The sequence below is a fragment of the Rhodopila sp. genome (assembly GCF_965277825.1).
Taxonomy (GTDB): Bacteria; Pseudomonadota; Alphaproteobacteria; order Acetobacterales; family Acetobacteraceae; genus Rhodopila.
On the sequence record NZ_OZ255846.1, the window covers coordinates 4,626,706 to 4,681,982 of the forward strand.

At 65.6% G+C, this 55,277-nt stretch carries 54 protein-coding genes (2 of these 54 only partly in view); 30 read left to right on the plus strand and 24 right to left on the minus strand.

Going from position 1 to position 55,277, the window contains the following annotated elements; translation table 11 throughout:
* The 3 genes in view from ACQY4T_RS22310 to ACQY4T_RS22320 are tightly spaced (at most 30 nt apart) and all read left to right on the plus strand, a layout consistent with a single transcriptional unit that may run on beyond the window.
* Positions 1-6, plus strand: partial view of a hypothetical protein gene (locus tag ACQY4T_RS22310; RefSeq protein WP_428535159.1) — the 3' end only. Its footprint begins 249 nt before the window's first position; the window shows 6 of its 255 coding nt (coding positions 250-255); the start codon falls outside the window, past its left edge; the stop codon is at positions 4-6.
* A 30-nt stretch (positions 7-36) separates the two neighbouring features.
* Entirely contained in the window at positions 37-966 is a 930-nt protein-coding gene (locus ACQY4T_RS22315; RefSeq protein ID WP_428535161.1) for a DMT family transporter, read from the plus strand.
* Complete coding sequence (locus ACQY4T_RS22320) at positions 963-1,742, plus strand: alpha/beta fold hydrolase (protein WP_428535163.1); 780 nt, start codon at positions 963-965, stop codon at positions 1,740-1,742. The genes ACQY4T_RS22315 and ACQY4T_RS22320 overlap by 4 nt, the downstream gene beginning before the upstream one ends.
* Positions 1,743-1,818: 76 nt before the next feature.
* Here the strand turns inward: ACQY4T_RS22320 and ACQY4T_RS22325 are convergent, their stop codons facing one another.
* The 3 genes from ACQY4T_RS22325 to ACQY4T_RS22335 form a co-directional block, all read right to left on the minus strand.
* Entirely contained in the window at positions 1,819-3,060 is a 1,242-nt protein-coding gene (locus ACQY4T_RS22325) for a UbiH/UbiF/VisC/COQ6 family ubiquinone biosynthesis hydroxylase (protein ID WP_428535165.1), read from the minus strand.
* 57 nt (positions 3,061-3,117) lie between these two features.
* Entirely contained in the window at positions 3,118-4,707 is a 1,590-nt protein-coding gene (locus ACQY4T_RS22330; protein ID WP_428535167.1) for an ABC transporter substrate-binding protein, read from the minus strand.
* Positions 4,708-4,824: 117 nt separating this feature from the next.
* Positions 4,825-5,403 (minus strand): TetR/AcrR family transcriptional regulator, encoded by a 579-nt coding sequence (locus ACQY4T_RS22335; protein WP_428535169.1) that lies wholly within the window; start codon positions 5,401-5,403, stop codon positions 4,825-4,827.
* Positions 5,404-5,547: 144 nt separating this feature from the next.
* On the opposite strand from ACQY4T_RS22335, the gene ACQY4T_RS22340 reads away from it, so the two are divergent.
* Positions 5,548-6,513, plus strand: coding sequence for an NADP-dependent oxidoreductase (locus tag ACQY4T_RS22340; protein WP_428535171.1), 966 nt, complete (start codon positions 5,548-5,550; stop codon positions 6,511-6,513).
* 105 nt (positions 6,514-6,618) lie between these two features.
* On the opposite strand, the gene ACQY4T_RS22345 is transcribed toward ACQY4T_RS22340, so the two are convergent.
* The 4 genes from ACQY4T_RS22345 to ACQY4T_RS22360 form a co-directional block, all read right to left on the minus strand.
* Positions 6,619-8,277, minus strand: a complete 1,659-nt coding sequence (locus ACQY4T_RS22345) for an NTP transferase domain-containing protein (protein ID WP_428535173.1) — start codon at positions 8,275-8,277, stop codon at positions 6,619-6,621.
* On the minus strand, positions 8,274-8,972 hold the full coding sequence (locus tag ACQY4T_RS22350) for an XdhC family protein (protein ID WP_428535175.1): 699 nt from the start codon (positions 8,970-8,972) through the stop codon (positions 8,274-8,276). The genes ACQY4T_RS22345 and ACQY4T_RS22350 overlap by 4 nt, the downstream gene beginning before the upstream one ends.
* 268 nt (positions 8,973-9,240) lie before the next feature.
* The gene (locus ACQY4T_RS22355; protein WP_428535177.1) at positions 9,241-9,567 is read right to left on the minus strand and encodes an XdhC family protein; all 327 of its coding nucleotides are present in this window, start codon (positions 9,565-9,567) and stop codon (positions 9,241-9,243) included.
* A complete protein-coding gene (locus ACQY4T_RS22360; protein WP_428535179.1) occupies positions 9,564-10,784 on the minus strand; it encodes a vWA domain-containing protein in 1,221 nt (406 codons plus the stop codon). Before ACQY4T_RS22360 ends, ACQY4T_RS22355 begins: the two co-directional genes overlap by 4 nt.
* 173 nt (positions 10,785-10,957) lie before the next feature.
* Between ACQY4T_RS22360 and ACQY4T_RS22365 the strand changes: the two genes are divergently transcribed.
* On the plus strand, positions 10,958-12,517 hold the full coding sequence (locus ACQY4T_RS22365) for a vanadium-dependent haloperoxidase (RefSeq protein WP_428535181.1): 1,560 nt from the start codon (positions 10,958-10,960) through the stop codon (positions 12,515-12,517).
* Between the two features lie 144 nt (positions 12,518-12,661).
* Here ACQY4T_RS22365 and ACQY4T_RS22370 read toward each other — a convergent pair whose 3' ends face one another.
* Both ACQY4T_RS22370 and ACQY4T_RS22375 read right to left on the minus strand, forming a co-directional pair.
* Positions 12,662-12,811, minus strand: coding sequence for a hypothetical protein (locus ACQY4T_RS22370; RefSeq protein WP_428535183.1), 150 nt, complete (start codon positions 12,809-12,811; stop codon positions 12,662-12,664).
* Complete coding sequence (locus ACQY4T_RS22375; protein ID WP_428535185.1) at positions 12,808-13,260, minus strand: MaoC family dehydratase; 453 nt, start codon at positions 13,258-13,260, stop codon at positions 12,808-12,810. Before ACQY4T_RS22375 ends, ACQY4T_RS22370 begins: the two co-directional genes overlap by 4 nt.
* A 196-nt stretch (positions 13,261-13,456) precedes the next feature.
* On the opposite strand from ACQY4T_RS22375, the gene ACQY4T_RS22380 reads away from it, so the two are divergent.
* The 3 genes from ACQY4T_RS22380 to ACQY4T_RS22390 are packed head-to-tail and all read left to right on the plus strand — an operon-like array spanning position 13,457 to position 14,000.
* Positions 13,457-13,618: an entericidin A/B family lipoprotein gene (locus ACQY4T_RS22380; RefSeq protein ID WP_428535187.1), complete on the plus strand. Its 162-nt coding sequence runs from the start codon at positions 13,457-13,459 to the stop codon at positions 13,616-13,618.
* Between the two features lie 31 nt (positions 13,619-13,649).
* Positions 13,650-13,832 (plus strand): CsbD family protein, encoded by a 183-nt coding sequence (locus ACQY4T_RS22385; RefSeq protein ID WP_428535189.1) that lies wholly within the window; start codon positions 13,650-13,652, stop codon positions 13,830-13,832.
* Between the two features lie 15 nt (positions 13,833-13,847).
* A complete protein-coding gene (locus tag ACQY4T_RS22390; protein ID WP_428535191.1) occupies positions 13,848-14,000 on the plus strand; it encodes a DUF3309 family protein in 153 nt (50 codons plus the stop codon).
* Between the two features lie 113 nt (positions 14,001-14,113).
* On the opposite strand, the gene ACQY4T_RS22395 is transcribed toward ACQY4T_RS22390, so the two are convergent.
* Both ACQY4T_RS22395 and ACQY4T_RS22400 read right to left on the minus strand, forming a co-directional pair.
* Positions 14,114-14,887 carry an acyl-CoA thioester hydrolase/BAAT C-terminal domain-containing protein gene (locus ACQY4T_RS22395; protein WP_428535193.1) on the minus strand — a complete coding sequence of 258 codons (774 nt, stop codon included), beginning with the start codon at positions 14,885-14,887 and terminating at the stop codon, positions 14,114-14,116.
* Positions 14,888-15,038: 151 nt separating this feature from the next.
* Positions 15,039-16,613: a peptide chain release factor 3 gene (locus ACQY4T_RS22400; RefSeq protein ID WP_428535195.1), complete on the minus strand. Its 1,575-nt coding sequence runs from the start codon at positions 16,611-16,613 to the stop codon at positions 15,039-15,041.
* Positions 16,614-16,951: 338 nt separating this feature from the next.
* Between ACQY4T_RS22400 and ACQY4T_RS22405 the strand changes: the two genes are divergently transcribed.
* The 9 genes from ACQY4T_RS22405 (at position 16,952) to ACQY4T_RS22445 (ending at position 26,056) form a co-directional block, all read left to right on the plus strand.
* Positions 16,952-17,638 carry a hypothetical protein gene (locus tag ACQY4T_RS22405; protein ID WP_428535197.1) on the plus strand — a complete coding sequence of 229 codons (687 nt, stop codon included), beginning with the start codon at positions 16,952-16,954 and terminating at the stop codon, positions 17,636-17,638.
* Positions 17,635-17,775: a hypothetical protein gene (locus ACQY4T_RS22410; RefSeq protein ID WP_428535199.1), complete on the plus strand. Its 141-nt coding sequence runs from the start codon at positions 17,635-17,637 to the stop codon at positions 17,773-17,775. Before ACQY4T_RS22405 ends, ACQY4T_RS22410 begins: the two co-directional genes overlap by 4 nt.
* A 246-nt stretch (positions 17,776-18,021) precedes the next feature.
* Positions 18,022-18,978, plus strand: coding sequence for a branched-chain amino acid ABC transporter permease (locus tag ACQY4T_RS22415; protein WP_428535201.1), 957 nt, complete (start codon positions 18,022-18,024; stop codon positions 18,976-18,978).
* Positions 18,979-18,997: 19 nt separating this feature from the next.
* Positions 18,998-20,788: an ABC transporter permease subunit gene (locus ACQY4T_RS22420; protein ID WP_428535203.1), complete on the plus strand. Its 1,791-nt coding sequence runs from the start codon at positions 18,998-19,000 to the stop codon at positions 20,786-20,788.
* Entirely contained in the window at positions 20,781-21,491 is a 711-nt protein-coding gene (locus ACQY4T_RS22425) for an ABC transporter ATP-binding protein (RefSeq protein WP_428535205.1), read from the plus strand. The genes ACQY4T_RS22420 and ACQY4T_RS22425 overlap by 8 nt, the downstream gene beginning before the upstream one ends.
* Positions 21,492-21,968: 477 nt before the next feature.
* A complete protein-coding gene (locus ACQY4T_RS22430; protein ID WP_428535207.1) occupies positions 21,969-23,207 on the plus strand; it encodes an ABC transporter substrate-binding protein in 1,239 nt (412 codons plus the stop codon).
* A gap of 217 nt (positions 23,208-23,424) precedes the next feature.
* Positions 23,425-24,423 carry an HAD family hydrolase gene (locus ACQY4T_RS22435; protein WP_428543037.1) on the plus strand — a complete coding sequence of 333 codons (999 nt, stop codon included), beginning with the start codon at positions 23,425-23,427 and terminating at the stop codon, positions 24,421-24,423.
* Entirely contained in the window at positions 24,420-24,872 is a 453-nt protein-coding gene (hemJ, locus tag ACQY4T_RS22440; protein WP_428535209.1) for a protoporphyrinogen oxidase HemJ, read from the plus strand. Before ACQY4T_RS22435 ends, hemJ begins: the two co-directional genes overlap by 4 nt.
* A 14-nt stretch (positions 24,873-24,886) precedes the next feature.
* Positions 24,887-26,056, plus strand: a complete 1,170-nt coding sequence (locus tag ACQY4T_RS22445) for a mandelate racemase/muconate lactonizing enzyme family protein (RefSeq protein ID WP_428535211.1) — start codon at positions 24,887-24,889, stop codon at positions 26,054-26,056.
* Positions 26,057-26,107: 51 nt separating this feature from the next.
* On the opposite strand, the gene ACQY4T_RS22450 is transcribed toward ACQY4T_RS22445, so the two are convergent.
* The 7 genes from ACQY4T_RS22450 to ACQY4T_RS22480 form a co-directional block, all read right to left on the minus strand.
* Positions 26,108-27,793 carry a methyl-accepting chemotaxis protein gene (locus tag ACQY4T_RS22450; RefSeq protein ID WP_428535213.1) on the minus strand — a complete coding sequence of 562 codons (1,686 nt, stop codon included), beginning with the start codon at positions 27,791-27,793 and terminating at the stop codon, positions 26,108-26,110.
* A gap of 128 nt (positions 27,794-27,921) precedes the next feature.
* Positions 27,922-29,208 carry a PQQ-dependent sugar dehydrogenase gene (locus ACQY4T_RS22455; RefSeq protein WP_428535215.1) on the minus strand — a complete coding sequence of 429 codons (1,287 nt, stop codon included), beginning with the start codon at positions 29,206-29,208 and terminating at the stop codon, positions 27,922-27,924.
* Between the two features lie 106 nt (positions 29,209-29,314).
* Positions 29,315-29,749, minus strand: a complete 435-nt coding sequence (locus tag ACQY4T_RS22460) for a CBS domain-containing protein (protein ID WP_428535217.1) — start codon at positions 29,747-29,749, stop codon at positions 29,315-29,317.
* 110 nt (positions 29,750-29,859) lie between these two features.
* Positions 29,860-30,576, minus strand: a complete 717-nt coding sequence (locus ACQY4T_RS22465; protein WP_428535219.1) for an alanyl-tRNA editing protein — start codon at positions 30,574-30,576, stop codon at positions 29,860-29,862.
* Positions 30,573-31,220, minus strand: a complete 648-nt coding sequence (locus ACQY4T_RS22470; protein WP_428535221.1) for an NUDIX domain-containing protein — start codon at positions 31,218-31,220, stop codon at positions 30,573-30,575. The genes ACQY4T_RS22465 and ACQY4T_RS22470 overlap by 4 nt, the downstream gene beginning before the upstream one ends.
* Positions 31,221-31,287: 67 nt before the next feature.
* Complete coding sequence (locus ACQY4T_RS22475) at positions 31,288-32,628, minus strand: metallophosphoesterase family protein (RefSeq protein WP_428535223.1); 1,341 nt, start codon at positions 32,626-32,628, stop codon at positions 31,288-31,290.
* 136 nt (positions 32,629-32,764) lie between these two features.
* Positions 32,765-34,099: a class I SAM-dependent RNA methyltransferase gene (locus ACQY4T_RS22480; protein ID WP_428535225.1), complete on the minus strand. Its 1,335-nt coding sequence runs from the start codon at positions 34,097-34,099 to the stop codon at positions 32,765-32,767.
* Between the two features lie 93 nt (positions 34,100-34,192).
* Here ACQY4T_RS22480 and ACQY4T_RS22485 point away from each other — a divergent pair, with 93 nt between their 5' ends.
* The 5 genes from ACQY4T_RS22485 (at position 34,193) to ACQY4T_RS22505 (ending at position 40,244) form a co-directional block, all read left to right on the plus strand.
* Complete coding sequence (locus ACQY4T_RS22485) at positions 34,193-35,584, plus strand: MFS transporter (protein ID WP_428535227.1); 1,392 nt, start codon at positions 34,193-34,195, stop codon at positions 35,582-35,584.
* 117 nt (positions 35,585-35,701) lie between these two features.
* Positions 35,702-37,114 carry a class II 3-deoxy-7-phosphoheptulonate synthase gene (locus tag ACQY4T_RS22490; protein WP_428535229.1) on the plus strand — a complete coding sequence of 471 codons (1,413 nt, stop codon included), beginning with the start codon at positions 35,702-35,704 and terminating at the stop codon, positions 37,112-37,114.
* A 10-nt stretch (positions 37,115-37,124) separates the two neighbouring features.
* Positions 37,125-38,306 (plus strand): nicotinate phosphoribosyltransferase, encoded by a 1,182-nt coding sequence (locus tag ACQY4T_RS22495; RefSeq protein WP_428535231.1) that lies wholly within the window; start codon positions 37,125-37,127, stop codon positions 38,304-38,306.
* A 70-nt stretch (positions 38,307-38,376) separates the two neighbouring features.
* Positions 38,377-39,405, plus strand: coding sequence for a dipeptidase (locus ACQY4T_RS22500; RefSeq protein WP_428535233.1), 1,029 nt, complete (start codon positions 38,377-38,379; stop codon positions 39,403-39,405).
* Positions 39,405-40,244 carry an aldo/keto reductase gene (locus ACQY4T_RS22505; RefSeq protein ID WP_428535235.1) on the plus strand — a complete coding sequence of 280 codons (840 nt, stop codon included), beginning with the start codon at positions 39,405-39,407 and terminating at the stop codon, positions 40,242-40,244. The genes ACQY4T_RS22500 and ACQY4T_RS22505 overlap by 1 nt, the downstream gene beginning before the upstream one ends.
* 4 nt (positions 40,245-40,248) lie before the next feature.
* Here the strand turns inward: ACQY4T_RS22505 and ACQY4T_RS22510 are convergent, their stop codons facing one another.
* Entirely contained in the window at positions 40,249-41,211 is a 963-nt protein-coding gene (locus tag ACQY4T_RS22510) for an alpha/beta hydrolase (protein ID WP_428535237.1), read from the minus strand.
* Between the two features lie 181 nt (positions 41,212-41,392).
* Here ACQY4T_RS22510 and ACQY4T_RS22515 point away from each other — a divergent pair, with 181 nt between their 5' ends.
* From ACQY4T_RS22515 to ACQY4T_RS22540, 6 genes are all read left to right on the plus strand, one after another.
* Positions 41,393-42,502 carry a TAXI family TRAP transporter solute-binding subunit gene (locus tag ACQY4T_RS22515; RefSeq protein ID WP_428535239.1) on the plus strand — a complete coding sequence of 370 codons (1,110 nt, stop codon included), beginning with the start codon at positions 41,393-41,395 and terminating at the stop codon, positions 42,500-42,502.
* Positions 42,503-42,578: 76 nt separating this feature from the next.
* Entirely contained in the window at positions 42,579-43,790 is a 1,212-nt protein-coding gene (locus tag ACQY4T_RS22520; RefSeq protein ID WP_428535241.1) for an LLM class flavin-dependent oxidoreductase, read from the plus strand.
* 142 nt (positions 43,791-43,932) lie between these two features.
* The gene (locus ACQY4T_RS22525) at positions 43,933-44,721 is read left to right on the plus strand and encodes a COG4705 family protein (RefSeq protein WP_428535243.1); all 789 of its coding nucleotides are present in this window, start codon (positions 43,933-43,935) and stop codon (positions 44,719-44,721) included.
* 211 nt (positions 44,722-44,932) lie between these two features.
* Positions 44,933-46,240 (plus strand): MFS transporter, encoded by a 1,308-nt coding sequence (locus ACQY4T_RS22530; protein ID WP_428535245.1) that lies wholly within the window; start codon positions 44,933-44,935, stop codon positions 46,238-46,240.
* Between the two features lie 122 nt (positions 46,241-46,362).
* Positions 46,363-47,799, plus strand: coding sequence for an MmgE/PrpD family protein (locus ACQY4T_RS22535; RefSeq protein WP_428535247.1), 1,437 nt, complete (start codon positions 46,363-46,365; stop codon positions 47,797-47,799).
* 141 nt (positions 47,800-47,940) lie between these two features.
* Positions 47,941-48,612 carry a class I SAM-dependent methyltransferase gene (locus ACQY4T_RS22540; RefSeq protein ID WP_428535249.1) on the plus strand — a complete coding sequence of 224 codons (672 nt, stop codon included), beginning with the start codon at positions 47,941-47,943 and terminating at the stop codon, positions 48,610-48,612.
* A gap of 48 nt (positions 48,613-48,660) precedes the next feature.
* On the opposite strand, the gene ACQY4T_RS22545 is transcribed toward ACQY4T_RS22540, so the two are convergent.
* From ACQY4T_RS22545 to ACQY4T_RS22560, 4 genes are all read right to left on the minus strand, one after another.
* Positions 48,661-49,056 (minus strand): hypothetical protein, encoded by a 396-nt coding sequence (locus tag ACQY4T_RS22545; RefSeq protein ID WP_428535251.1) that lies wholly within the window; start codon positions 49,054-49,056, stop codon positions 48,661-48,663.
* Entirely contained in the window at positions 49,053-50,234 is a 1,182-nt protein-coding gene (locus ACQY4T_RS22550) for a cytochrome P450 (protein WP_428535253.1), read from the minus strand. Before ACQY4T_RS22550 ends, ACQY4T_RS22545 begins: the two co-directional genes overlap by 4 nt.
* A 717-nt stretch (positions 50,235-50,951) precedes the next feature.
* Entirely contained in the window at positions 50,952-51,821 is an 870-nt protein-coding gene (locus ACQY4T_RS22555; RefSeq protein ID WP_428535255.1) for a DUF697 domain-containing protein, read from the minus strand.
* On the minus strand, positions 51,821-53,146 hold the full coding sequence (locus ACQY4T_RS22560) for a YcjX family protein (RefSeq protein WP_428535257.1): 1,326 nt from the start codon (positions 53,144-53,146) through the stop codon (positions 51,821-51,823). The genes ACQY4T_RS22555 and ACQY4T_RS22560 overlap by 1 nt, the downstream gene beginning before the upstream one ends.
* 238 nt (positions 53,147-53,384) lie before the next feature.
* On the opposite strand from ACQY4T_RS22560, the gene ACQY4T_RS22565 reads away from it, so the two are divergent.
* A complete protein-coding gene (locus ACQY4T_RS22565) occupies positions 53,385-53,759 on the plus strand; it encodes a PaaI family thioesterase (protein ID WP_428535259.1) in 375 nt (124 codons plus the stop codon).
* A gap of 100 nt (positions 53,760-53,859) precedes the next feature.
* Complete coding sequence (locus ACQY4T_RS22570; protein ID WP_428535261.1) at positions 53,860-55,182, plus strand: MFS transporter; 1,323 nt, start codon at positions 53,860-53,862, stop codon at positions 55,180-55,182.
* A gap of 1 nt (position 55,183) precedes the next feature.
* Here ACQY4T_RS22570 and nusB read toward each other — a convergent pair whose 3' ends face one another.
* Positions 55,184-55,277, minus strand: partial view of a transcription antitermination factor NusB gene (gene nusB, locus ACQY4T_RS22575; RefSeq protein WP_428535263.1) — the 3' portion only. The gene runs 383 nt beyond the window's last position; 94 of the gene's 477 nt are visible here — the last part of the coding sequence; the start codon falls outside the window, past its right edge — the gene reads right to left on this strand; its stop codon occupies positions 55,184-55,186.

A 55,277-nucleotide genomic window follows, 5' to 3' on the forward strand; every position in this document is an offset into this window, starting at 1 on the left:
GGCTGATGTAGCCGATCGTGTCGTGACCGCGCTTTGGTGCCCGTTACCCGCCCGTCCACCGCGGACCCGACCGGCAGCACGATTCCGGTCGGCGGACTGATTCAACTGCTGGCCTCGGTGGTGCTGTTGTCCAGCGCGTGGCCGCTGGCCAAGATTGCCATCGCCGCTGGAACCACGCCGCTCTGGTTTGCCGAAGGCAGAGCGGTGCTGTCCACTCTGGTGGCTTACCTGGTGCTGGCGGTCACCGGGCGGCTGCGGGTTCCCACCCGTGCGGACATGCCGGCCCTGCTCGCGGTCGGCGGCCTGCAACTGGGCAGCTACTTCGCCCTGGCCTACGAAGCCGTTGCCTGGGTCCCGGCTGGCCGCACCGCGATCCTGGCGAACACCACGACCATCTGGGTGGTGCCGCTGTCGCTGATCTTCCTGCACGAGCAGATCCCCGCCCGCCGCTGGGTCGCCGCGGGCCTTGGACTGCTCGGCGTGGCGGTGCTGATCAATCCGCTGGCAATCGACTGGTCTTCCGGCGACGTGTTGATCGGCCACGTCTTCCTGCTGGGCGCCAGCCTGTCGTGGTCGATCGCGATCATCGTCACCCGCGCCGCGCGGCCCAAGCAGTCGATGTTCGCGCTGCTGCCCTGGTGTTTCATGATCGGGTCGGTGGTGCTGGCGCCGCTGGTGTGGTGGCATGCCCCACATGGAAGCCTGGGGCACGATCCCGCCGCGTGGTGGGCACTGGGCTATGTCGGCCTGATCGCCGGGCCGGCGGGAACCTGGTGCGTGATGGAGGCAACCGCGAAACTGCCGACACTGGTGTCCTCGGTCGGGTTCCTGACCACCCCGGCGGTCAGCCTGATCATGGCGAACCTGTTTCTGGGCGAGCCGTTCACCCCGGATCTGCTGGCCGGTTCCGCGTTGATCATGGTCGGGGTTGGCGCTGCCGCCTGGCCGCGGCGGAGGCCGGCTTGATCCTGCACGCCGTGCAGGCGGGCGACGGCCCACCCGTCGTGCTGCTGCACGGACTGTTCGGCGCCGCGCGCAATTGGGGCGCGATCCAGCGGGCGATCGCGCCGCAGTTCCGGGTCGTCGCGCTGGACATGCGCAACCATGGCGACAGCCCGCACGCGTCCGACATGCGCTACACGACCCAGGCCGAGGACGTGCGCGAGACGCTGCGATCGCTGGGCATCGAGACGGCGGCGGTGGTCGGCCATTCGATGGGCGGCAAGGCGGCGATGGCGATGGCGCTGCGCTGGCCTGATCAGGTCGGACGCCTGCTAGTCGCCGACATCGCGCCGGTCGACTACCAGCATGGCAACGACGCGATCGCGCGGGCCATGGCGGCGATCCCGCTAACTGCGTCGCTTACCCGCCAGCAGGCCGACGCGATGCTGGCATCGGTGGTGCCGAGGGCCGATATCCGCGCCTTCCTGTTGCAGAACCTGCGGTTCGGCGCGCAGCCGCATTGGCGCATCGGCCTGGACGAGATCACTGCCGCGATCCCGGATCTGGAGGGTTGGACGGAGCTGCCCGGCAGCTATTCGGGACCGGCGCTGTTCGTGACCGGTGGCGAGTCCGACTATGTCCGCGCCGAGCATCGCCCGATGATCCGCGACCAGTTCGTCGCTGCCCGCTTCGTTGCGGTCAAGCGGGCCGGCCACTGGGTGCATGCCGACAATCCGGCCGGGTTCCTGTCGGTGCTGCAGGGGTTTCTGCACGATTGGAGTTTTCCGCGTGGGAGTTGACCGATCGCGACCGCCCCGGCATGGCCGGCGATATCCAGGATGTGGCCGGTCCCGTAACGATTTTTTGGTTCCGGTATCAATCGCCGGTCGGGGGCAATCCCATCGCTTGTCGCATGAACAGGCGTTTCGTTGCGGTCGTGCGATTGACCGCGCCGATGCCCAGGTCGCGGGTTGCCCGCAGCAGCCTGCGTTCGGTGCCGAACAGCCGGCCGAGACCATCGGTTGCGGAGAACATCAGCAGATTATCCGGCTGCCGAGCGCGCTGATAACGGGTCAGCAGTGTCGCGTCGCCGACGTCCTGCCGGGCTTGGGCGGCGGCGATGATCAGGTCGGCCAGCGCGATACCGTCACGCAGACCCAAATTCAGCCCCTGGCCGGCAATCGGGTGGATGCCGTGCGCCGCGTCCCCAGCCAATGCCAGCCGGCGATCAACGTAGCGCTGCACGATCATCGCCGACAACGGGTAGCTCCATCGGCGACCGATCGGGCGGATCGCGCCGAGGTGAGAACCCAGGCGGCGGCTGACCTCGCGGCCAAACCGGTTGTCGTCCAAGGCCAGCAAGGTGGTCGCGGCGTCGCGCCGTTCTGTCCATACTATTGCCGATACATGGGGCGCGCCGCCGGCGATCGCATCGGAGCTCGGGGCCATCGGCAGGACGGCAAACGGTCCGCCGGGCAGGAAATGCTCGATGGCCAGATCGTGGTGCGGCCGCTGATGCGAGATGGCGCAAACGATCGCGGTCTGGCCATAGGGGATGCGGGTCACCGGGATGCCGGCCTGCTCTCGCAGCGGCGATTCGCGGCCCTCGGCGGCGATCACCAACTGGCACTCGATCGCTGATCCGCCGTGCAGGGAGACGACGCAGCGATCATCGTGGCGTTCGACGGTGGCGGTGGCGGGTGCGAACAAATGCAGGTTCGGCTGCGTTGGAAACCGCGCGTTCAGTGCCTTGCGCAGCGCGCGCGCCTCTACCATCCAGCCGAATGGTCCAGGGTCCTGGGCGGCGTCGCGATGGTCGAAGTGCAGGTGCAGCCGCGACGGCGGCCGGCCGATGCGCCCGTCGCTGACACGAATGTCGCGGATCGGGTTCGGCACGACGTCCAGCGCCCGCCACAGGCCGGCATCTTCCAGCAGGCCACGCGAGCCGGCGGCGATCGCGTAGGCGCGGCCGTCGAATGCCGGGTTCTCCATGGGCGGCAACGCGGCGCGGTCGATCAACGCAACGCTGACGCCGGCGTCGGCCAGCCGGCAGGCGATGGTGCCGCCGACCGGGCCGGCGCCCATGATGCTTACCTGAACGGAAACCGTCTGCGTCATGTCGTCCCCTGGCCCAATGCGCCGGCTGGTTCAAGCTCGTTCCAGCGGTATCCGAAGCTACGCCTTTCGCGCGCCCCAGAACACCGGGGCCGAGCCCTTCACCAAGCCGGTAACGTTCGACCGCCATGCCGCGTGCGGCAGATATTGCCCCAGCGGAATGCTTGGCACGGAGGTGAACGCCGCGGCCTGGAAGGCGATTTCCTGCCGCCGCCGTTCAGCCTGGTTGGGGGCGTCGATCCAGCCCTCGTAGGCTGCCTCTAGCGCCGGATCGTCGGGCCAGCCGAACCACGCCTTCGAACCGTTGCTGCGCAGCGTGTTGGCCAGCAGCGGATCGACATACTCGGGTCCCGGCGCGCCGGCCGGGAACATCGACCAGCCGCCCTTGTCGAGCGGCGCCTTGGACGGGCGCCGCTGCACCACGGTGCCCCAATCGGTCATCTGCTCATCGACCGCCAGCCCGACCTTGTGGAACGCATCCACCACCACGGTGCTGAAGGCGTTGTAGGCGAGCTGGTCGGTCGGGTGCAGGAACACGATCTTTTCGCCGCCGTAGTTCGCCTGGTCGAGCATGCGCTTGACCTGATCGATGCTGTGCCGCTTGCGCACGAAGTCCATGCCGGCATCGTTGGCGCTTCCGGAGGACGGCAGGAAATACCCCATCGGCGCGCGCCACGTGTTCGGGTCGTCGCCCATCGTCGCCACCATCACCTCGTGCTGGTCGATTGCGGCGAACATCGCGCGCCGCACGCCGACATTGCTGGTCGGCGGGTTGAGATGGTTGGGCCGCAGGATGGCGACCGTGCCGTAGAGGTCGAGCAATCCGGTGTCGATGCCGGCGCGTTGCCGCAGCATCGGGATCAGATCCGGCTGCGGCAGTTCCAGCCAGTCCACCTCGCCGGCGATCAGCGCGCTGGCGGCCGTGGCGCTGTCGGGGATCACGTGCCATTCGACGCGGTCGAGCAGCACCTGATGACCGCCGGCGGTGTAGGACGCCGGCTCGTTGCGTGGCTTGTATCGGTCGAACCTTTCGAATGCAACGAAACTGCCGGAGACATATTCTTTGGGGCGGAACCGGAACGGGCCGCTGCCGACGATCTCGGTCACCTGCTTGAACGGATCGACGGAGGCGGCAATCCGTTCCGGCATCATCACCGGCTGCGGCTGCACCTTGGACAGGAAATGCGCCAGCAGCGCTAACGGCTTGCGCAGGCGCCAGACCAGGGTGCGGTCGTCCGGCGCCTCGATCGCATCGACCCGCTGGTTGATGGTGGTGGCCGCGGAGTCCCGCTGCAGCCAGCGCCGCAGGCTGGCGACGCAGTCACGAGCCAGGACCGGGGTGCCGTCGTGCCAGATGAGGCCGTCGCGCAGCTTCATCGTCCAGCGCCTGGCGTCGTCGTCGATGACATGGCCTTCGACCATCTGCGGGCACGGCACGAACGCCTGATCGCGGCCGTAGAGCATGTCGTACACCATGAGCGCGAAATTGCGCGTCACCGTGGCGGTGGTCCAAACCGGATCGAGACTGGTCAGATTGGCCTGCGGCACGAAAATCAGCGGCTTGGGCGCCAAGGCCAGCGCCGGCCTCGCCAGCATGGGCCTCGTCAGCACCGCCGCACCGGCGGCAGCCATGAGTGCGCGTCGTTGCATCGTTTCCTCCGGTCCGGTCTGGGCCGGACTGCGATTAGTCGGACGCCATGTGTAGCCGGTAAGACCGATAGTCGTGAAGCATGACCGCTGGTATCACTTCCCGGGGACTGCCAGCGTTCAGCGGACCCGATTTGGGCTGGATGAGGACAGCGCGCGCACATCGTGGAAGGCCTGGACGAGATGGTCGTCCAGATTACTCGGACCGTCGTCGAGCCACGAGGTCACGGCATGGCTGAGTGTGGCGATCCCTGTTTGGGCCGCCAAGGTTGCCAAACGATCGGCAACGCCGCGTTGGCGCAGGGCCGATGCGAGCGTGGCAGTCAGTGACCCGATCTTGGCCAGTTCGCGTTCCTGAAGCGCGGGGCTGCTGGCGATGACCCGGGCTCGGGGTTCGGAGAAAGGGCGATTCTCGACAAACAGTTGTTCCACTGAGCGGAACGCGAAGAACAAGGTGTCCCAGGGACCAAGCTTATGCGGCGCGCTGGCTACTGCGCTGATCAGAGCCGCGCTCAGCGCAGCCTCGCCGTCGAACAGCACCTCTCGTTTGTCCGGGAAGTGACGGAAGAAGGTGCGTTCGGTGACCCCCGCCTTGGCAGCGATGGCGGCGGTCGTGGTCTGATCGTAGCCACGCTCGCGGTATAGCTCCAACGCCGCTTGCTGCAGGCGACGACGCACTTCCTCCCGGCTTCGCGGCATCGAATGAGCACCCTATTGTCAGTCACTGACACCATCCTATATCGTCAGTGACTGACGAAACAGTCCCGCGTTGTCAACGTCGCGCTGTCGCAAGCGGCACGGCGCTTCGCGACCAGCATCTGACCAGGCAAGCGGAGGCCTAGCATGACCGAACCTGAACGTGCCACCATGAGGACCATTCGGTTTCACAGCCATGGTGAACCGGCCGACGTGCTGAGGCTGGATGACGCGACGATTCCGAGCCCAGGTCCCGGCCGCATCCGGGTCCTGGTGCACGCATGTGGGCTCAATCCTGCCGACTGGGCGCTATGCCGGGGCTTGTTCGCCGGCGCTCTGCCTCGGGGGATCGGGCTGGAGATTTCAGGTTCTGTCGAAGCGGTGGGTGCGGGCGTGACCGATGTCGGCGTCGGCGATCATGTCCTGGGAACGGCCGACTATGCAGGCTACGGCAGCGCTGGCGCATCGGATTACGCCATCATGAATCACTGGACGCCGGTTCCGGCGGGGCTCGACCTGGTTGCGGCCGCCGCGCTGCCGATGGCGGTTGAGACGGCGGTTCGCAGCCTCGGAAATCTCGGTGTGGCAGCGGGGCATACAGTATTGATCCATGGCGCAGGAACGACGGTGGGGTTTGCCGCTGTCCAGATCGCGTTACTGCGCGGCGCCGGCGTGATCGCCACCGCCGGTGAGACGTTCGCCGAGCGACTGCGCGGTTTCGGGGCGAAGGTGACGGGGTATGGCGAGGGGATGGTCGATCGGGTTATCGACATCGCGGGAGGGGCACCGGATCTGGTTCTGGACACCGCTCCCGCTAGCGGGGTGTTGCCCGATCTCATCAGGATCGCCGGCGGTGATGCTCGCCGTGTGCTGACTATTTCCGACTTTGAGGCGGCCTTGCAGCTTGGCGCCCGAAGCAGCTTTGGGGAAGACGCCACCTTGCGCCATGAAGTGCTCGGCGAGTTCGCCCAGCTTGCCGCGGCCGGCCGGTTTACGGTGCCGGTGGCTCGCACTTTCGGTCTGGAGGATTGGCGGGAGGCGCTCGACGTCAGCCAGAGCCGGCAGGTTCGCGGCAAGCTTGTTGTCCTGCCCGGCGGCGTTGCTTTGGGGTGATGCAGACGGCGATGTGAGGCGAAATCCGATACCGGCGGATCGAAGGATAGTGCGCCACACTCTGGCGCGGAGATCGCGCCTGCTGACGGCGGCCGGCTGGGGGTTTCAGCCCACCCCGGCGGGTCGCATCCCCCGGGGCAGCGTGGTCAGCGATTCGGTGGTGTCGAAGTCGCGCAGCACGGCGTCGTCCGCCATTTCGACCTCGCACAGTGATTCGGTGTGCTTGCCGACCAGGAAGCGTGCGCCCGAATCGCCGGAGATCTGTTGAATCTCGGCAAAGAATCGGCGGTCCCACAGCATCGGGTTGCCCTGCTTGCCGCGGAAGGTCGGCAGCACGATCAGGCGGCCTTCCTCGGGATCGTACATCGACAGCAGCCGGTCGATCATCCGACCGGTCACCAGCGGCATGTCGCCGAGGCAAACGATCGCGGCGGCACATTCGGGGGGCACCGCGGCAATCCCGGCTTTCAGGCTGGCCGACAGGCCTTCGGCGTAATCATCGGCATGGACATAGCGCACCGGCCTTCCGCCCAGCGCGTGGCCGACGTTTTCGGCCTGGTGTCCGGTCACCACCAGGATCGGCCGGGCGTTGGACGACAGGATATTGTCGACCACCCTGGCGATCATCGGCTTGCCGGATTTATCGGCGACCAGCAGCTTGTTGTGCGGCGCCATCCGCCGCGACCGTCCGGCGCCGAGGATCACCGCCGCGATCAACGGCGCGCTGCGCGGCGCGGCACCGGAACGAGGGGTTGCCGGTGCCTTCTCCCTGGGCATCGGGCGGGTTTCCATCTCCTTCAGCAGGCCGCCGACGCCCATGCGCATCAGGTCGCGCGGGGTGACCGCGAGGCCGGCGAACAGGCGGGTCAGCACGAAGTCGATGCCGTTCAGGCTTGGGCTGCGGGCGCATCCCGGCAGCACCAGGGCGGGGCGTTCGCCGATGCGGCCGAGGCAGATCAGGTTGCCGGGGTCCACCGGCATGCCGAAATGCAGGATCTCGCCGCCGGCGCGGACGATGCCGGCCGGCCCGACATCGCGACGGTCGACCACGGCGGACGCGCCGATCACCAGCAGCAGGTCGGCGCCCGCAGCGACTAGGCTGTCGAGCGCGCGGCCGATCGCGTCCTGCTGATGCGGGCAGCGGACCGGGGGCAGCAGGCTGCCGGTCAGCGCGGTGATGCGTGCCTCGGTGATGGCGATCGTCTTGTCGGTGACGCTGTCCTTCAGACCCGGCAGTTCGGTGACCACCAGGCCGACCTTGAGCGGGCGGAACGGATGCAAGGTCAATGGACTGGGGCCTTGGCGGGCCAGCGCCTCGGCGACGCTGAGCACGTTGCCGGGCACCGAGAACGGGATGATCTTGATGGTGGCGACCAGGTCCTTGGGCGCCACCACGGCATAGTCGGGCAGGGTTCCGATGGTCAGCGCTTCATCGATGGTGTTCAGCCGGTCGATCCGGGCTGCGTCGATGCGCAGCAATCCGGGCGCCTCGGCCAGCAGGTTGACCCGTCCGGTGGCGGCACGCGACCGAGCCAGCAGGGGCGAGACGAGGGGGGTCGCCAAGCGATCGGCGGCGATGTCCTCGGGCACGTCGCCGGGTTCCAGCCTGGCGCAGATCACTTCGGACCGGCCGGCGCCGCGCAGCGCCTCGATCGCTGCATCGTCCAGCAACGCGCCTTTGCGGATCATCCGCTCTCCGACCCGCTGGCTGTGCGCCATGATCGCACCCTTGGCCTGATCCAGCGGCGCCGCGCCGAACTTCATGCAGCCGGCTTCGGCGCCAGCGGTGCGTTGCGGCGCACGGCGACGATCTCGGCGATGATCGACAGCGCGATCTCGGGTGCGGTGACCGCCGCGATGTTCAGCCCGACCGGGCCGCGGATGCGTGACAGGGCGTTGTCCTGGTGGCCGAGGTCGCGCAAGCGCTGCAGCCGGGCGGCGTGGGTGCGCCGCGATCCCAGCGCGCCGATGTAGAACGCCTGCGACTTCAGTGCGCGGTCCAGGGCGGGATCGTCCAGCTTCGGATCATGCGTGAGGGTGACCACCGCGGTGCGGCTGTCGGGGACGAATTCGTCCAGCGCCTCATCCGGCCAGGCGTTGGAAATCTCGACGTCGGGGAAGCGTTCGTCGGAGGCGAACGAGCGGCGCGGATCGACCACGGTAACCGAGAACCCGCAAGGGGCGGCGAACGGCACCAGCGCCTGCGCGATGTGCACCGCGCCGACCACGATCAGGCGCAGTGGCGGGTTGTAGGCGTGCAGGAAGAAATCGGTGCCGCCCAGCTTGACGGTGCCGCTCTCGTCGCGCTGCAGCGCGCGGTCGGCGGCCTGGTTCAGGTCGGCCGGCGCTTCCGGGTCGGGCAGCAGGCGCTGCTCGCCGGATGGCAACTGGGTCGCCAGGACGACCGGGCGTTTGTCTTGCTTCGCCCGGTCGAGGGCGGCGAGGATTTCTGGGGTCATGGTGGTTCATCCGCGACAGGAGCGGCGATGATAACGCCCCCAGCCAAAAAGGGGAGGGCTTGGGCGCAACCCTGTGCACACTCTGTTGGCGACGGTTGTCCCGACGGACCGTCGTTCACGCCGCCGTCGCAGCGAATTGTTTTTCCGCCGCCGTTCCGGCGAATTGTTTCCGCCGCGGTCCCGGCGAATTGTTTCCGCCGCCGTCCCGGCGAATTGTTTCCGCCGCCGTCCCGGCGAATTGTTTCCGCCGCCGTCCCGGCGGGGGGGCTTAGTTCAACCGCTCGACGAACACCTTGACCTTGCCGCCGCAGGCCAGCCCGACCTCCCAGGCGCGTTCGTGGGTGACGCCAAAATCCAGCAGTTGCGGGCTGCCGGTGTCGATCGTCTTCATCGCCGCGTCGGCGACGGCGCCTTCGATGCAGCCGCCGGACACCGATCCGGCCATGCGGCCGGACTTGGTGACCGCCATCTGGCTGCCGGCCGGGCGTGGCGAACTGCCCCAGGTTTCGGTGACCGTGGCGACCGCCACCTGTTCGCCGGCGGCGCGCCATGCGGCGGCGGTGGACAACACGTCCTCGACTTGCGAAATGCTCATGGATTGGCTCCCTTCATCACGAAGGCCCGCGGGGCGGGCCGCGACAACAGATCGATCAAACCGCGCAAGCTGGCCAGGTTGTGCACCGGGCGGAATTCATCGACGTGCGGCAGCATGGCGCGGATACCCTGTGACTTTGGTTCGAACCCGTCCCATCGCAACAGTGGATTGAGCCATACCAGCCGTGTGCAGGAGCGGTGCAGGCGGTCCATGTTCTCGGCCAGGCCTTGCGCGCCGTCGCGGTCCAGGCCGTCGGTGATCAGCAGCACCACCGCGCCCTGTCCCAGCACCCGCTTGGCCCAGAGCTGGTTGAAGCTGGCAACCGCCTCGCCGATGCGGGTGCCGCCGGACCAGTCGGGCACCGCGTGGGCGACCATCTGGAACGCCACCTCGGGGTCGCGGGCGCGCAACTGGCGGGTGACATTGGACAGCCTGGTGCCGAACAGGAACACCTGGACGCGGTCGCGGTCGTTGCTGACGGCGTGCAGGAAGTGCAGCAGGATCTGGGCGTAGCGGGCCATCGAGCCGGAGATATCGCACAGCACCACCAGCGGCGGCGGCCGGGTCACCCGGCGGCTGCGGGCGATGCCGAGGATCTCACCGCCCTGGCGCAGGCTGGTGCGGATGGTGCGGCGCAGATCGGTGATCGGGCCGGTCTGGTCGGGACGCTTGCGGCGGGTCCGGCGCAGGTCCAGGGGCAGCACCAGGCGACGGATCGCGCGTTTGGCCTCGGCGATCTCGGCCGCGCCCATCGCCTCGAAGTCCATCCGCTGCAGCTTTTCTTGCTTGGAAACCGTCATCGTCATGTCGGTGACCGGCGAGTCTTCCTTGGGGCGCGGCGGTTGGTCGCTCTTGCGGGCGAAGGCCTCGGCGACGCGGCGCGAGGCGGGCGGCGGGCGTTCCGGCTTGGGCTGCTTGCCGGCGTCGAGCAACGCCATGGCGGCGGCCTGTTCGGCGGCCGAGGGATCGCGCCAGAACAGCGCGAACGCCTGGTCGAACACCTCCTGATGGTCGTGGCGGTGGATCATCGCGGCGCGCAGAGCGGTGCGCGCCTGGGTTTTCGAGCCGAGGTCGATACCGGTCAGTGCGTGCTGCGCGGTGATGATCTCGGCCGGGCCGACCGGCAGACCGGCGCGGCGCAGCAATCTGGCGAAGTGCATCACGTTGGCGGCGACGCGCGATTGCGGCTGGGTCGGTGGGTCGTGGGCCAGGGTCATTGGCGGGTAATGGAGGGCAGCGCACGCGGCGGTGCAAGGGGCCGACGCGTGTGATCTGGCTCACAGCTCAACCGACAGGACATCTGCTAACCCTGATTGCCGAATGCAGCCAAACCGCCAGTCAATCGCATATTACGATACAGAAACAACAGTGATAGCGCAGAGGAAATTCCATGTCAACGTTGAACCCACATGCCCGTGCCAATGAGGCCGAGACAATCCGCATTGCAGCGGCGAAGGCCGAAAAGCACATTGCCCATCAGCACAACAATGGCGATGAGACACGTTACCGGGGCGAATATTGGGGCAATTATTCGAAAGGCCTGAAGCATGACTTCAGGGGAGACGTCGATCCGACATCCTACGAAACCATGCTGCATGCGCTCAGTACAGGCGTGCCCGCCGATTTCGAGGCGATCACCCTGGGCGGAGACGTACCGCTGGTCGATCCGCAGGCCGGCCTGGCTTACGAGTTGGAAGGCCGCGATCCGCAGTCGTTTGTGCTGGCGCCGGCGCCGGAACTGGCCAGCGCCTGGCGCGCCGGCGAGGCGGTTGAGGATTACTGGATGGCGTTGCTGCGCGACGTGCCGTTCAGCCAGTACGGCAGCGATCCGCTGACACTCGCGGCGATCGCCGAGCTCAATGCGCTGTCCGATTTTCGTGGGCCGAGGCAGGGTGGACAGGTTACCGGGAAGACCCTGTTCCGGGGCTTTACCGCGGGGGATCTCGCCGGGCCATATATATCTCAATTCCTGCTGCTGCCGTTCGATTTCGGCGCGGTCCACATCGATCAGCGATTTCAGACCTTTCTGCCGATCGGCGGTGGCGGCGCAGATTACTTGACCGACTTTGCCTCGTGGCTGGCAGTGCAAAACGGCCAGGCAACCGACCCGACGGCACTGCGCTCGCTGCCGTTCGGCGGCAATTCGTTCGATCCGCAGCGGCGCTACCTACGCGACGGCAGAGGTCTGGCTGCCTATGTGCACGTCGACGTACTGTTCGAGGCTTACTTCAACGGCTGCCTTGTGGCGATTGACCTCAAGGCCCCGTTCAATCCCGGCAATCCCTACAATAGCACCGTGAAGCAGCAGGGCTTTGGCACTTTCGGGACCCCCTATGCCAAGACCCAGGTTGCAGCGATCGCGGCCCCGGCGCTGAAGGCGATCTGGTTCCAAAAATGGTTCGTGCATCGCGTGCTGCGGCCGGAGGCGTATGGCGCCCTGGTGCATAAGGCGCTGCTGGCAGCCGGCGACCCGCTGCGGTTCGACTATCCGCTGCACGGCGATGTGCTGAACTCCGACGCGGTGGGGCGGGTGCAGGCCAATAACGGCAGCTGGCTGCTGCCGCAGGCATTCCCCGAGGGCAGTCCGTGGCATCCATCGTACGGCCAGGGGCACGGGACCGTCGCCGGCGCGTGCGCGACGATGCTCAAGGCGATTTTCGACGAGGACTACGTGTTCTCCCAGCCGATGATGCCGAGTGATGATGGGCTGTCGTTGCAGCCTTATACCGGGCCGGACAGGTTGACGCTCGGCGGGGAGGCGAACAAGCTGGCTGCCAATATCGCGCTGGGGCGCAATCACGCGGGTGTACACTGGCGGTCGGATTATGAGCGATCGGTGATTCTGGGCGAGGAAATTGCCATTCGCGTGCTACGCGACCAGAAGGCAACATATAACGAGAACGCGAGCTGGTCATTTACCCGGTTCGACGGGACGAAGATCACGATCTGAGGATGGATCGTTTGCTGCGCGGCCGGCGGCGGTTCACCGGACGCCGGTCGCCTACAGGTTTACGTCGAAATTCTCCAGTTCGTGTCGACCAGCCGTTGCTGGTGCCGAATCGGCGGTTTACCAGATATCGTGCATGGCGCGGGCTCAGCGATCCGGCGTTGGCTTCGCCTGCTCGCGTTGCCGGGCCTGGTCCTTCCGCTTCAGCAGGTTGGCGCGTAGCGCCGCGGCCTCACGCTGCGCGCGGTCCGGTCTGGCTGCGGCTTTGGCCGGTTTTTCGGCCGACGGGCGGGTCATGCCGGGTGCTTGCGCATCATCGCCTGGCGGCGGCAGATCGCCACCATTTCGTCGCGCTGGTTCCAGCAGGTGTGCTCGAACTCGACGATGCCGACAGTGGGGCGGGATCGGCTTTCGCGCATGGTCAGGACCTTGGTGCGGGCGCGCAGGGTGTCGCCGTGGAACACCGGCTTGGGGAACCTGGTATCGCCAAACCCCAGGTTGCCGACGGTGGTTCCCAGCGTGGTGTCGTTGACGCTCATGCCGACCATCAGGCCAAGGGTGAAGATCGAATTCACCAAGCGTTGCCCGAATTCAGTTTCGGCGGCGAAATGGGCATCGAGATGCAGCGGTTGGACGTTCATCGTCATCGCGCTGAACAGGGTGTTGTCCAGCTCGGTGACCGTCCGAGTCCAGGGATGGTTGAATTCCTGACCGGGGGAAAACTGTTCGTAATAAAGTCCTGCCATGCGGGGTCGTCCTGCTGGGTTGGCCGAGTCAACCGCATTCGCGGCTGACTGCCAAGCCAGGCCGCGGCGTTAGCAGCACGGATTCTCAAGGTCATGTGAAAACAAACTGGTATGGTGCGATCTCCGTACGACTTGTAACCGATCCGCCTCAGGGCAAGGTGATGCGGCGTCTGGAGCTGATCGAAAGGACTGTGCCGTGCGCGAAAAAGCCAGGTTGCTACTCGCCCTTGCCTCTCTTGCCGCGGTCGCCCCGATGCTGGCCGCCTGCTACACCACGAAGGGCGCGGGTGAGGATCTCAGCGCGGCCGGCAAGGGACTGACCAACTCGGCAGACAAGAACACAGGCTACAAGCCATAACCGACTTTCACTGACCAGGGAGGATTTTGCAATGGATGAAGATCGTGCCAAGGGCGTAGCGCATCAGGCGAAGGGCGCCATCAAGCAGGGCGTGGGCAAGATGACCGGCGACAAGAAGACCGAGGCCGAGGGTGCGGCGGAAAAAGCCGGCGGCAAGGTACAGAATGCTGTTGGCGGAGTGAAGGATTCCGCTCGTGACGCGCTGAAGAAGTAAAGTCGAGGCCGGCCGATGTCCACCATTCTCATTATCATCCTGATTGTGTTGCTGCTGGGTGCGCTGCCCAGTTGGCCCTATAGCGGCGGTTGGGGTTACTACCCGAGCGGCGGTCTGGGACTGGTGTTGTTGATTGTCGTCGTGCTGCTGGTAATGGGACGAATATAGGCTGGAATGGCGGACGCAGGCGGTCATTGCGGCCGTCGGTGGCGGTTGCCGCGGATTGATGTTGCAAGCGCTGCTTTGGTCTGGTTTCGCCGGGCCGGAGCAGCGTTTCTGCTTTATAGCGGCAAGTCCAGGTGCCCCGTCATGACCTTCCAGGCGGCGTCCCCCAGCGCGGCATCGGCTTGATCGTTTCCGCCGTGGGCGTGCAGGGCGGAGCGAGGGGTGGTTTCGCCGGGTAGCAGCACGCGATGTCCGGCCGCCTGATCGAACACCAGGCGTGCCTGCTTCGCGCTGGCGGCGAGGCGGGCAGCGATGGACTTCGCGAACGTTTCGGATGGCCACAGAGCATCGTCGCCGCCTGCGACCAGGATGATAGCAGCCTTGGCGCGCTCGACCGGAATGGTGGCGGCGGATAGCTCGGAGGCGAAGCGGAGCAGGCTTTGTTCATGCAGGCTTCGGTAGGAGATCAAGCCATCGCGGTAGTCCCGCTTCCAGTATGGATCGCTGGCGATGAACGGCAGCGCGACGCCGGCATGGGTCCAGGATGAGCGTTGCGGCCAGGCTTCGCCATCTTGCCCCGGGCCGCTGTTGCCCCAGACCACCGATGTCGGGCTGATCGCGACCACGGTATCCAGGCGCGGGTCACGGATCGCGGTCAGCAAAGCCGCTTCCGCGCCTTTCGAGGTGCCGACAAAGGCAATCCGCTTGCAGCCGTGTTGCTCCAGCGTATCGAGCGCCCGGGTGAAGGTTTCCAGCGGCACTTCGCAGATGCCGGGAGGCTGGCCCTCGCCGCCGAACCAGCGTAGGGCGAGCGCGACAGCGCCGCGCGATGCGAACAGCCTCGCGCGCGCCACATCGACTCGACCGCTTGAACCGGCTGCGATGATCACGCCGAGGTCGGCTGGATGTCGCGGCGTCAGCAGGGTTCCCTAACATCTCCGCTGAGGATGGTTTCGCGCGTCGCCGTCATGGGTTTCCGTGTCAGGTGTTTTTTCGGCCGGGGCTGGCCGGCGGTGGGCCGGTTACCCTGGGGAGCCGGGATCAGGCCGCCAGCTTATCGGCCCGGATATCCTTGATGTCACGAAACGTCAGCGCCGGCGCCAGTTCCTCGGCGCGGCGCATCATGAACGCCGAACTGGCTAGGAACACCGGGTCGCCGTCGACGTCGTCGGCCATCGCGCTACGGTTGTCGGCGATGAACTTGGCGAGCGCCGCCTTGTCCGGTGCGGATACCCAGCGTGCCAAGGCGAAGGAGGGCGACTCGAAGCCGATTTTTACTCCGTATTCGGCGCCGAGCCTTGCCTGTAGGACGTCTAGCTGGAGGGTTCCGACGACGCCGACCAGGGGGGCAGCTCCGTCTTGCGGGCGGAACAGTTGCACGACGCCTTCCTCGGCCAGTTCCACCAGGGCCTGGCGCAGTTTTTTCGCCTTCATCGCGTCGTCCAGCCGGACCCGGCGGAGGATTTCGGGGGCGAAATAGGGCACCCCGGTGAACTGCACGTCCTCGCCCTCGGTGAGGGTGTCGCCGATGCGCAGGGTGCCGTGGTTGGGGATGCCGACGACGTCGCCGGCGAAGGCCTCGTCGGCGATCTCGCGATCGCGGGCGAAGAAGAACTGCGGTGCGTGCAGCGGGATCGACTTGCCGGTGCGCACCTGTTTCAAGCGCATGCCGCGGACCATGCGACCGGAGCAGACGCGGGCGAAGGCGATGCGGTCGCGATGGTTGGGGTCCATGTTGGCCTGGATCTTGAAGACCAGGGCGGTCAGGCCGGGTTCGGTGGCCTCGACGGTGCGGGTGTCGGCGGGTTGCGCGCGCGGGCGGGGGCCGTATTCGGCCAGGCCGTCGAGCAGGTCGCGGACGCCGATGTCCTTGATCGCGCTGCCGAAATAGACTGGCGTCAGGTGGCCGGCGTTGAAGCTTGCGAGGTCGAATTCGGGCAGTGCGGAGCGCACCAGGTCGACCTCATCGGCGAACGACTGCATGCGTGGATCGGACTGCGGCAGGTCGTTGACCAGGTGCATCTTTCTCGCCCGTAGGTCGTAGGTGCCGGCGAATTCGGCGGCTCGGCCGATCGGCCAGGTGACCGGGCAGGTGTCGAGCGCCAGGGTGGAGGCGACCTCGTCGAGCAGTTCGATCGGGTCGCGGGCTTCGCGGTCCATCTTGTTGATGAAGGTGATGATCGGGATGTCGCGCAGGCGGCAGATCTCGAACAGTTTGCGGGTGCGCGCCTCGATGCCCTTGGCGGCGTCGATCACCATGACGGCGGAATCGACCGCGGTGAGGGTGCGGTAGGTGTCTTCGGAGAAATCCTCGTGCCCTGGGGTGTCCAGCAGGTTGAACACGCAGCCGGCGTATTCGAAGGTCATCACCGAGGTGACGACCGAGATGCCGCGCTCGCGCTCGATGCCCATCCAGTCGGAGCGGGTGCGGCGACGTTCGCCCTTGGCGCGGACGTTGCCAGCGAGTTGGATGGCGCCGCCGGCGCGCAGCAGGTGTTCGGTGAGCGTGGTCTTGCCGGCGTCGGGGTGGGAGATGATGGCGAAGGTGCGGCGGCGGGCGATTTCGTTACGTGAGCCGGGGATGGGGCTGGCGGGGTCGGCTGTGGAGTCGGTCATTCGATGCTTTCGCCTGGGCAGCCGAGGGTTCGGCGGTTGGTGAGGGTATATAATACGTGCCGGGGCCTGAAGGAACGCCGATGCTCCGGCCTTGGGTTTGCTTCCGAGCGTGCACCAGGACCGACCGATGAAGACAAGCGACCTGCGAGACTTCCAAGCCAGAGCCGGTGTCCGATCGAGACATGCCGGCCGACCCCGGCTTGGCCGCCGAACGCAGTGCGCGAACGATGTCGTCCCGACAGATGACGCGGCCGCTCGGTGTCGTCTGTCACATGACCGAACGCTGCTTGTCGGTCCAACCTTCCCGAAGGTCATTTCACGAAGAAGGAACTGGTCGAGTGTCTGACCCATTGCCCGAGGCCACACCCAAAGGCGAGGCAGAGCAACTGCCGCTTGGCGAAAGAACGACGGATGCAATCTTTTTCCTGCTGATCGACATCTATCGGCAAGAGCTGGGCGCGGAGGAAGATGTTCACCGCACATTGCCGTTCTTTGCCACGGCCCTGGGGCTGATCGTGGCGTCGCTCAACTACTCCGCAACCCAACTGCCGTCTTGGGGCACGATCATGAAATCTTGCAGCCGACCCGGATCGCCGCCAACTTTGCAATGGCATATCGTTCCGTGCGCGTGGTCCGTGGCACTCGCAGGGCTATTTTTGCTTTTCGTTGTGGGTTTGAGCGGGGCGGTATTATGGTATCTCGCGTTAGCAACGCGGAAGCGCGATTATAAGCGGATTGGGCCTGAACGGCTGATTCTCGGGCGAGCACGTGAACTGCACAACTATCATGCCAGCGCAGGCCTCAGAGGCGGCGGACTCGACACCGCGGTGATGATCGACATCCAAGCGCAGTTGCTCGACACGTTTTCCGAGGTCGTCCCGATCAACCGCGAAGTGACCTTGCAACGATACCACTACCGGGCTCGAGCCGTGTTGTGTTTGCTGTGGAGCTTGCTGTTCGCCTTACTCGCCACCATACTAATCATAGCGACTGCGAAATTTGGCATCATCGAGGCTTCGCCATGACAACCACCACCCCGCCGGCCCAGACCGCACCTCGGCCGGCACCGCAGAAGCCATCCGCGCAGGCGGCGAAGCCCACGGGAAACATGACGTTCACGATCCAGAAGGGCGCTGATGCGCTGCCGTATCTAAAGCGGTAGCGTTGGCATTGTGCGACCCCGCCCGCCCCGTAAGCGAGGCGGGTTTTTTCATGCCCGGATTTTGCCACTGAATTTGAGCCGCCAAACGAGTGTCCGGGGTTGCCGCGGTGGCGCCGGTCGCCACCGGTGCTGCATGGCGTGCGGCCATCAGGGGGCCAAGCTTGAGCAGGCGGCACAGACCGGTTAAGACACCGCTCGCACAAAGAAGCCGCCCCAACTGGGCAGCCATGGGGGAGGCAGCGGACGGTGGACCTCGAGGTTCTCATTGAGAACGTGTTGAACGCGGTCGCCGCCGGCATCACCATCGGCTGCATCTACGGACTGATGTGCATCGGCCTGGGGCTGATCTTCGGCATCATGCGGATCGTCAATTTCGCCCAGGGCGAGTTGCTGATGCTGGGCATGTTCGCCAGCTTCTATCTGGTCACCGGCGGCGGCGTGCTGGCATTCCTGGGTCCGACCATCGGGCCGTTCGTCGGGGCGCTGCTGGCCGGTCCGATCGTGTTCGCCGGCGGGGCGCTGCTGCACAAGCTGCTGATTTCACGGGTGTCCGGGCTGCGCACTAGCGGCTCGCTCGACGAGGGGCATTTCGGCCAGTTGATCGTCACCCTGGGCATCTCGCTGATCCTGCAGAACGGCGGCTTGATCGTGTTCGGGTCCACCCCGGTGACGGTGCGCACGCCGCTGGCATCGAGTGCGATCATGATTGGGCCGATCTATGGCGACGCCACGGTGTTCCTGAACAAGGCCCGGCTGATCGCCTGCGCGGTCTCCATCATCACCGCCATCAGCCTCTATCTGGTGCTGGAATACAGCCGCCTGGGCAGGGCGCTGCGGGCCGCCGCCGATAACCCGATTGCTGCGACTTACATGGGTATCGATACCGACAAGGCCTATCGCATCGCCTTCGGCCTGGGTAGTGGCATCACCGCGATCGCCGGCGGGTTGATGGCGACCTATCTGTCGTTCGGCCCGTTCGTCGGGCTGGACTACGTCATCATCATGTATTCGGGGGTGGTGCTGGGCGGCATGGGCAGCATCCTGGGCGCCTTCTGGGGCGGCCTCACGGTCGGCTTCGTGCAGCAATGCTCGGCCCTGGTGCTGCCGCCGCAATTGCAGAACGCGGCGATCTTCGTCGTCTTCCTGATGATCGTGCTGCTGCGCCCGCAGGGCCTGTTCGGCCGTTCGGCGGAGCGCGCCTGATGCCGATTCGGTGCGCCGCATGAGGTACAAGTCCGCCCCTCGGCTGCGGCGCGATGCGGTCGCGCTGGCGGTGCTGTCGGCCGCCTATCTCGGGGCGTCGATGCTGGTGACCAACAGCTACTACCAGTTGATCATGACCCTGGTGCCGATCTGGGCGGCGTTCGGCGTTTCATGGAACATCCTGTCCGGCTATGGCGGCCAGTTGTCGTTCGGCCACGCCTCGTTCTTCGGCATCGGCGCCTATGTCGTTACCCTTGCGCTGGTTTACTGGAACCTGACCCCCTGGCTGGGCATCCCGCTTGGCATGATCGTCGCCGCCGGGGCGGCGGTGCTGATCGGGCTGCCGACGTTCCGCCTGCGGGGTCATTACTTCGCCTTGTCGATGCTGGCTTACCCGCTGGCGATTCTTTACTTCCTGCAATACCTCGGTTTCCAGGAAATGTCGCTGCCGATGCACCGCGAGCATCCGGCGTTCTTCCTGGAGTTCACCGACCCGCGCCATTACACCATGGTCGCCGTCGGTCTGCTGGTCGGCGCCGTCGTGGTCTGCATGCTGGTGGAGAATTCGCGCTTCGGCCTGGCTTTGCTGGCGATCCGGCAGAACGAGCTTGCGGCCGAGGCGGCGGGCATCAACGCCCGGCTGTGGAAGATTCGCGCGCTGGTGGTCTCCGGCATGATCGCCGCCGCGGCCGGCGGCGTTTATGCCTGCGTGCTGCTGGTGGTGACGCCAGATTCGGTGTTCGGTTTGCTGGTCTCGGCGCAGGCCGTTGTGGTCACCCTGTTCGGCGGGGTGGCGTCGATCTGGGGACCGGTGGTCGGGGCCGCGATCCTGGTGCCGCTGGCGGAATCGCTGAATGCCGAACTGGGCAACATCCTGCCCGGTATCCAGGGCGTGGTGTATGGCGTGGCGATCATCGGCATCACGCTGGCCTCGCCCGACGGCCTGTTCTGGACCGTCCGCGACAGGTTTTTCAAACGCCAGGCGGAGTCCCCTGCCCTGGCTGCCGGCAACCTGGCCGCACCGGCGTCCGATCCGGCCCGGCCCGGTCCGATGGCGACCCCGACGACATCGGGCGCGGTGTTGCTGAAGGTGGAGGGGCTGTCCCGGTCATTTGGCGGCCTGCGCGCGGTCAGCTTGGTTGGTTTCGAGGTCGACGCCGGGGAGATCCTCGGCATCATCGGCCCCAACGGCGCCGGCAAGACGACGCTGTTCAACGTGCTGAACGGCGTGCTGGCCGCGGACGAGGGCAGCGCCACCCTGGCCGGCCAATCGATGCTGGGGCGCAAGGTGCATGCGGTCTGCCGCATGGGGGTGGGCCGCACGTTCCAGGTGGTGCGCAGTTTCCCCCGCCTGCCACTGCTGGACAACGTGATCGTCGGTGCCTATGGCGCCGGTCTGGGCGATGCCGAAGCGATCGACTCGGCCATCGCCGCGCTGCACCGGGTCGGGCTGGCCGACCGTGCCGGCATCGCCGCCGGGCAACTGACCAACAAGCAGCTTCGGCTGATGGAACTGGCGCGCGCGCTGGCGGGCCGGCCGCGGCTGCTGCTGTTGGATGAGACGCTGGCCGGGCTTGGGCGCGACGAGTGCGATGACGTGCTGGCGGTTCTGGTGCGGCTGCGCACCGAGGGCATGACCGTGGTCATCATCGAGCACACCATGCACGCGATGATGCGCATCGCCGACCGGTTCGTGGTGCTGGATCACGGCCGCGTGCTGGCCAGCGGGCAGCCGCGCGAGGTGGTCGAGAACCGCTCGGTCATCGAGGCCTATCTCGGCAAGAAATGGGCGGCGAGGCAGGATGCTTGAGATCAGCAACCTGTCGGTCAGCTACGGCGGGCTGCGCGCGCTGAGCGACGTGTCGCTGTCGGTGCCGGAGGGCAAATTCGTCACCGTCGTCGGGCCGAACGGGGCGGGAAAATCCACCCTGTTCAAGACCATCTCCGGCATCGTTCCGGCCATGGGCGGCCAGATCAGCTTCATGGGTGAGAACCTGTTGCGGCTCGCGCCGGCGCGGCGCGCGCATCTTGGCATCGCCCACATCCCCGAGGGGAGGCAGGTGTTCAAGACCCTGACGGTGCTGGAAAATCTGCAGATGGGCGCTTATCCGAAGGCGGGACGAGAGGCCTGGCGTCACACCCTGGACCGCATCCACACGCTGTTCCCGATCCTGTCGGAGCGCGCCGGCCAGCTCGCCGGCACGCTGTCGGGCGGTGAGCAGCAGATGGTCGCCATCGGCCGCGGCCTGGCCTGCGCGCCGCGGCTGCTGATGCTGGACGAGCCGTCGATGGGCCTGGCGCCGGCGGTGGCCGACACCATTTTCGAGCGGGTGTCGCAGATCCACCGCGAGGACGGCGTCACCATCCTGCTGGTCGAGCAGCGGGTGGCCGAGGCGCTGGAACTGTCGGATCATGGCTACGTGCTGGAATCCGGGCGCATGGTGCTGGACGGTCCGTATGCGACGCTGCTAAGCGACGATCGGGTGCGCAAATCCTACCTGGGTCTGAGCTGACGATGCGCGGCAGCGATCATCAGCGCGGGGCCTTTCGGCGGATTGCGGTGTGGAGCGATCGAGCGGGTGGTGGGGTCGTCGGGGGAGGGGCTTGCGGCGAAGCCGTTTCGCCGTTGGGCTTTAACACAAAGACACTAAGCCACGAAGATTTCGCAGTCGCTGCATCGACTTGCTTCACGTGGTCAGAATCAGGGTTGATTTTTCGAGATGATGCAACGGATAGGCCGGCATCAGAAGAGAGGCTGGACGCGGCGGCAGGCCAGCGTGAGCCGACCGGGGAAGGTTGCAGCTTGTGACTGGTAAAGAAACAATCCACAAATCCTTTGTGACTCTGTGTCTTTGTGTTGAACAAGAGCAGCGACCGCACCGCCCGCGACCAATGCGCACGCACCTGAGACCAGTGCATCGCAGCGACCCAAACAATACCTGTCCCGTCACGCCTGCCGCCGCGGTGAGCATAAAAACTGGAGCAACGCCATGACCGATTTCACTCGCCGCGCCAGCGTGGGCCTCGGCCTTGCCGCCGGCGTCGCCACCCTCACCCCCCGCCGGCTGCGCGCTCAGACCCCGGCCGAGGTGAAGATCGCCATGCTGATGCCGCTGTCCGGCCCGTGGGCGCGGCAGGGTATCCTGGAACGGATGGGGGCCCGGCTCGCGGTCGACGATGTCAACAACGCCGGCGGCATCAAGTCGATGGGCGGCGCCAAGCTGAAGCTGGTCGAATACGACACCCAGGACAGCGCCGAGAAAGCCAAGGACGCCGCCCAACGCATGGTCGCGCAGGAGCCCGACCTGGTCGGCGGGTTTGGCTGCTGGCTGTCCACCTTCACCCTGGCGGCGACCGAGGTCACCGAACGCGCCGCGCTGCCCTGGCTGACCCTGTCCTATTCCGACCTGATCACCGGGCGCGGCTTCAAGCATGTGTTCCAGTCCTCGCCCACCGCCGACCGCCAGGCCGAGGAGGAACTGCCGATGATCATGGAAATTGCCCAGAAGGCGTCCGGCAAGAAGCCGACCAAGGTGGCCTTCCTGGGCGACAACACCGCGTCGTCGGTCAGCTTCATGAAGCCGATGCGTGACCATGAGGCGAAGGACCAGGGCCTGAAGATCGTCGCCGATGAGGTCTATACGCCGCCCCTGACCGATGCCACCACGCTGGTCCAGCACATCCGCTCGGTTCGGCCGGACTTCGTGGTATTGCAGTCCACCAACGTGCCCGACGACAAGTTGCTGGTGGACAAGTTCGCCGAGTTCAACTTGAAGAGCGACCGATTGCCGAAGATCGGCAGCGGCGGTCACTGGGCGGTGCCGGAACTGCTGAAGAACGCCGGGCCTGAGAACCTGGAAGGCATCATGGTGGGGCTCGCCAACTGGCCTGGCAAGAACCAGGCGGATCTGGAGAAACGCTTCATCGCCCGCACCGGCGAACCCTGGTTCGGTCACGACTCGATTTTCGGCTATGTCCACGTCTTGATCCTGAAGGAGGCGCTGGAGCGCACCGGGGTTGCCGACCGGCACAAGGTGAATGAGGCGATCCATGCGCTGGATATGACCACCGGGCCGGCGCTGTTTTTCCCCGACGGGCACCTGAAATACGATGCGGCGGGCCGCCGGGTCGGCGCTAAGCTCTGCGTGGTGCAGTGGCGTGACGCCAAGCCGGTGCCGGTGTATCCGGCCTCGATCGCTACCCGCGAGGTGCTGTGGCCGAAAGTCTGAATTGCCGGCATGACTGCGTTTGCCGCCCTGCGCGACATCCTGCGGCTACCGGAGGACCTTGATGTGCTGTCGCGCCACAGCCATGCGTCATCACCACCAGCGCCGGGCACAGGGGCGGTTCGATGACCGAGGTCGTTCCGGTTGAAACTTTGGTTGGGTCGATCGGCTGCATTCTGGGGGGCGCGGCGGGATTGGGTGGCGAGAGGTTGAACAGTTGGTGTTCGTTTTGGTGTCCACGGATTGGGCGCACACGCGGTGTCTGGCAAAGATTTCAGCACGGAGAAAGAATGAGTTTCGCGAAGGAGCACGGAGAGGGTATTGGGTCTGGCAAGCTACCGGTTTCCTGGTTTCACCGGGACGAGGTGCTTGGTCGGTTTTTGCGTTCCTGCATCCAAGTGCCGTTTGCGGGATGGATCGGTCCGCCGTGGCGCTGCCGTGGCCCTGGCGTTTGCTTCGTGATATTGGCCATGGCCGGGCCTTGATGGTTGCCGTGGCCGCGCCCATTGACTTCCTCCTGCATGGATCACCCGCGATGCCGATCGATCTTTGTCTCGTCATCTTCGATTGCGATGGGGTGCTGATCGACAGTGAAGCGCTTTGCGACCGGGTGGTTTCGGCCGAGCTGCATCGGGTCGGGTGGGAGCTGTCGGCCGCCGAGTGCCACCGGCGCTTCCTTGGACTAACCTTTACCGACATTCAGCTCGCGGCCGAGGCGCAACTGCATCGTTCGCTTGGGGCTGGCTGGATCGACCATCTGGTTCGTCACGTCACCGAGGTGATGGCGGCCGAGGCCACCGCCATTCCGGGTGCTCATGAGGCGTTGCTGGCCACCACCGCGATGGGCCTGCCGTTCCGCGTCGCGTCAAACTCCTCGCATGCCGAGATGGCGGCCAAGTTCGCCCGCGTTGGTCTGTCCGAGCTGGTGCGGGGCCGCATCCACAGCGCTTATGACATGATCGCCGAGGGCAAGCGCGGCAAACCCGCCCCCGATCTGTTCCTTGCAGCGGCCGCCGCCGAACGTGTTCCGGCCGCCAACTGCGTGGTCATAGAAGATTCCCTTGCCGGCGTGCAGGCGGCGGTCGCGGCCGGGATGACCTGCCTCGGGCTCGGCCCTGAAGCCGAGACCGAAAGCCTGCGCCGGGCCGGCGCGGTGCCGTTCACCTCGATGCTGGCGCTGCCTGGGATGCTGCGCGATCTGCGGTCGGAGGCGGGATGACCGTCGCGGCGTTCAGCTATCTTTATCCGTGGACCAAGGCATTCCACGTTATCGCCTTGATCGCCTGGATGGCGGCGATCTTCTACCTGCCGCGGCTGTTCGTCTATCATTGCGACGTACGGCCTGGCAGCGTGGAGAGTGAGCGCTTCAAGGTGATGGAATACCGGCTGTTCAAGCAGATCATGAACCCGGCGATGATCGCCACCTGGGTGTTCGGCATCATCCTGGTGCTGACGCCCGGCGTCATCGACTGGTCGGCAGGATGGTGGCACGTGAAACTGCTCTGCGTCATCCTGATGTCGGGCTTCCACGGGGCGATGTCGCGATGGCGCAAGGACTTTCTGGCTGACGCCAATCGGCGCAGCCAGAAGTTCTACCGGATCGCCAATGAAATTCCGACGATCTTGATGGTGATCGTCGTCGTCATGGTGATCGTCCGTCCTTTTTGACCAGGGTCCCGCTCATGCCGCTGCGAATTCTTGATGTCCGCGAGATCACCAAGCCGATCAGCTCACCGATCCGCAATGCCTACATCGATTTCAGCAAGATGACGTCGAGCCTCGTTGCCGTCGTCACCAACCTGGAACGCAACGGCAAGCCGGTGATCGGCTATGGCTTCAACTCCAATGGACGCTATGGCCAGGGCGGCCTGATCCGAGAGCGGTTCGCGCCGCGCATCCTGGAAGCCGATGCCGGGTCATTGCTGGATCGGACCGGCGACAACCTGGACCCCGACAAGGTGTGGGGCGCGATGATGCGCAACGAGAAACCCGGCGGCCACGGCGACCGATCGGTCGCGGTCGGCACCATCGACATGGCGGTCTGGGACGCGGTTGCCAAGATTGCCGGCAAGCCGCTGTTCCGCCTGCTGGCCGAGCGTCATGGCGTCCAGGCGGACCCCGATATCTTTGTCTATGCCGCCGGCGGATATTATTATCCCGGAAAAGATGATTCGGCGTTATGCGCCGAAATGCGCAGTTACCTGGAGCGCGGCTATACAGTCGTCAAGATGAAGATCGGCGGCGAATCGATCGAGCAGGACCGCCACCGTATCGAGGCGGTGCTGGCCGAGATCAGCCCGCACGCTCGGCTGGCGGTGGACGCCAACGGCCGGTTCGATCTGGATACCGCGATCGCGTACGCCAAGATGCTGCGCGACTATGACCTGTTCTGGTATGAGGAAGCCGGCGATCCGCTGGATTACCAGCTTCAGGCGGCGCTGGGCGAGTTCTATCCGGGACCGATGGCAACGGGGGAAAACCTGTTCAGTCATCAGGACGCGCGCAATCTGATCCGTCATGGCGGCATGCGCCCGGACCGTGACTGGCTGCAGTTCGACTGCGCCTTGTCATACGGCCTATGTGAGTATCAGCGCACGCTGGCGATGCTGAAACGGCACGGCTGGTCCTGGAAGCGCTGCATCCCGCATGGCGGCCACCAGATGTCGCTCAACATCGCCGCCGGCCTGGGGTTGGGCGGCAACGAGTCGTATCCCGATGTGTTCCAGCCCTATGGCGGGTTCCCCGATGGAACGCAGGTGCGCAACGGCATCGTAACGCTGCCGGAGCTGCCGGGCATCGGGTTCGAAGCAAAGTCGGACCTGTACTCGATCATGCGCGAACTGGCGGTTTAGCGAGGCTTGGGGGCGCCCGCATTGCCGGCGCCCGCCCGTTCTGTTGTGCGATCAAGCGGCCCGGACGGTGCCCAGGAAGCCGTCAACCTCCACCCGCAGTACCCCCGCCTGGTGTCCCAGCAGATCGGCGGCCGACAGCACCTCGGCGGCCGCTGAGGCATTTTCGCCGAGACCATCCGACACCCGCTTCAGGTTATGGGCAACCTGCTGGGTACGGCTGGCGGCTTGCTGGATATTCTCGGACACCTCGAGGATCGCCGAACTTTGCTGCTCGACGGTGGAGGAGATCGCGGCGGCGATTTCCTCGACCCCGTGCACGGTGTGCGAAATGCCCTGGATGGCGGCGAGCGCAGCGGTGGATTCGGCCTGAATCGAGGCGATTTGGGCGCGGATTTCCTCGGTCGCCTTGGCGGTCTGATTGGCCAGGCTTTTCACCTCGCCGGCGACCACGGCGAACCCCTTGCCGGCCTCTCCGGCGCGCGCCGCCTCGATCGTCGCGTTCAACGCCAGCAGATTGGTCTGCGCGGCGATATTCTGGATCAGGTTCACCACGTCACCCACCTTCTGCGCCGCCATCGCGAGGCCGGCGACCTTGTCGTTGGTGCGCCGGCCTTCTTCGGCCGCGTCGCGCGAGATGGTGGCGGCGCGGGCAACCTGGCGACTGATCTCCGATCCGGTCGCGGCCATTTCCTCGATCGCCGCGGCAACCCCTTGTACGTTCGCGGTGGCCTGCTCGGCTTCCTGCAGTGCGGACCCGGACTGTTCCGTCGCGGCGCTTGCGGTGCCGCCGACCTTGCGAGCCGCCGCCCCCATTTCACCGCCCGCGGTGGCTACTGCCTCCACGACGCTGCGCACTTCCTTGTCGAAACGGTCGGCTAGACCGACAAGCGTCCGCCGCCGCTCCTCATTGACGCGTTGACGTTCGGCCTGCTGCTCTTGCTGCAGCGCCGCGAGGCGGGCTGCGTGGTCCTTGAACACATCGACCGCGCGCGCCATCCCGCCCATTTCGTCCTTTCGATCGAGGCCAGGGACAACAACGGCGAGATTACCATCGGCCAAACGCGCCATGGTATCGCGTAGCTCGCCGAGCATCTTGCTGATATCGCGGTTGACCAGCCAGCCGATCGTCAGTGTCAGGGCCAGGATCAAGCCGCCGACGACACTCAGCCAGGTCACCGTGCTGGTGAATTCGCTGTTCAGGTCGTCGACGTAGGCGCCCGCCAGGAAGACCAAATCCCACGGTGCGAAGCGGGCGACGTAGGCGATCTTTGGCGTTGGCTGGGTCTGCCCGGGGCGGGGAAACGAATAGGCCACCACGCCATCGGTGCTGTTGCGCATGGCCTCGATCTCGAGCGAGGTGATCGATCGCCCCTGACTATCGGCGGCGTTTGATAGCTTGCCCTCGAGCGACGGGTTGGCGCCATGGATGACGACCATTCCGTCAGGGCGGGAGATCGCCAGGTAGCCGGTTCCGCCATCGAAGCGCATCGCGTGGACGATGGCGCGCAGTTGCCCGATTGCCTGGTCTTGCGTCAGCGTCTTGGCAGTCACCTCGGCGTCCAGACCCTTGGCGATCGTCATCGTCGATTGGACGACGGCGCGCAGTTTGTCGATACGGTCCTGGGTCATCTTGCTGTGCAGCGACTCGGCGCCAAAGCCGATGGACACGAGCACGGCAAGAACCGAGAGGCTGAGCAGCAGCCCCAATTTGGTGCGAAGCTTCAGGCGGCTGAACATGGTCCTGGGCATCCTGGCGCGGGATTGGCGGATGCCCGGTGGTAATCGATCTCGATTAAGATTTGCTTAACGCCGGGCCGGTATCTGTCGATCGGGCGGGGGCCTTTTTTGGCGGCAGAGCAAGCGGCTTAAACCGGCCGATCGCCGGTCACGCGCCAGATGACGTCGCCGACGTCGTCGGCCATCAGCACCGACCCGTCCGGGCCGATCGCCACCCCGACCGGTCGGCCGTAGGACACCCGCTCGTCGGGGGCGAGGAATCCCGACAGGATATCGCGCGGCGGCCCCGACGGGCGGCCATTGTTGAACGGCACGAAGACCAGCTTGTAGCCGCTAAGCGTGCTGCGGTTCCACGACCCGTGCTGGCCGATCGCCATGCCATCGGGAAAGCCGGGAAGCGTGCCGGCGGGGAGCCAGCAAAGGCCCAGCGAGGCGGTGTGGCCGCCCAGTGCATAATCCGGCGTTATCGCCGTCGCCACCAGGTCCGCATCCCGCGGCACCCGATCGTCGACGGTCTGTCCCCAATAGCAATACGGCCAGCCGTAAAATCCGCCGTCACGCACCGAGGTCAGGTAATCCGGCGGTGTCTCGTCGCCGAGGCCGTCGCGTTCGTTCACCACGGTCCACAGCGTGCCGGTGCCGGGTTCCCACGCCATGCCCACGGCGTTGCGCAGACCGGAGGCAAAGATCCGGCTTTCGCCGCTGGCAACATCCAGCTCGTAGATCGCCGCCCGGCCGGCCTCGAGGTGCATGCCGTTCTCGCCGATGTTGCTCGACGAGCCGACCCCGACGTAGAGCTTCTGCCCCTCGGGGCTCGCCAGCAGGCTGCGCGTCCAGTGGCCGCCGGATTTGAACTCGACCAGCGTTCGCCCGGGCGCGGTGATGCGGCTGGCGCCGGCGGTATAGGGAAACGCAACCACGCCATCGGTGTTGCCGACGTAGAACGTATCGCCCAGCAGCTCCATGCCGAACGGCTGGTTTAGACCATCCAGGAAGGTCTGCTGGGTTTCCGCCACGCCGTCGCCGTCGGTGTCGCGCAACAGGGTGATGCGGTTGGCACTGATCCCCACCGCGGCGGCGCGTTTCATCGTGCTGACCATGGCGTAGTCGAAGATGTTCCGCATCGAGGCCCTGGCCATGTTGATCGATTCAGCGATCAGCACGTCGCCGTTGGGCAAAACATGGATCCAGCGCGGGTGTTGCAGGCCGGTGGCGAACGCATTCACCTTGAGCCCGGGCGCGGCCACCGGCGTCTGTCCCCTGCCCCACCCCTGGGCCGTCGGCATCTTCAAGGTCGGAATGTTGCCTTGCGACCTGGCCGTCGGAATGGCCGGAAAGTTGCCCCAAGCCGGGATGGGCGCACCGGCCGTCAGGCGCCGCGAAAGCAACGCCGCGCCGCCGACAGCAGCTACCATGCGTGCAAAGACATCTTGTGCGGCCAACGCGGTGTTCCTAGCGGTTCCGGCTTAGGCTAGCCGAACCCCGTGGAGCTTGGAACCGCCCGGTTTGACCGCGCCGCGATCAGGCGTGCAATCGCGCGATGTCGAGCAGCACGTTGGCCTCGAGTGCCTTCTCGTCCAGCCGATGTTTCACCAGGTCGCCGATGCTGACGATGCCGACCAGCCGGCCGTCCTCGACCACCGGCAGGTGCCTGATCTTCGCCATGGTCATCGCCGCCATCGCGGTTTCGACACGATCGGTCAGTCGACAGGTCACGACCGGGGAGGTCATCAGCTTCTCGACCGGGATAGTCAGCGCCCGAGCGCCGTGTTCCGCGATGGCATTGACAAGATCGCGTTCCGAAAAGATGCCGGCGTGACGCATCCACTGATCTTCGACCACCACCGCGCCGATGCGCTCATCGACGAGTTTGCGCACAGCGGTTTCCACGGTGTCCGAGGTGCGGACCGTCACCACATGCCGGCCTTTGCCGTGCAAGACGTCGGAAATAGACATCGCCACCCTCCCGTTCCGTGAGCAAACAACTGATTGGTAGATAGGCACGAGCAGCGCGCATCCCAAGCGTGATGGCCGATTGTTCAGCAAGCGGACAGGACAGGCACGTTTTACCCGGCGGGCGCGATGATGATGCGCCGGTTCTGTTTGCCCTTGTTTTCGATCTTGACCACCCGGATCGGCCCGATTGCAGCGGTGCGGGAGACATGTGTGCCACCGCAGGGCTGCAGATCGACCGGCGTCGCCGCATCGCCGATGCGTACCAGCCGCAGCCGTCCGGTGCCGCGTGGCGGCTGCACCGACAGCGTGCGCACCAGCCCGGGATCGCTGTCCAGTACGGCTTCGTCCACCCATTCGGACCGCACCGGATGATCGGCCTCGATCAGTGCGTTCAAGGCCGCCTCGATCGCCTCCTTGGGTGGTGGATTGGGCAGATCGAAATCGAGCCGCGACTTGTCCGCCCCGACCGCACCGCCGGTCACCGCGGCGCCCTTGATCAGGCTGCACAGCAGGTGCATCGAGGTATGCATGCGCATATGAGCGAGCCGACGCTGCCAGTCGATCGCCGCTTCCACCACCGAACCGACCGGCGGCAAGGCCGCGCCTGCCGTGGCCAGGTGCAGGATCGTCTCGCCTTCTCCCTTCACCGCCTCGGTGATCGGCGTGTCCGAGCCGGCCCAGCGCAGCACCCCGCTGTCGCCGGGTTGGCCACCGCCGCGCGCATAGAAAACGGTTCGGTCCAGCACAATTCCCTGGTCGCCGCTTGCCACGACCGTCGCCGAGGTATTGGCCAGGGTCGGCTGATCGAGAAAAACCCGCTCGGTCATGCTGCCATCCATTGCTGTCTAAGCCGGTCCCGCTTCGACGCCAGCCAGAACAGTCCAAGCGCGGTGATGGAGTTGGTGAAGTAACCGGCGAACGCCGACTCGATCGCATCCGCGGCGTCCCACACCCTCACCCGGATGTCCTCGTTCTCGGAGGCTTCGCCGCCGAATCCGGCGATGCCCTCGCCATCCGCCGGTGGCGCCACCACGCGGCCGGCGTAGAGGTGGCAGAACTCGTCGGCGCCGCCGGCGGTCAGCAGGAAACCGCCGATCCGTTCCATCCGGTCGGCATCCAGCCCCGTTTCTTCGCGCATCTCGCGGCGGATGGTCGCGGCCGGGTCTTCGTTGTCCTCGCACAGGCCGGCGGGAAGCTCCACCAGCACGGGATCGACGCCGGCGGCCAGCGCGGGCAGGCGGAACTGCTCGATCAGCACCACGGCGTCGGCTAGCGGATCGTAGGGCAGCAGCGCCGCGGCTGGTCCGCGCCGCCACAACTCCCACCGGCGGGTGGCCGACAATGCGCCGTCGAACCGGCGATGGCGGAAGGTTATCACGTCCAGCGGGAAGCGGCCGGACCACACGCGCTGGCCGGCTTCGACGACGACGTCGGGATGGGTTGGGATCGGCGGGGTCGGGGGCTGCGACATCGGGCTTGTACAAGCCGCGCCGCGCACGCTGTCAACCGCCCAACGGGTTGGCGGGGGCCGGAGAAACCTAGCCTGCCGGCCCGCGTCCGCCATGCGCCCTTTGCGACGTCCGAGTGGCATGTGCATCGCGAGCCTGGGCCCGCCGGCGCGCGGTCGCCGATTGCGTCGGCGATTGGTCCGCTCGGTGGTCGCTATGCGCCGGTACGTTGCTGCCGTTGGTGGGTAGCAGCCTGGCGGTGTCACCGTTGGCGAGATGCAGCGGTAGCGCGGTGTAGCTGAACACGTCGAACGACGCATTGTAGGCGCTGGCGTCGGTCCAGGATTCCTGCGGCCGCGGCACCATGGTCATGTTGCCGTTGATCACCGAGTCGCTGATCTCGAAGGTCATGAAGCCATGCCGGCTGTCAATCGCCGAGATCAGCTTGGCCTCGGTTTCGGGATCGCGATAGCCCTGCGCGGCGGCCAGGCGATGCAGGTTCCAATAGCCGCCATTGCCGATCACGAAGAACGGGATGGTGTGGGCGCCGACCGTCTTCTCGATGCGCTGGTAGTTATGCACGTGCGCGTTCAGCACCATGTTCGGCACCCGCCGTGACGCGTTGATCGCATCCTGGAGTTCCTTGGCCATGGTCGGGCTGCCGCTGTGATGATCGTCGAACGAGTAGATCGGATGATGCACCGCGACGATCAGCGCCTTGCCGGCATCCGCCGCCGCCATTTCCGAGTGCAACCAAGCCCGTTGCTGGTCATCCAGCCGGCCATGTTCGGGAACATTGCTATACAGCCCGATGAAGGTTGCGAATGGGGTGGTCAAGGTCCAATAGAAAAACGGCAGGGTCATCGCCGGGCGGCCGCTGTCACGCGATTCCGGAGTGAAGGTCGGCTTGCCGTCCGCCGCCTTCAATGCCAGGAAGTTCCGATAGAAACCTTCTAGCGAGGTGGCTTCGGCGTTGATCGGTTCGCCGTCGTGGTTGCCCGGGATGCCGATGATCGGCAGCGGGTAATGTTCGTAGGGGTCGTAGAATTGGGCGAAGTACTCGGAAACCTCGCCGTTGTAGTAAATCACGTCGCCCAGATGATAGCAGAACGCCGGCGCCATCGACGCGCCGCGCAGGCTGGGTGCCATATTCCCGGTGTGTAACGACTGCTCGAGACCCTGCTCGACCAGCTTTTGCGGTTCCGGGTTCTTTACCCCGCCGGTGTCTCCGATGCAGTGAAACGACATGCTGCCGGAATTGGTGATCTCGCGATATTCGTCCGCCGTCAGCACTTCACTCAGGTCCATGCGGAACGGCGCCTTGCGGCCATGGGCATAGGCCGCCGGGATTGGCTCGAACCTGGTGATACGCGGGGCGGGGTGCCGCGCCAGCGACGCGCCGGGCTGGCGCGGGCGGTGAAACGTCGTCATCGGTTGTCTCCACGCGCTTGCGGCGCCGGACTGGTTCAGCGGCAGACTGGTTCAACGGCAGGACTGTGGGCGATTGCGATACCGGCGTGGATGAAGGTTTTGTGTTGGGATTCGACGTTGCCGTCAGTTGATCCCATCAGCCGCGGCGGAACACGCTGACGCTCTCCAACCTGGCCGACCACAGGAACTGGTCGATCGCGGTGGCGGTGGCCAAGTGGTAGCCGGCGGCGAACAGCACCCGAGCGTCGCGCGACAAGGTCGAGGGGTTGCAACTCACATAGACCACAGTCGGCACGCGCGCGGCGGCAACCTGGTCGATCTGTGCCGCCGCGCCGCCATGGGGCGGATCCAGCACCACGGCGGCAAAGCTCGCAAGGTCCTTGGCCGACAGCGGCTGACGCGCGAGGTCGCGTTGGGTCGCCTCGATCCGGCCGGCCAGACCGGACTGGTTGACCGCCTGACGCAACGCCACGACGGTCGCCGCATCGCCCTCGAACGCGGCAACCCGCAGCACCCGCGCCAGCGCGAAGGTCAACGTGCCGCAGCCGGCGTAAAGCTCCGCGATCCGGGTCCTGGCGGTGATCTTGGTGGGCATCGCGGCCAGCACCGCCGTGATGATCGCGCGCTCTCCGGTCGCGGTGGCCTGCAGGAACGCTCCTGGCGGCGGTCGCACCGAAACGCCCGACAGGGTCGTGGTGGCGGGACGCAGCAAGCCGATCGTCTCCGGCGTGTCGTTGCCACTCGCCCCGGAAAGTGACGCACCGGACACCCGGGCCAGACCGTGGTCGCGGGCGAAATCGATCAGTGCTATCCGATCCGCGGGCGTCAGCGGTGCGTCGGTGCACAACAGCATGTCGGCGCCGGAATCCAGCAGATTGATCACCACCGAAGCCTGCCGCCGCAGCGCCCGGATTCCGCCCAGGAGCTGGCGCAACGGGTCGATCAGCGCCATCAACGCCGGGTGCAGTACGAGGCAGTCGGTGATGTCGATGACCTCGGCGGAGCGTTGCCCGTGCAGACCCATGACGACGCTGCCGGCGACGCGGCGCACCGCGAAGTCGATGCGCCGGCGTTCGGCCGGCCGGCCGGGGACCAAGCCAAGCGGATCGGGTGGCGAGAAGCCTGCCTGACGCAGCGCGTGCGACAGCAATCCGGACTTCCACGACCGATACTCCGCGTCCCGCCAGTGCTGCAGCACGCAGCCGCCGCAGCGGCCGAAATGCCGGCACGGCGGGTCGACGCGCGACGCTGCGGCATCGGTGATCGTTTCGGCAACGGCATGCCACCCATTGCCGCGCGGTTGCAGCGGCCGAGCGTCCACGGCCTCGGCGGGGAGGGTGAAGGGAAGGTAGAGCGGCACGCCGTCGGCCAGGTGGGCGATGCCGTCGCCCTCCGAGCCGACTCGTTCGATGCGGACCAGCGCCGGTTCGGGCGGTTTTCGCCTGGTGGTTCTTGACGGATGTATCGCCATTCCGGTCCTCTGTTTATCCTGAGTGACCGTGCAGCGGAACCGGCATAGCGGCATCCCGGCCCGGCGTCGAACCGAACCAAGGAAGGCCGACCCATGTCCGATGTCGCCGCCCGCCTGGAACGCCTGCCGTTCTGCAACGTCCATCGCCGCCTGCTGTTCATGGGTGGACTGGGCTACACGTTCGATGCCATGGACGGTGCGATCATGGCGTTCGTGCTGCCGGTGGTGTCGGTGCTCTGGGGCCTCAGCAGCGTGCAGACCGGGGTGCTGGGCAGCGCCACCTATATCGGCTTCTTTTTCGGTGCGATCTGTTCCGGCACGCTGGGCGACCTGCTCGGGCGGCGGTTCGTGATGATGGGGGCGCTGGGGATCTACAGTGCCGCGACCGTGCTCAGCGCGCTGGCGTTGACCTGGCCGCAGTTCTTTGCGCTACGCATCGTGGCCGGCTTCGGCACCGGCGCGGAGAGCGTGATCATCGCGCCGTTCCTGGCCGAGTTCGTCGCCAGCCGATATCGCGGCCGCTTCACCGGTGCCCTCGCGGGCTTTTTCTCGTTCGGCTTCGTCGGCGCGGCCTTGCTAGGCAACTTCATCATCCCGCTGGCCCCGGCGGCGTGGCGGTTCGCGGTGTTTGCCACCGCAGTGCCCGTGGTCATGCTGCTGTGGTGGCGCCGATCCTTGCCAGAATCGCCGCGCTGGCTGGAGACCCGCGGCCGCACCCAAGAGGCCGAGGCGGTGGTGGCGCAGATCGAGGCCGGGGTGGTTGCCGAACTGGGCGACATCCTTGCCCCAGCGCCGGCACGGATCGATGCTCCATCCCGGGTCGCTGTCGGCACCCTGGGGGGCAACCTGGCAGCGTTGTGGTCACGCCCGCTGCGCCGCCTTACAGCGATGTCGTGGCTGATGTGGCTGTCGCTGACTGCCTGCTACTATGCATTCTTCACCTGGATCCCCAGCCTGCTGGTCAAATCCGGCATGACGGTGACCCGCAGTTTCGGCTACTCGCTGCTGATCTATGTGGCGCAAATCCCGGGGTATTATTCGGCGGCCTGGCTGATCGATCGGATCGGCCGAAAAGCCCTGATCGTATCCTACATGCTGCTGGGCGGGGTATCGGCGCTGGGCCTGGCGAACGCGCACAACAACCTGCAGGTGACCGTGGCCGGGGCGCTGCTGTCGTTCTTCATGAACGGCAGCTACGCGGGGCTTTATGTCTACACGCCGGAACTGTTTCCCACCGAGGTGCGGGCGACGGGGTGCGGCATCGCCTCCGCCATCGGGCGTCTTGGCGCCATCGCCTCGCCGATCATCGTCGGCTACGTCTATCCGATCTGGGGTTTTGCCGGGGTGTTCGGCATCACCACGGCGGTTCTGCTTGGTGGGGCGTTGTCGGTGCTGATCCTGGGCATTGCCACCAGCGGGCGATCGTTGGAGGCGATCACCGCGGCCGAACTGCAGGCCGCGGGGCGCCCGGCGGCGAACCGGTAGGACGCTTCGTCCGGGCAGAATAACGAACCGATGGATGGGCCTGGGGACGACCCGTGCTGTCACCGACAGTAGCCTTGGCGCCGATTTCGCGACATAAAGCGATCCAAGGAGACCGTTATGCCGACCAAGCTACCCGCGACAACCGCCGCACAACGCCCATGGAACCCGGATTCCTGGCGGGATTGCCCGATCCGCCAGGTGCCCACCTACCCGGACGTGACCAAGCTGGAGCAAATGGAGGCTCGCTTAGGCAAGTATCCGCCCCTGGTGTTCGCCGGCGAGGCGCGACGGCTGAAGGCGCACCTGGCGCTGGCCGCCGAGGGTCGGGCGTTCGTGCTGCAGGGCGGCGACTGCGCCGAAAGTTTCGGCGACTTCACCGCCAATATCATCCGCGACACCTTTCGTGTGCTGCTGCAGATGGCGGTGGTGCTGACCTTCGGCGCCTCCTTGCCGGTGGTTAAGATCGGCCGCATGGCGGGGCAGTTCGCCAAACCGCGCTCGTCGGACAGCGAAACCCAGAATGGGGTGACGCTGCCCAGCTATCGCGGCGATATCGTCAACGGCCCGGAGTTCTCGGAAGCCGCTCGGATTCCTGACCCGGCACGCATGGAGTTCGGCTACTTCCAGTCCGCCAGCACACTGAACCTGCTGCGGGCGTTTTCGTCCGGCGGTTATGCCGACCTGCACGAGGTGCACCGCTGGAACCTCGATTTCGTCGAGCGCTCGCCGCTGGTGGAGCGATACCAGGACTTGGCGTCGCGGATCGACGAGACACTGTCGTTCATGGCCGCCTGCGGCATGACCAGCACCACCACCCGGGATCTGCGGGAAACCGACTTCTACATCAGCCACGAAGCCCTGTTGCTGCCTTACGAACAGGCGCTTGCTCGGATCGATTCGACAACGAATGACTGGTATGGCTGTTCGGCGCACTTCCTGTGGATCGGCGACCGCACCCGCCAGGTCGACGGCGCCCATGTCGAGTTTCTGCGCGGGCTGCGTAACCCGCTGGGGATCAAGGTCGGGCCGACGCAGGAACCGGAAGATCTGCTGCGGCTGCTGGATATCCTGAACCCGGCTAACGAGGCCGGCCGGATCACGCTGATCAGCCGGATGGGAGCCGACAAGGTGGGCGCCAGGCTGCCGCCGCTGGTGCGCGCGGTCGAACGGTCGGGCCACAAGGTGGTGTGGCTGTGCGATCCGATGCACGGCAATACCGTGACCACGGAACTGATGATGAAGACCCGCAGCTTCGACTCGATCCTGAGCGAGGTTCGCGGCTTCTTCGACATCCACGCCGCCGAAGGCACCTGGGCCGGGGGCGTGCATGTCGAAATGACCGGACACGACGTGACCGAGTGTATTGGCGGTGCGCATCGGCTGTCCGAACTCGACCTCAAGCGGCGCTACGAGACGTTCTGCGATCCGCGGCTGAATGCCGAACAATCGCTGGAGTTGGCCTTCCTGGTGGCGGCGGAATTGAAGCGCCGCCGCCGGCCGCCGGCCGCACCGGCGCTGGCGGCGCAGTGAGCCGGCGCTGATGACGGAGGGGGGTGAGACGGACGGGCGCAGCGGGCGCGGCGAGGACCTGGCGGCCGAGATCGGTACGCGGACCGACAGCTACTTCAATCGCACCCGCCAGATCGTGGCGCGGTTCGGCGACAAGCGGGTCACCTACGCGGTGTTCATGCGGCGACCGGTGATCTGCGCGCCCAGGCTGATGCTGGACTGGCTGAAGCTGGCCGCGGATCTGCGGCGGACCGAGATCGAGATCGATCTGATCCACCAGGAGGGCGACTGGGTAGGCGCCGGCGAGCCGATCGTCTATCTGACCGGCGGGTTGGTGGATCTGTCTGATCTGGAGACGATCCTGCTGCAGAAGGTCGGCCCGGCCTGTGTTGCCGCGCACCATGCCTACCAGATGGCGCTGTCGTTGCCGTCGGTTGCGTTCCTGGCCATGGAGGCGCGGCACTGCGCCGGTGCCGAGATGCAGGACATGATGTCCTATGCCGCCTCGGTCGGCAGTGCGGCGGCCCGGCGGGAAGGCGCCAAAGGCTTTGTCGGGGGCGCCAACGATGCCACTGCGCACTGGTTCGGCGCGACGCGGGGCTTCGGCACCATGCCGCATTCGCTGATCGGCTACGCCGGATCGACGCTGCGCGCCGCCGAGATGTTCCGCGAGACCTTTCCCGGCGAGCCGATGACCGTGCTGGTGGATTATTTCGGCAAGGAGATCAGCGACGCGCTGGCGGTGTGCGCCCGGTTTCCCGAGCTTGCGCTGGAGGGCGGATTGTCGTTCCGGTTGGACACTCATGGCGGGCGGTTCCTGGAAGGGCTCGATCCGGCGGAAAGCTATGCCGTGCTGGAACGCCATGCGCCGGGTGCGATCCGGCGTTACCGCAGCGATGCGGAACTGCGCTTCCTGGTCGGCACGGGGGTGTCGGCGGCGGCGATCTGGCGCATGCGCGAGACTTTGGATCAAGCCGGCTGGGGCGCGGTAAAGATCGTGGCGTCGTCGGGTTTCGGGGTCGAGAAATGCCGCGTGATGGCGGACGCGAGAGCGCCGATCGATGTTGTCGGCACCGGCAGTTTCATTCCGGATTCCTGGCACGAGACCTATGCCACCGCCGACATCGTCGAATACGACGGCGTCCCGATGGTGAAGATCGGCCGCGAGTTCTTACTTAGGCGCAATGGTGCCAGGAAACGGCACGGTGTCTAATCACAGCGGTGATTTCTATTCTCGCCCCGCGCCCCTTCCGTGACGCGCGGTAATCTGTAACCTTGTCCGCATGAACGACGCCATTCAGCCCGACCCTTTCTCGATCCATCGAACCATCGTGACGCTGGATACGCATATCGACATTCCGTGGCCCAGCGGCCCGGACCCGTTCCAGGATGGGCCGCGGAGGGTGGATCTGCCCAAGATGCTCCGCGGCGGGCTGAGTGCCGCCTGCTTCGTGGCCTATGTGCCGCAGATCGGCCGCACGCCGGCATCCGAGGATGCCGCGTTTGCGCGCGCGGTGGCGATGCTGGAACAGATCAATCGCATGGGGCGGGCGGATTCCGCCATCGCGGTGCGGGTCGCCGCCCGGGCGGATTCGATCGTCGCGGCGAAGCGCGACGATGTGCTGGCGATCGTGCCATGCGTCGAGAACGGCTTCGCAGTCGGTGCCGACCTTTCGCGTATCGCCACATTCCGCCGGCTGGGGGCGATCTACATGACGCTGACCCATAACGGCCACAACGCGCTGGCCGATTCCTGCAACCCGCGGCGCGACCTCGGCGACCGCGAGACCGAGCATGGCGGGCTGTCGGCATTGGGGCGGGCGGCGGTGGCGGCGATGAACCGGACGGGGATGCTGGTCGACGTGGCGCACACCTCACGCGACACCATGGTGCAGGCAGCCGAGGCCTCGCGCGCACCGATCGTTTCCACCCATTCCTGCGTCAGCGCGCTGTGCGATCATTCGCGCAACATGACGGACTGGCAGTTGGACGTGATCCGCGACGTGCGCGGGGTGATCCAGATCACCGCGGTCGCGGGGTTCCTGAAGCCGAACGCCAAGCCGGAAGAGGTGACGGTGGCGGATTTTGCCGATCATATCGAGTACGCGGTGAACCGGATCGGGATCGACCATGTGGGGATTTCGTCGGACTTCGACGGCGGCGGCGGGTTCTCCGACTGGCACGACGCCAGCCAGAGCCCCAATATCACCGGCGAATTGCTGCGGCGCGGATTTGATCGCGGAGCGCTTGAGAAACTGTGGGGTGGCAATTTCCTGCGGGTGATGCGGGTGGCGGAAGGATTGGCCGGCTGATGAGAACGGTTGCGTTGCCGGGCGGTGAGACGGTTCCGGCCCTGGGGCAGGGCACCTGGTATATGGGCGAGCGGCGGGGCGACGTGGCGAGGCAGGCCGACGCGTTGCGACTTGGCATCGACCTCGGCATGACGTTGATCGATACCGCCGAGATGTATGCCTCGGGCGGAGCCGAGCACGTGGTGGCGACGGCATCGGCAAGGCTGCGCGACCGGTTGTTCATCGTCAGCAAGGTGCTGCCGCAGAACGCATCGCGCAGCGGCGTCCCGGCGGCGTGCGAGCGCAGTCTGAAGCGGCTTAACACCGATCGGATCGATCTGTATTTGCTGCACTGGCGCGGCGGCCATCCGCTGGCGGAGACGGTGGCGGCGTTCGGGGCGTTGCAGGCGGCCGGCAAAATTCGCTACTGGGGCGTATCCAATCTCGACACCGCGGATATGCGCGCATTGCTGGGTGTGCCTGGGGGCGCCGGCTGTGCGGCGGATCAAGTGCTGTATCATCCGAACAGCCGCGGGATCGAGTTCGATCTGCTGGGTTGGTGCGCGGATCACAAGGTACCCGTGATGGCGTATTCGCCGCTGGGGCACGATGTGCGCCGGTTGTTGGGATCGCCGGCGCTACGCGCGGTGGCGGCGCGCCATGGTGCGACGCCCGCGCAGGTGGCGATCGCCTGGGGGCTGCGCGGCGGCAACGTGATCTCGATCCCGAAGGCGGCGGATGCGGCGCATGTGCGGGAAAATGCCGGCGCCGCGGAGCTCAACCTGATGGCCGAGGACCTGGCGGCGATCGATGCGGCGCATCCGCCGCCGACGCGCAAGGTGGGGCTGGATCTGCTGTAGCCAGCTACCCGGTTACCGAACGCAGGAAGGCCTCTGACCGCGCCAAGGCGTCATCGGCCAACCGGTTGGGAAACAGCGTGAAGCCGTGGGCGCCACCTGGATAGATCGCCAGGTCCGCGGCGTTTGCCGCCGCCACCCAACGCGCGTGCATGAACAGCGTATCGTCGAGCAGCGCATCCTGGGTTCCGACGCTGAACAGGGCCGGGCAAAGTCCCTGCAGATCGGCATATAACGGTGAGATGTCGGCCACCCGCCGATCGGTGGTCGTTGGCAGAAACGCGTTGTAGAACTGCTGCATGTCGATCGTGCGCAGCACCAGCCGCCGATTGCCGAACGCCTTTTGGCTCGGTGTCATGCTCAGATCGAAGGCGCCGTAGACCAGATTCGCGCCGCGGAACCCGGTGTAGCCATAGCGGTCGCGCATCCGCAGCACGGTGACCGCCGACAGGTGGCCGCCGGCCGACTCTCCGCCGATGGTCAGGGTTTCCGTGCCGAATTCGGCTTTGGCGTTGCGCACCAGCCAGGCGGCGGCGGACTCGCAATCATCGGGGCCGGCCGGGTAGGGATGTTCCGGCGCCAGCCGGTATTCGACGCTGACCACGGCCAGGCCGGTGTTGTCGGCGATATGCTCCAGCATCGGGTCTTGCTGGTCAGCCGAACCCAATACCCAGCCGCCGCCGTGGAGGTGCAAATAGACGCCCTTTATCTGGTCGGGTGCGATGATTCGCAGCGGGATCTCGTTGCCGTCCCGCCCGCTGATGACGATGGTCCGCGCCCGAGCCGATTTGATCACCGGCGGGAACGGTCCGCGGCCCTGCCGGCGGGCTTCCCGGGTCTGTTCGGCACCGACGTTCCACCATTCCGGCAGGCCGGTCATCAGGCCGACCAGCGTGTCGTTCAGCTTGGCGGTGTCTTCGGCGATGGCATCCGGTCGGAACAACGCCGGCCGCAATGGGTTTTCGGTCATACACTTCTCCTCGATTTCCACGGACCGAAGCCACATTCCGCAGTATATCGGGTCTTGCCGAATCGGAAAGTCTTGGAGCAGCTTCCGCCGCGCCGGAATGGCAGGGTTGTTGTCGTCCGGCGGGTGTCTCGGTGGGATTACTGATAAATCGTTACTTTGATATTATTGCGGAGTATTATCAATGCCGCGTTTAAGCCCCATTTTCGCTTTGCTGATCGCCGGGCTGACCGTGCCGATTATCGCGGCGTCGGCTCAAGCCGGTGATTCGGTGGCCGACGCGGTGCGCAGGGCCAGCGCACAGAACACCACCATCGGCCTGATTGCCGGGGGCGCCGGCAGCACCGATGCGCGGATCGCCGGCGACATTTCCCAGGTGCTGGACGACGGCGACAAATTGCGCGTGCTACCGATGCTGGGCGAAGGCTCGGTGCAGAACCTCGCCGACCTAATCTACCTCAAGGGTGTCGATGTCGCTATCGTCCATACGGACGTCCTGACAGAGACCATGCAGAGCGGAGCGATTCCACGAGAATCATCGGTGCAATACATCGCCAAGTTGTTCCCCGAGGAGGTTCACGTCCTGGCGCGCACGGATGTGGCCAGTCTGCAGGACTTGAACGGCAGGATGGTGTCGATTGGTGCCCTGGGCAGCGGGACTGAACTAACCACCTCGGCGTTGCTGGATATGGTGCATGTCGCCGCGAACGTCGTGCATGCCTCGGATTCCACGGCGCTGAACCGGCTGCTTCACGGTGAAATCGCCGCGATGATCGTTATCGGCGGCGAACCGGTACCATTGCTGCAGGGAATCGAGCCCGGGGCCGGTTTGCACTTCCTGCCAATCCCGTTGAACGCGCAGATCGTTGACGCCTATCTGCCGACCAGCCTGGACCATCAACGTTATCCCAACCTGGTGCCGCCCGGACCGCCGGTCGACACGGTCGCGGTCGGGTCGGTCCTGGTCACCCTGGCCGCAACCTCCGACACTCAGCGTGCCAAGCGGGTAAACCGTTTTGTGGACGCATTGTTCGATCGGTTCCCGCAATTGCGCCAGGCCGGGTTCCATCCGAAATGGCATGAGGTGAGCCTGTCGGCGCAGGTGCAGGGCTGGACCCGCTATCCCGAAGCTGCCAGCAACCTCAAGCGAGACCAAGGCGACAACGAATTGCGCACGTCGTTCGACAGCTATGTCAGCCAGTCCGGGCAGAAGCCGTCCGGCATGAGCAACGAGCGGCGCGAGGCGCTGTTCCGCGATTTTCTGCGCTGGAAGGAACAGCATAGCGGCCCCTGAGCGCCGCACGTCCGGCGATATCGACTTGGCGCCGCGGTGCGCCTAGGATACCGGCAAGAAGCTGGAGGGACGGTCGATGAAATTCGGAATCTTCTACGAATTGCAGTGCCCGCGACCGTGGGAAACCGACACCGAGCAGAAGCTGTATCAGAACGCCCTGTCGCAGGTCGAACTGGCGGACAGGCTGGGCTATCACTACGCCTGGGAAGTCGAACACCACTTCCTGGAAGAATACTCGCACTCGCCGCAGCCCGAGGTGTTCCTCGCCGCCGCCAGCCAGCGCACCCGCCAGATCCGCCTGGGCCACGGCATCATCCAGTTGACCACGAACCACCCGGCAAGGGTGGCCGAGAAGGTCGCCTGCCTCGACCTGGTCAGCAACGGCCGTGTCGAATTTGGCATGGGCGAAGGCGCCTCGATCACGGAATTGTCCCCATTCGACCGCCAGATGGAAGACAAGCAGGCGGTCTGGGAGGACGGCGTGCGTTGCGTGCTGCCGATGTTCAAGGACGCCGGCTGGGAATATGACGGTCCGTATTTCAAGTTTCCACTGCGCAATGTACTTCCCAAGCCGGTGCAAAAGCCGCATCCGCCGCTCTGGGTGGCCTGTTCTCAACTGGAGACGATCGAATTAGCTGGCCGCTGTGGCATCGGCGCGCTGGGGTTTCAGTTCCTCTCGGCGGAAATGGCGCACGCCTGGGTGCATGCCTATTACAACTCGTTCGTGCTACGCCAGCAGAAGCTGACCGACTACCAGTCCAACTGCAATATCGCCATGGTCAGTTATTTCATGTGCGCCGAGACCGACGAAGAGGCGCGCCGCCGCGCTGATGGCGTAACATTCTTCCAATTCTCGCTGGCCTATTACAGCAATTCGCGCAACCGCGAGCGCGCCGCCCCCGGCACCATCAGCCTGTGGGAGGAATACCTGAAATGGAAGCAAGCCAACCCGGAACTCGCCCACAAGGCGCTGACCGGCGGTCTGATCGGATCGCCGGAAACCATCCGCCGGAAACTGCGTCGTTTCGAGGCATCCCACGTCGACCAGATCATCCTGCTGAACCAGGCCGGCAAGAACAGCCACCCGCATATCTGCGAAAGCCTTGAGATGTTCGCCGCCGAAGTGATGCCCGAATTCACCGCCAAGGAACCCGAGCATCAGGAATGGAAGCGCAAGGTGCTGTCGCGTGAGATCGAACTGGAGGATATCGATACGACCCCGTACAAGGATCGCGCCGGTGTCGGCAAAGGCGTTTCGATCGACAAGCTGACGACCGCGGCGGCGTAAAGCCGGATCGGAAACAACACGCCCTCCTTCCCCGGAAGCTTCGGCCCAGGTGGCCCACAACGGTCTCGTCGACCGCAGCGGCCAAGTCTTGGCGAACCAGACCCGGTTTTCCAATGTCCGACCGCAATGAGGCACGCAGCCAATGGCTGACGATATGCGAACGCTTGGAGAGCGGGCGGTGAGCAAAGTGCCCGAAGTGGTCTTGAGCTTTTGGCTTATCAAAATCGCAGCAACGACTCTCGGCGAGACCGGAGGCGATTGGGTGACGATGTCGCTCAGTCTCGGCTATCTCATCGGCAGCGGAATTTTCATGGTCATCTTCATTGCCCTGGTCTCAGCTCAGGTCAACGCAGGAAATTTTCATCCATTCCTGTATTGGGCGACGATCATCGCGACGACGACGCTTGGCACCACCATCGCCGATTTTGCCGACCGATCAGTCGGTGTCGGCTACCCCGGTGGCGTCGCCATCGTCTCCTGCCTGCTGTTTGCCAGCCTGGCAATCTGGTTTTGGGTCGAAGGTACGATCTCTGTCCAGAGCATCATTTCTCCTCGGGTCGAGTGGTTCTACTGGTGCACCATTCTGTTTTCACAAACGCTCGGTACTGCGCTTGGCGACTGGGTCGCAGGCTCCGACCGCGGTGGACTGGGTCTGGGTTATGAATACGGCGCAGTCATCTTCGGCGTAGGACTGGCAATGATTGCCGCGCTCTACTTTTGGACCAACATCTCCCGCACGCTGCTGTTCTGGGCGGCCTTTATTCTGACGAGGCCGCTCGGCGCGACGCTTGGCGACCTCCTGGACAAGCCGGTCGCGAACGGTGGTCTGCATCTGAGTCGGCTATATGCGTCTCTCATCCTGCTGGCATTCATCGTCATAAGCGTTCTGCTCATACCTCAACGTGCCGCCAGGGGTAATGCGGCAGCTTGACAAACCGACCGCGGCGCAAGCCAGCCATCCCGGCGTCGCCACTCCAGCCTCGCAGATGTGAGTAATGCGCAGCGGTTTTCCTTTGACAGCAGCCTGCCGCAGTCGCATTGCCGCAAGGGCGAAAAATCGCCGAATACGCCCACTACCCGCCGTCCGCTACGCCGCCTATCGCCAACACCCGCGATCCAGACGGGTGAACAGGGAGGCCACCATGGCAAAGCTCGAACGGGCCGCGTGCACGCGCCGCGTACGCAAAATTCAAACGTCCAGTCTGTTACTTATCTTTATTATTTGCATCGTCAACTACATGGATCGCGGCACGCTATCGGTGGCGAATCCGCTGATACGCAACGAACTCGGCTTGTCGATCGCGGAAATGGGCGTGCTGCTGTCGGCTTTCCTGTGGCCCTACGCCTTCACCCTGTTGCTGGCCGGCGCCATCGTCGACCGCGGCAAGCCGCGCCGGGTATTGACGGTCTCGCTCATCGTCTGGTCGCTGGCCCAGGCCGCCGCCGGTTTCATCGCGAACTACGGCCAGTTCCTGGTTGCGCGTGCCCTGCTGGGCATTGGCGAAGCGCCGATGTTTCCCACCGCGGCGCGGGTGGTGAAGGATTGGTATCATGAAAAAGATCAGGCCCTGGGCGTGGGGATCTGGAATGGAGCGCCGTCCCTCGGCACCGCCATCGCCCCTGCCCTGCTGACCCCGGTCATGCTGGTTTTCGGCTGGCGCTGGATGTTCGTGCTGATGGGTGGGCTCGGCTTCATCCTTGCAGCCGTGTGGTACGCGGTTTATCGTGATTTCGATGTCGAAACACTAGAGCCGATGGACCGCAACTACTTATACGATGGTGGTGAGCTTCCCGAGGCGCGCCCAGTCCACGCCGCCGCCTGGGGCAAGCTGTTCAGCTTCCGCACCACCTGGGGCCTCATCCTCGGTTTCTTCGGCAACGTCTATATCGGCTGGCTGTTCATCGCCTGGCTGCCCGGCTATCTGGAAATGCAGCGCCACATGAGCATCCCGAAGACCGGGCTTGTCGCTTCGGTACCGTTCCTGTTTGGCCTGGTCGGCAGCATCGGAGGTGGCTTCCTGGCCGACCGGCTGAACGCACGCGGCATGACCGCGATCGCCAGCCGCAAACTGCTAACCGTGATCGGGATGGTTGCGATGTCCCTGGCGACGTTCGTTGCCGCCGAGACCGCGAGCAACCTGATCGCGGTAGCTTCGATCTCGGTCGCCATCTTCTTCGGCTTCAGTGCTTCGGGCACGTCGTGGTCGCTGGCCAATGCCTGCGCACCGTCCAGCTATGCGGCCTCGCTGGGGGCGATCATGGATTTCGGCGGCTTCATCGGCGGCGCGCTGGCGCCGATGGTTACCGGCTTCGTGGTGCAGATCACCGGGTCGTTTACGCCGGCGCTGCTGGTTGCCGGGGCGATCGGCCTTTGTTCCGCGGCGGCCTATGTTCTGTTCATCCCGGCCGAACCGATTCCCGGCGCGGCGTTGGCCCCAAGCCTGGCCTGACCAGCCCACACTCGCGCCGACGCTCAGGCGCCTTGAACGTCCTGCTCGGCGCGATATGCTTTGATCGATCGCATCGCCCCCGCGTGGGGGCGGCTGCGTGCGATCACCCAAGGGGACCGCGAATGCCCGTGCCAGCCACCCCAGCCACGACCCCGGCAGCGACGACCACGCTGGCCACGACCACGCTGGCAAGACAAATGGCCGAACGCATCCAGGCGCTGCGGTTCGAGGACATCAGTCAATCCGCGCTGGATTGGGCCGCGAGTGCGTTCGTCGACACGGTTGGCGTCACCCTCGCCGGCATCCGCGAAGACGCCGCGCGGATCCTGCTTCGCGTTCCCGGCATCGCCGCCGCACCAGGACCAGCGCTAGTCCTTGGTACCGACCGGCGCACCAGCGTGCTGGATGCGGCCTTGATCAATGGCGTCGCCTCGCATGCGCTCGATTATGACGATGTTGCCGGATCGATGGGCGGCCACCCCTCGGTCATGCTGGTGCCAGCGCTGATCCCGCTGGCCGAGATGGCGGGCGGCAGCGGCCGCGACCTTCTGTTGGCTTACGTCGTGGGCTTCGAAACCGAGTGCCGCATCGCCCGTGGGGTGAATTTCCATCACTACGACAAAGGCTGGCACCCAACCGCCACGCTGGGCATTTTCGGCACCGTCGCCGCGGCGGCCAGCCTGTTGCACCTGTCGATCGACCGGACCGCCACCGCGTTCGGCATGGCGGCGTCCTTCGCTGCCGGACTGAAGGCCAATTTCGGGACCATGACCAAGCCGCTGCACGTTGGGCACGCCATCCGCGACGGAGTGTTCGCCGCTTTGATGGCGAAGGAGGGCTTCACGGCCAACCAGGCCGCATTCGAGCACAAGCAGGGTTTTCTCGACGTGTTCAATGGCCCCGGCAGTTACGACAGCAACCGCATTCTTGACGCATGGTATGACCCGTTCGAATGCGGCGGGGGCGCCGATCCGGGCTTGAAGCCCTATCCCTGCTGCGGCAGCACCCACCCTTCGATCGGCCGGGCGATCGAACTCGCTCAACGCCACGACCTCGACCCCAGGCGCATCGCCGGCATCACTGTCTTGCCGCACGCTCGCCGCCTGCCGCATACCGACAATCCCGATCCGCGCACGCCACTCGCCGCGAAGTTCAGCATCCAGTATTGCGTCGCCCGAGCACTGACGGACCGATCGGTGAAACTGGCGGATTTCGAGGCGGATGCGCCGTTCGATCCCACGGTGCGGCGGCTGATGCAGTGCCTGGAAGCCAAGCCGCACCCCGAAATGGCGCGGGATTGGGGCACCGAGGTGATCGTGCAGACCACTGATGGCGCCCGTTTCGCGTCGCGTCTCGATGATTATCCGAGTCGCGGGCCGGCCGGCGATCCGATGACGCAGTCCGAACTGTGGAGCAAATTCGCCGACTGCGCCGAACGCAGCCTGCCCCGATCCAGCCTGCAAGCGGTGTTCGACAGCCTGATGCGGATCGCCTCGCTGCCGCGCGTGCAGGACCTGACGGCGTTGTTGCAGCCGAGCCCCGGTAGTCGAGCGGCCTGATCGGGACCAGCCTTGGCGAAAGTCCGACGGCGCGGATGTGCCGGCCCGATCCTGGGCGGGACGATGAACGCAACGGATGACATCGGTGGCGCCGGTGCTCTAATACCCGCTTCAGACATTATCACCGGAGCCGATCATAACGTGGCCGAAGCAGCGGGCTCAATACACGCCGAGATCATGCGCCGCATCCACGGCGATGATATCTACGCCGGATTCGTGCCGACCTTCGCCGACGATCGGCAAGGTTGGAACAGCCAGCATCCGGTGTTCGAGCAGATCATCCATGGGCTGCGCCCCAACGTCGTAATCGACGTCGGGACCTGGAAGGGCGCCTCGACCATCTATCTGGCCGGGCTGTTGCAGCGCAACGGGCTGAGCGGCGCGGTCATCGCGGTGGACACTTTCCTGGGCAGCGTGGAACACTGGGACAGGTCCTCGGCCTTTGCCGGGCTGATCCCGCATCGTTTCGGCATGCCGTTGCTGTATGAGCAGTTCTTGAGCAACGTCGTGCGATGCCGCGCCCAGGGCTGGATCGTTCCGCTGGCGATGACCTCGACCGCAGCCGGCGTGCTGCTGGGCCGGGTCGGCATTCGCGCCGGCCTGATCCACATCGACGCGTCGCACGACTATGAGGATGTGTTGCGCGATGCCCGCGCCTATTGGGAGCTGCTGACACCGGGTGGCTTCATGGTCGGTGACGATTACGATGAGCATTGGCCTGGCGTGGTCAAGGCCGCCAACGAGTTCGCCGCCGAGAAGTCGGTGCCGCTGGCGACCAGCGCACCCAAATGGATCATGCAGAAACCCGTTTGAGTCGCCCAATCGCACGCCTCGGTCAAACTGCGGCAAACCGCCGGGCCGTCACGCCGTGGCAGCCAGGGCTTTTGAAACGGGCAGTCTGGAGACGCTCCCGCCGTCCGCGGAACACTGACGCGGCGTTGGTCGTTTTGACCACGCCGGGTTCGGAATTTCATCGCCAGGTTTACGAAACGCGCCGGGCTGGAATCTTGGTGAAGCCGCGGACAGAATAGTCTGGTAGTGGCTGACCCGTTTTAGCTGATCCGGGTTATCCGCGTTGATCCGCGTGCATCTGTGTTTAAGCCGTTGGGCCGGCACAGTATTTTCACGCAGATCAACGCGGATAGGGTCGATACACCCGCTTCCGGTCAGCGGCATCCTGACTTGTTGGCTTTGAACATTTAGGTCCGGGATTACCTTTGAAAGTTCTTGCTGCGTCTCAGGAGCCAGGCCGGTCATCCGGCGGTGATCCGTACTGGCAGGCTCGCCATTCCGCGGAGCGTGTTGTTATATCGCCGTTTCGGTTCGCCGACGATATCGATCGAGGCGACCTTGCGTGCCAGCGCGCCCAGCACCGCTTCGCCCTCCAGCCGCGCCAGCACCGCGCCGACGCAGCCGTGGATGCCGGTGCCGAACCCGACATGCCCGGCGTTGCGCCGCGTGAGGTCGAATTCGTCAGCGCGTTCCCACCTCCTGGGGTCGCGGTTGGCCGCGCCCAGCAGCATCAGCACCTTGCTGCCTTCAGAGATCGTTTCTTCGCCGATACGCACTTCCCGGGTAGTGGTGCGGAAGAATGTCTGGACCGGGCTCTCCAGCCGCACCGCCTCCTCAAATGCCGCCCGAGCCAATGAGGGATCGGCGCGCAACTGCTGGAAGGCGTTCTGGAACCGCGCCAGGCAGTAGATCGCGGCGCCCAGGCCGTTGACCGTGGTATCGACCCCCGCCGTCAGCAACGAACGCACCAGAACCTCTGCCTCGGCGACCGAGATGGCGCCGTCATCAGCCGCGGCATGGATCGCCGCGCCGAACCCCGATGACGACAACGCCTCGCGGCGCGATTGCGCCTGCACCCAGGCCAGCACCGGTGCGGCGTCGACGAGCGCCGCTTCGAACATGGCATTGCGCGGTCCGAAACTGTTGAACACCATGTTCCCGTACGGCAGCAGGAAGCGCCGGTTCTGCGCCGGCATGCCGATCGCGTCGGGAAACACCGTCAGCGGATATGCCTCCGCCAGGTCGGGCACCGCATCGAACGACCCGCGCCGCAGCAGATCGTCGATCAGCGTCTCGGCGGCGGCGACAAATGCCTCCCGCAGGCCGCGCACCGCCGACGGCGACAGCACCTTGTCCATCAGCTTGCGGGTGCGGTCATGCAGCGGCGGGTCGGTCTCCAGCAGCAGGCTGGGCAGCCGCCACGGCTTCTCCTTGGCGAAATCGGACAGCCCGACGCCGCGACCGCTGGCGTAGCTGCCCCAGTCCAGCAGCATGTCGCGCACCTGCTGATAGCGCGCGACGGCGTGGATATCGTGTGCCGGCAGATACACCACCGGCCCGGCATCGCGCATCGCCGCATGCGCCGGATACGGATCGTCGAAGAACGCCTGACAGAACGGGTCGATGTCGAGTGCCGGGATCATCGTGGTCCCCCATCATCGTGATTCCGCACTGGATAACCTGCGTGAACCGGCGCGCGCTGCCAAGTGCCTGCAACGGCTTGCCACCTTGCAACGGCGTCACGGGCTGACCGCAGCAGGCGATGCTCGGCAGCAGCGCAACCTTGGCTGCAGCATCGGTCCATCGTGCGAGGGCGCGATCGGAGCCAATTGCCGGGACAGGATTCGCTCCGGGACCAAGAGCATCCGGCTACAGAGATGAACTTACCGGCCGCGCTGGCCGCGACCGCAACTTACCCACGTCTGGCGGGTTGAGGATTTGAACCAGGCAGGAGAACGGCCATCACCAAGAAAGTGACCACGCGCGAGAGCGACGACACCACCACCAGCAGGGGAACCGTGAAGGGCTCTCACCCTAAGCCCGGCGACGAAATTGCTGAAGGTGGCGTCGCGGCCCCACCCACGGAAGGGCGGGGTGCGCCCAAGGGCTCTGCCTCCAAGGCGTCCGCCGAAGGGGCGATTGAAGGCGAAAACACCAGTACAGCGACGGTCGGCAGCTTGGAGAAGGAGCATGCGGCGGAGATAGGAGGGTCAAAGACGCAATCGGGGCGCGGCCACCGCAAGCATGCGGAGTGAGTGCGAAAGCGCCGCTGGGTGATCTGGATCACTACCGAGACTACCCATGACAATGTGATTTGTCATCAGCCAAGCTGGAACCGAGCAGCCACCCAGCCACGCCGGCTACGCGCGCGGCAGTGGCGAACACGCCGCGGCGGCGGCTCGGGCCAGCACGATCATCCGCCGCGCGGCCACACCGGCACCCGCGACGTCACCGGCCAGTTGGCGCAACAGCGGGTGGGCGATCACCGCATGGGTTGCCGCGTTGACGGCCATTTCTGTGGCCGCGACCCCGGCGGCGGCGAGGGCGGTCTTCTGCAGCAACGCGAGCGTTCCCAGCAGCCCCGGCCGCATGCCGTGCAGCGCCGCCACCCGCCGGATCAGCCGAACGCCGCACCAGCCCACGGTGAGCACATCGAGCGCCGGGGTCGGCGTCGCCGCGACGATCGCCACGCTCTGCAGCGCCGCGGTTCGTCCCAGCGCGTCGGTGGCATCGCGCAACGTCTGCTGCGGTCCGGCCCGCAAAAGAGCCAGTACCGACTCAGGGGTGTCGGCTGCCGCGACCGCCGGGCCGATCGCGGCGTGCTGCGGCAGGGCGTCGAGCCAGCGCCGAGCCGCGGTAGCCACCCGGTCGGCCTCGCCGCTGGCGATATCGGCGCGCAGTTGATCGACCCGGCGCAGCTTCGCCAGGCCGCTGAGTTCGCGGCCGATACCGACGCCGATGAGGCCGAAGCCGGCGACCAGCACGGCAACCCCCGCCCAGCCCAGCGCCCCCCAGCGATCGAACAGTTCGCTGACCAGCCAGGCTGCCCAGAGCAGCGGCATGCCGATGCCGACGACGACCGCTCCGATCAGCGCGGGCGGCAGGCGCCAGCGCACCGGGTCGGCGGCGGGCAGGATCATCGGCACCGCTTCGAGCCGAGGGGCGACCTCGGGTTCCAGTCTAAGGAACGGTTCGGGGGCGGCTTCCATTACCGAAGGTTGAGCGTCCATCACAGAACATCCGTCAGGAGAAAAGCGAGCAGACTGTCGAGGCCGAGTTGCGGTATGCCGCCGCGCCCGGCGTCGGGCAGGCGCATCGGCTCGAAGTCGGGCAGGGCGAGAAAGCGGTGTTGCCAGAACGCTGCGTCGGGCGGGTGGTCGGGCACCTCGCCGGGATAGAACCGCGCCGGCCTGGGCTCGCCGATGATGCGGCCGCGCACGGCTGAGACCGGACGCCCGGCCAGGGTTTCCACCACATCCTCGGTGCAGCGCACCGCGGCGACCGAGAAGACCGCCGAGGTCGCGCCGCCGTCCGGTATCCGCGTGACCCGTCGCATCAGCGCGGCGAGATTGGTGCGTTGGCGGGTGGCGATGTGATCGGCCTTGGTGGCGACGAAGGCGACGCGCCCGATCGATCGCGGCGGCAGTTGCAGGCGGGCGAAGGCGGCGAGCCATTCGGTCCAGGACCCATCCCAGCGCAGCGCGTCGGCCGCCGCGGCCAGCGCCGCCTGGGCGTCGGCGAAGGCAGACTGGCCCTGGTTCAGGGCGGACAGCAGATCGGTCAACACCACCAGCCCATCGAGATCACCGAACATCGGCGACATCAGATCGTGTCGCACGGTCTCGACATAGGCATTGAAGCGGCTCTGCATAAGGGTGGCCAGCGGGCTGCGTCCGGGCAGCGGGAAAAACTCGGTCCATGGTGGCGGGGCGCCGGGCGGCGGCATCAGGAACCGGCCAGGTTGCAGGAACGCCCAGCCGGCTTCATCACGCAGCCGCCGCAACAGATCGGTGTAGAGCCGGTGGCCGGTCGCGGTCAGTGCCTCGTCGGCCTTGGCCCCGGCGGGCAGGCCGCGGACGAAGGCCATGAACGGGCGGGCGATCTCGGCGATTTCGGCGGCCTCGAGACGGCGCAAGGTTGCCTCCGACCAGTCGGCGAAGTCCTGGCTGAGCAGCGGCAGATCGAGCAGCCATTCGCCCGGATAATCCAGGAACTCGAGGCGGCGGCGCTGCGCGGCGAACGGGGCCAGCAGGCCCTCCCTGGGCAGGTCGAGGTCAAGCGCGAGCAAGGATACCGCCATGGTTCGGGCCGGCCAGCGCGGCGGGTCGGCGGCAAGTGCTGCCATGTGGGAGGCGAAGTCGAAGCGCGGGATGGCCGATGCCGCGGCCGGCGCGACCGAGACCTGCAGCCGGCGGCCGCGCAGTTGTTCGGACAGCGCCGGAAGCGTCGGGCGTCCGGCCGACAGCACCAGCAGATTGGCGGCGACCGAGGTCAGCAACGCGGTCTTGCCCGACCGCGCCAAGCCGGTGATGCCAATGCGGACGGTGCTGCGCATTTGCAGCACATCGCTCGCCAGCCTAGTGGCACTGAGGATCGAGGCCGACACTCAGGCGGCCCAGGACCGAGGCGTGGTGATGGGGTTCACTGTCAGCAACCTTGATCTTCGCCGGCTCTCGGGACTCAAGCGGCACTTAAAACGGTTCGGCCGGCGCCGAAGCGAACCGTAGCGACGTGCAATGTCAATAGCGTCATTCTGAACCTGCGTCATTCTGAACTAAAGGGAGCTAAGACAAATGGCACAAATCGCTCAAGTCGACGTCGCCACATCTCCTCCGCCCGCACCCCTGCCGCGCGAAGCGGCCCGCACGCTGTCTGGTCTGGAGCAGGTGCGCGCCATGCGCGATGGCATTTTTGGCTTGGCTCCGATGCAGGCACTGATGAACATGCGCTTAATCGAGGCCGAGGACGGCATGGTCGCTTTCAGCGCTGTGCCGGAAGAGAAGCATTACAATCCGCGCGGTACTATACACGGTGCCTTCACCGCGGCAGTGCTCGACTCGGCAATGGGGCTCGCAGTGTTTACTAAGCTACCGGCCGGGTCTGCCCAGACAACGCTCGAGTTCAAATTGAATTCATTCGCCCGATGTCGGCACAAACCGGCGAGGTGAGGGGCGAAGGCCGCGTTGTCCATTGCGGCAAGACGATCGCGACCGCAGAGGGACTCCTGCTCGCTTCGGACGGCAAAATCATTGCTCACGGAAGCACCACGTGCATGGTGTTCCAGCCCTCAACAACATCATCGGGTCGAACAGGACCAAAGGCGTGAAGCTATGTCTTTCCGGTGATGCGCCAACGCTCGGACAGTTCCGGAACTCAGCAACCTTGACTACGACGCTACTGACTTTCGTTCTGGTGTCCAACCTCGTTCCACTGATGACGGTGCCGACCGTCCTGCCGGACATCCAGTTGAATTGGCGTCTTAGGGCCAGCCAAATCGGATGGGTCGGCGGCATCTATTTCGCCGGCTACGCCGTCGCTGCTCCAATTCTGGCTGGCGCTGCTGACCGCGTCGACGGCCGTTGGATATTGGCTGGATCATCCGTGCTCGGGTCTGCGGCCAGCTTCGCTTTTGGCGCCTATGCCGACGGCTTCTGGCTGGCGGTCGTATTGCGCTTTATCAGCGGTATTGCAGTGGCGGGCATTCACATGCCTGGCCTCAAGATGCTGACCGACCGAGTGCATGGACCGGCTCAAGTGCGTGCTACAGCCATCTACACATCAAGTTATGCCCTCGGCAACGCCGGCTCGGCTCTTATCGCCGGCGTAATCAGCTCCATGTTCGATTGGCGTGCGCCATTCTTCGCTGGAGGAGTGGGGGCCTTGCTAGCCATACCCGCACTCGGCCTGCTGCCAACAGGTCCCGAGCCCGGGCCAGTCGAACCTATACGCGGCGGATTACGGGCTTTGCTGCGCAATCACAAACTAATGGCCTATGTCGTTGGTTTCGCCGGCAATACTTGGGAGGTTTTCGCGATCCGTGTGTGGTTTGTGGCGTGCCTTTCCTGGACTGTCGGACTGCCTGGGAACCACATTGCGCTGCCGAGCCTCGGGGTTGTCGCCGGACTCGCGGCGCTGGTTGGCGTCCCGGTCAGTATCGGTGTCGCGGAGTTGGCTGTCAGATGGGACCGCACGCCTGTCATCATGGTGACCTGTCTGGCGTCGGTTTTGGTCTGCTTGGCACTAGCTGTGACGGCAGGGGGAAGCATCTTTCTTGTGCTTCCGCTTTTGGTGTTACTGCAAATCACGAGCTTCGCCGACGTTGGCGCGCTTTCCGCCGGTGCTATCGCTTCAACCACGCCGCTTCAGCGCGGTTCTGCTCTTGGGCTCTATGCGATGGTTGGGTTCAGCAGCGGCTTTCTTGGTCCGACTGTCACCGGATTCGTCCTCGGCTATTTTGGCGGCGTAGCGAGTGCTAGTGGTTGGGCTGGGGCCTTTGCGATCATGGGCCTCGGGTCTGCCGTCGCCGGTTTAGCGGTTTGGTTTGCACGATCAACGGAGTCGAGCGAGGCCAAGGGCATTCCCATCCCCTAGTTTAGAACTCCGCCTCCCGCAGCGACCGCGCCAGCCGGTCCAGCACCGCGTTCGCCAGGCCCGGTTCGGGGCCGGTGAAGAAGCCGCGGGCGATA

Excerpts from the sequence above, each read along its gene's own strand:
- ACQY4T_RS22520 (WP_428535241.1), top strand. The coding sequence starts at position 42,579 with ATGAAATTCGGAATCTTCTACGAATTGCAGTGCCCGCGACCGTGGGAA.
- ACQY4T_RS22480 (WP_428535225.1), bottom strand. The coding sequence starts at position 34,099 with ATGGCGATACATCCGTCAAGAACCACCAGGCGAAAACCGCCCGAACCG.
- ACQY4T_RS22430 (WP_428535207.1), top strand. The coding sequence starts at position 21,969 with ATGACCGATTTCACTCGCCGCGCCAGCGTGGGCCTCGGCCTTGCCGCC.
- ACQY4T_RS22375 (WP_428535185.1), bottom strand. The coding sequence starts at position 13,260 with ATGGCAGGACTTTATTACGAACAGTTTTCCCCCGGTCAGGAATTCAAC.
- ACQY4T_RS22425 (WP_428535205.1), top strand. The coding sequence starts at position 20,781 with ATGCTTGAGATCAGCAACCTGTCGGTCAGCTACGGCGGGCTGCGCGCG.
- ACQY4T_RS22355 (WP_428535177.1), bottom strand. The coding sequence starts at position 9,567 with ATGAGCATTTCGCAAGTCGAGGACGTGTTGTCCACCGCCGCCGCATGG.
- ACQY4T_RS22545 (WP_428535251.1), bottom strand. The coding sequence starts at position 49,056 with ATGACCGGCCTGGCTCCTGAGACGCAGCAAGAACTTTCAAAGGTAATC.
- ACQY4T_RS22565 (WP_428535259.1), top strand. The coding sequence starts at position 53,385 with ATGGCACAAATCGCTCAAGTCGACGTCGCCACATCTCCTCCGCCCGCA.
- ACQY4T_RS22475 (WP_428535223.1), bottom strand. The coding sequence starts at position 32,628 with ATGACGACGTTTCACCGCCCGCGCCAGCCCGGCGCGTCGCTGGCGCGG.
- ACQY4T_RS22385 (WP_428535189.1), top strand. The coding sequence starts at position 13,650 with ATGGATGAAGATCGTGCCAAGGGCGTAGCGCATCAGGCGAAGGGCGCC.
- ACQY4T_RS22555 (WP_428535255.1), bottom strand. The coding sequence starts at position 51,821 with ATGGACGCTCAACCTTCGGTAATGGAAGCCGCCCCCGAACCGTTCCTT.
- ACQY4T_RS22460 (WP_428535217.1), bottom strand. The coding sequence starts at position 29,749 with ATGTCTATTTCCGACGTCTTGCACGGCAAAGGCCGGCATGTGGTGACG.
- ACQY4T_RS22510 (WP_428535237.1), bottom strand. The coding sequence starts at position 41,211 with ATGACCGAAAACCCATTGCGGCCGGCGTTGTTCCGACCGGATGCCATC.
- ACQY4T_RS22525 (WP_428535243.1), top strand. The coding sequence starts at position 43,933 with ATGGCTGACGATATGCGAACGCTTGGAGAGCGGGCGGTGAGCAAAGTG.
- ACQY4T_RS22370 (WP_428535183.1), bottom strand. The coding sequence starts at position 12,811 with ATGACCCGCCCGTCGGCCGAAAAACCGGCCAAAGCCGCAGCCAGACCG.
- ACQY4T_RS22550 (WP_428535253.1), bottom strand. The coding sequence starts at position 50,234 with ATGATCCCGGCACTCGACATCGACCCGTTCTGTCAGGCGTTCTTCGAC.
- ACQY4T_RS22365 (WP_428535181.1), top strand. The coding sequence starts at position 10,958 with ATGTCAACGTTGAACCCACATGCCCGTGCCAATGAGGCCGAGACAATC.
- ACQY4T_RS22410 (WP_428535199.1), top strand. The coding sequence starts at position 17,635 with ATGACAACCACCACCCCGCCGGCCCAGACCGCACCTCGGCCGGCACCG.
- ACQY4T_RS22560 (WP_428535257.1), bottom strand. The coding sequence starts at position 53,146 with ATGCGCAGCACCGTCCGCATTGGCATCACCGGCTTGGCGCGGTCGGGC.
- ACQY4T_RS22345 (WP_428535173.1), bottom strand. The coding sequence starts at position 8,277 with ATGAAGTTCGGCGCGGCGCCGCTGGATCAGGCCAAGGGTGCGATCATG.
- ACQY4T_RS22420 (WP_428535203.1), top strand. The coding sequence starts at position 18,998 with ATGAGGTACAAGTCCGCCCCTCGGCTGCGGCGCGATGCGGTCGCGCTG.
- ACQY4T_RS22505 (WP_428535235.1), top strand. The coding sequence starts at position 39,405 with ATGAGAACGGTTGCGTTGCCGGGCGGTGAGACGGTTCCGGCCCTGGGG.
- ACQY4T_RS22360 (WP_428535179.1), bottom strand. The coding sequence starts at position 10,784 with ATGACCCTGGCCCACGACCCACCGACCCAGCCGCAATCGCGCGTCGCC.
- ACQY4T_RS22470 (WP_428535221.1), bottom strand. The coding sequence starts at position 31,220 with ATGTCGCAGCCCCCGACCCCGCCGATCCCAACCCATCCCGACGTCGTC.
- ACQY4T_RS22390 (WP_428535191.1), top strand. The coding sequence starts at position 13,848 with ATGTCCACCATTCTCATTATCATCCTGATTGTGTTGCTGCTGGGTGCG.
- ACQY4T_RS22325 (WP_428535165.1), bottom strand. The coding sequence starts at position 3,060 with ATGACGCAGACGGTTTCCGTTCAGGTAAGCATCATGGGCGCCGGCCCG.
- ACQY4T_RS22465 (WP_428535219.1), bottom strand. The coding sequence starts at position 30,576 with ATGACCGAGCGGGTTTTTCTCGATCAGCCGACCCTGGCCAATACCTCG.
- ACQY4T_RS22400 (WP_428535195.1), bottom strand. The coding sequence starts at position 16,613 with ATGACCGACTCCACAGCCGACCCCGCCAGCCCCATCCCCGGCTCACGT.
- ACQY4T_RS22515 (WP_428535239.1), top strand. The coding sequence starts at position 41,393 with ATGCCGCGTTTAAGCCCCATTTTCGCTTTGCTGATCGCCGGGCTGACC.
- ACQY4T_RS22445 (WP_428535211.1), top strand. The coding sequence starts at position 24,887 with ATGCCGCTGCGAATTCTTGATGTCCGCGAGATCACCAAGCCGATCAGC.
- ACQY4T_RS22330 (WP_428535167.1), bottom strand. The coding sequence starts at position 4,707 with ATGCAACGACGCGCACTCATGGCTGCCGCCGGTGCGGCGGTGCTGACG.
- ACQY4T_RS22495 (WP_428535231.1), top strand. The coding sequence starts at position 37,125 with ATGACGGAGGGGGGTGAGACGGACGGGCGCAGCGGGCGCGGCGAGGAC.
- ACQY4T_RS22340 (WP_428535171.1), top strand. The coding sequence starts at position 5,548 with ATGACCGAACCTGAACGTGCCACCATGAGGACCATTCGGTTTCACAGC.
- hemJ (WP_428535209.1), top strand. The coding sequence starts at position 24,420 with ATGACCGTCGCGGCGTTCAGCTATCTTTATCCGTGGACCAAGGCATTC.
- ACQY4T_RS22500 (WP_428535233.1), top strand. The coding sequence starts at position 38,377 with ATGAACGACGCCATTCAGCCCGACCCTTTCTCGATCCATCGAACCATC.
- ACQY4T_RS22535 (WP_428535247.1), top strand. The coding sequence starts at position 46,363 with ATGCCCGTGCCAGCCACCCCAGCCACGACCCCGGCAGCGACGACCACG.
- ACQY4T_RS22530 (WP_428535245.1), top strand. The coding sequence starts at position 44,933 with ATGGCAAAGCTCGAACGGGCCGCGTGCACGCGCCGCGTACGCAAAATT.
- ACQY4T_RS22490 (WP_428535229.1), top strand. The coding sequence starts at position 35,702 with ATGCCGACCAAGCTACCCGCGACAACCGCCGCACAACGCCCATGGAAC.
- ACQY4T_RS22455 (WP_428535215.1), bottom strand. The coding sequence starts at position 29,208 with ATGGTAGCTGCTGTCGGCGGCGCGGCGTTGCTTTCGCGGCGCCTGACG.
- ACQY4T_RS22335 (WP_428535169.1), bottom strand. The coding sequence starts at position 5,403 with ATGCCGCGAAGCCGGGAGGAAGTGCGTCGTCGCCTGCAGCAAGCGGCG.
- ACQY4T_RS22485 (WP_428535227.1), top strand. The coding sequence starts at position 34,193 with ATGTCCGATGTCGCCGCCCGCCTGGAACGCCTGCCGTTCTGCAACGTC.
- ACQY4T_RS22350 (WP_428535175.1), bottom strand. The coding sequence starts at position 8,972 with ATGACCCCAGAAATCCTCGCCGCCCTCGACCGGGCGAAGCAAGACAAA.
- ACQY4T_RS22450 (WP_428535213.1), bottom strand. The coding sequence starts at position 27,793 with ATGTTCAGCCGCCTGAAGCTTCGCACCAAATTGGGGCTGCTGCTCAGC.